Source organism: Halosimplex marinum, from assembly GCF_051414075.1.
GTDB classification, from domain to species: Archaea; Halobacteriota; Halobacteria; order Halobacteriales; family Haloarculaceae; genus Halosimplex; species Halosimplex marinum.
The window spans coordinates 163,475-217,375 of sequence record NZ_JBLKNY010000005.1 but is presented as its reverse complement, the minus strand read 5'-3'; the positions used below and the strand labels follow the sequence as shown (position 1 = coordinate 217,375).

Genomic DNA, 53,901 nt, shown 5'->3' with positions numbered 1-53,901 from the left:
CCGCTGACCCAGCGTCCGCACGCGCTCGGCGTCGCCCTCCTCGCGCAGGTCGGGGCCGTCGAACTTCGTCCGGACCTTCGGGAGCGCGACCTGGTGGGGCACCACCCAGGCGTTGAGCGAGCGGGCGACCGACCGCAGGTGGTCGAGCGACGTGATCGGGAAGGAGCCGCCGGCGACGCAGAGCAGGCCGACCGTCGTGTTCTCGAACTCGTCGAACCCGCAGTAGTCCAGCGCCGTCTTGAGCGCCGAGGAGTACGAGCCGTGGTAGACGGGCGTACCGAACACGACCGAGTCGGCACGCTGCAGGCGCTCGCGCAGTTCCGGGGCGTCGCCGGCGTCGTCGTCGTCCGCGTCGAACACCGGCAGGTCCAGCTCGCGGAGGTCGACCAGGTCGACGCTGGCACCCCGGTCCTCGGCCTCGTCGAGGACGATACGCAGCGCCCGCCGCGTGTAGCTCTCCTCGCGGAGACTGCCGCAGAGGGCGACGACGTGTGGTCGGTCGGGCATACCGGCTCTCCGAAGGGCCGGGTAAAAACCGCGGCGGTCGAGGTGTCGCCGGCGGGGCCGAGGCCCGTAGGCCGGCGGTTCAGATCCCCCGGACGGTCTCGATGACGCCGGCGGATTCGAGGCCCATCCACGCGAGGAAGACGGCGTACAGCCCGAGAAACACGTAGGCCTCGCGGTCGGTGATCTCCAGTCCGGTGCGGGCGAAGACGATGAACACGAGGGTCGCGAGCGCGAGAAAGCCCATCGTCGGGATGGCTGCCAGGAAGTCGATGGTCGCCTCCCCGGCCAGCAGGACGCCGACGGGGATGGCGACGAGGAGGTTGAAGGTGTTGCTCCCGAGGACGTTCGCGAGGCTGGTGACGTCGTCGTCGTCGCGGGCGGCGTTGACGCTGACGAACGTGTCCGGCAGGCTCGTCCCCGCGGCGATGACCGTCAGCCCCCAGAAGAACGTCGGCGTCCCGAAGGCTTCGCCAAGCGCGAGCGCCGCGCGGACGATCCCCTCGACGCCGACCGCGATCACCACCAGCGAGACCGCCAGCGTCCCCCACTCCCGGAGCGCGCTGACGCTGTCGGCGGGGTCGGCGACGTGGTCGCTGGCGTCCTGCTGGTGGAGGAAGACGTAGACGCCGTAGGTGGCCAGCGGGACGACGACCAGCGCCGGCGTCAACAGCGCCTCGCGGTTCGTCCCCCCGGGGACGTAGGTCGCCCCGAGCGCGAAGACGATGAACAGGACGAGGATGCTGATGACGTAGAACTGAGCGTCCTTGTGGACGATATCGCGGGTCGAGGTCAGCTCCTCGCTGGCCAGCGCCGAGACGGCGGGGATCACGAGGAGGTTGAAGATGGCGCTGCCGACGATGGCGCCGACGCCCAGCGAGAACTCGCCGTGGACGACCGTGCTGATGACGATGGAACTGATCTCGGGGAAGCTCGACCCGACGGCGACGACGACCGCGCCGTGGACGGCCACCGGCAGGCCGTAATACCTGCTGAGCCGCTCGGCGGCCCGCTCGAACAGCCCGCTGCCCTTCCAGATGACGACCGTCGCGACCGCCGCCAGCGCGACCGCGCCGAGGGGTCCGACCATCGACGGCCGGTTTGGTGCCCGGGGGTAACAATCTGCCCCTCCCGGTCCCGGCGAGTCCGACGAGCCACGGCGGCGGTCACTTCCGGAGACAGGCGCGACCCGCCGACTCGTCGTAGTCGACCAGCCCGTCGTCGTCCAGGTCCGAGAGGAGGTCGGAAAGCCACTCGCGGCCGTACTCGCCGTCGGGCGCGTAGTCGACGCGGACCCTCGGGCCGAGGTCGTCGAGCGGGAGTTCCTCGTGGGCGCCGAGGACGTTCACGACCCGGCCGCGCATCTGCCGACGAGACCCCTCGAAGTCGGGCTGGGTCGGCACGTCCGGCGCGGTGAAATCGCCCGTTTCGTAGGCGTGACACCACTCCCGCCACGGACAGCCCGCCTCGTCGCAGGCGGGCGTCTTCTCGCAGGCGACCCCGCCCAGTTCCATGATCGCGTTGTTCCAGACGCGGGACTCCCCCTCCGGCATCAACTCGGCGGCGACCCGCTCGAAGGTGTCGTCGTCGTCCGGCACGTCGAACGCGCGGTAGAGCACCCGCTTGACGTTCGTGTCGACCACCGCGTCCCCGTTGTTGAACGCGAAGCTGGCGACGGCGTTGGCGGTGTAGGGGCCGACGCCCATCAGCTCGGAGAGGTCGTCGGGCGACTCGGGGAACTCGCCGCCGTACTCGGACTCGACCTGGTCGGCGGCCTCGTGGAGGTACTTCGCGCGGTTGTTGTAGCCGAGGCTGTGGTCGCTCCAGAACCCGACCACGTCGGCGCGGTCGGCGGCCGCCAGATCCGCGGTCGTCGGCCACCGCTCCAGGAACGCCTCCCAGGCGTCGACCACCCGGGAGAGCTGAGTCTGCTGGCTCATCACCTCCGAGACGAGGATCTCGTAGGGGTCGTCGGTCCGCCGCCAGGGAAAGTCGCGGTGGTCGGCCTCGTACCAGTCCACCAGCGCCTCGCGGACGGCGTCGGCGTCGTCGGGGAGGAACGCGTCCGCTGGCGCGTCCGCCTCCGTCTCCGCGTCGGCGTCACTCATCGTGAGAGCGTATCGGCCGGACCCGCTTGGGGGTGGCGATCGGTGGCGAGAGCGGACCGAGGAAAACGGCTTCAGACCAGTGCGGCGACCGCAGGCGTCGCGGCCGCCACCGCGCCGACAGCGGACTGGACGGCGTTCGAGACGGCTCCGACGACCGTCTCCCAGACCGAGAAGTCCGTGAAGATGGCGAGGAAGGTGTCGAGGCCGAAGAAGAAGAACACGCTCGCGCCGAACAGGTGGGCCTTCGCCGCGTCGAACCGGCCCGAGAACGTGCTGAAGAAGTAGGCGTTGGCGAGGCTGATGGGGATGATGACGAGCATCTCTCCCACCCAGATGCCCGGGTGGGCACCGTACTGGACGGCGAGGCTGATCGTGACGAGCTGGGTCTTGTCGCCGAACTCGCCGACCGCCATCAGCACGAAGATCGGGAGGAAGTTCCCGAAGCGGTCGGGCACGTCCCGGCCCAGCACCGACACGTCGAGGTCGCCGCTCCCGCCGACGCCCGCGTACCCGCCGTCGGTCTCGGCCGCGGCCGCCTCCTCGGGCGAGCGGTCGCCGTCGCCCGGTGGGACGCGGCCGCCCTCGGGGATCGACCGGAGGAGCAACGCGCCGAACAGCAGGAACAGCGCCCCCGAGATGGCGTCGAGGTACACCGGCGGCAGCGCCCCCTTCAGCGCCTGGCCGAACCAGACCTCCAGCGCCGTCCAGCCGGCGAAGGCCAGCCCCGCCGCGCCGACGACCGTCAGCGGGCGGAACCGCGTCGCCAGCCCCGCGATGATGAACTGCACCTTCTCGCCGGGCAGGACGATCAACTGCGCGACCATCGCCGCGAACATCACCGTCAGAAAGTCGCTCACGGCGTATCTACCCCCCGCCCGACAGTCGAGCCGGCGGCGCCGCTCCGCCGGACGGTCCGCACGTGACGCATCATATCCGCAGATTAGACCAGTCTAAATCAAAAGCCTGGCGAACGCGGTAGCGGGCGGTCGGGGGTCGGGGCGACCGGACCGCACGGCGAGTCTGCCGTCCGGCGGCCTCACTCCGGGGATATCACGTCTTCGCGGCCGAGCAGCGTGGCCTCCGTCCAGTAGCGCTCGAAGGCGTCTTCGGCCCACTCGCGGACGGCGGCGTCGTCGGTGTCGACGGCCGCCCGGAGGACGCCGCTGTCGTCGCGGACCAGCAGGTGGACCCGCCCGTCGGCGACGGTCCCCGCGACCGGGACGCCGGCCGAGCGGACCCGGACGGCGGCCGAGTCCGCGTCGACGAGCGTCAGAAGGTCGCGGCGGAGGCCGTCCTCGCTCGTCAGCGCGTCGACGGCCTCGGGGGAGAAGACGCCCCGGAACCGGACCTCGCCCGCGGCGGCCCGCTCGGCCAGCAGCGAGAGCGTCCCCTCGTTGAACGCGTGGGAGAACGCCCGCACCTCGTCGGCCTCCCGCTCCAGGTCGAGCAGTCGCTGGACCGGCGCCGACGGGCGGGTCTCGGTGGGAACGGTGATCGTCGCGTCGGTCAGTCGCGCGAGGTCGAATCCCAGCTCCTCGGTCGGGAGGTACGCGACGATGTCCCGCAGGTCCCGTTCGAGTTCGAGCGCCCCCAGGAGATCCGAGAACGCGTCGGCGACCAGCTCGCCCGTGGCCGTCGCCTCGTAGCCGCCGTCCGTCCGCCGGACCCACGACCGCTCCTCGAAGTCCGCGAGGATCCGACCGAGCGTGGCCTGGGAGGCGCCCGTCTCGTCGGCCAACTCCGACCGGCTCCGCGACCCCTCGGCGAGCGACCGCAGGACGGCAACCCGGTTGGCCGAGAGCGCGAGGAACTCCACGTCTTCGAGCGCCGCGTCCATACCGGGAGTGGCGCCGCTCGGGCTAAACCGTTTTCGGGCCGCCCGACCCGCGCGGGACGACGCTCTCGGGTGCGTTCTTCACGGTTCGAAATCGTTTCGCGCCGTGCAATCCCGACATCCGTCGCCGCGCTTGCCCGCCGCTCAAGGATTTCTGAACGGGCCTATAAGGCTTCGAACCGTACGGTGTTCCACGATGTTCTCTCACGTCATCTACTCGCAGTCGACGCGATCGCTCGCAGGCGGGCGTCCGTCGAGCGCGACCCTCCCGACCGCGGGGGTATCGCCGTGATCGGCCGCAGGACCGTCGCGGCGTTCCTCGCGACGAGCGTGCTGTTCGGCGGGACCTTCGTCGCCGCGAAGGGCGGTCTGGAGTTCTTTCCGCCGCTTCTGTTCGTCGCGCTCCGGTTCGACATCGCGGCCGTCGCGCTGATAGCGTACGTGTTGCTGACCCGCTCCCGTTCGGATCTGATCCCGCGGACGCGGGGCGATCTGGGGGGGATCGTCGCGACCGGCCTGTTCGCCATCGGGCTGACGAACGCCCTGCTGTTCGTCGGCCAGCAGTACGTCACCAGCGGCGTCGCCGCCATCATCGCGAGCCTCAACCCCATCCTGACGCCGGTGCTCGCCGCGGTCCTGCTCGCAGACGAGCGGCTCTCGGCCCGCGGCGCCGTCGGGATGGCCGTGGGACTGGTCGGCGTCGCGCTCGTGGCCAACCCCGACCCGTCGGCGTTCGGCGCCGGCGGCCTGCTCGGCGAGGGGATCATGCTCGTCAGCGCGGTCTGCGGCGCGCTCGGGTCCGTGCTGATCCGTCGGGCCGACGCCGACCTGTCCAGCACCGTCCGCACCGCGTGGGGCCTCCCGCTGGCGGCCGTCGTCACCCACGGGCTCAGCCTGGCGGCCGGCGAGTCGCCCGCCGCGATCACGTGGACGCCCGGCGCGGTCCTCGCGCTCGCCTACGTCGCCCTCTTGGCCGGCGCCGTCGCCTACATCGCGTACTTCGGCCTCATCGACGAGGTGGGCGCCATCCGCGCGAACCTCGCGTTCTACGTCGTCCCGCTCGTGGCGACGCTCGGCGGGTGGGCGCTACTGGGCGAGACGGTTTCGGGCCTCGCCGTCGTCGGCTTCCTCGTCGTCTTCGCCGGCTTCGCCGTCATCGGCAGCGAGTCGTTCGCCCGCCCCGGGCTCCGGGAGACGCTCCCTGGCCGACTGCTCGCATCCGAGAGCCTCCGCTCGCTCGACGACGCCTACGCGACCGACGGCGGGACCGACGACCGCCCTGCCAGCGATCGCCGGATCGACGGCGACGGACGGGGTCGTCCCGCCGACGACTGAGGTCCGCCACGCCGACGCACCGACGCGCCATCCGGTCTCCCCGCGGTCACTCCCCCTCGAACGCGGGCTCGCGGCTCTCGACGAACGCGCGGACGCCCTCCTCGTGGTCGTCGGTCGAGGCGGAGACGATCTGGGCGGCGGCCTCGTTCTCGATGGCCTCGTCCAGCGAACTCGTGGTCCCCTGCTCGACGAGTCGCTTCGACTGCTTCAGCGCGACCGTCGGCCCGGAGGCGATCCGTTCGACCGTCCCCGCGACGCGCTCGTCGAACGCCTCGTCGTCGTAGACGTGGTTGAACAGCCCCACCTCCTCGGCGCGGTCGGCGTCGATGAGTTCGCCGGTGAACAGGAGTTCCTTCGCGACGTTCTCGCCGACGACCCGCGGAAGCAGGTACGAGGCGCCGGAGTCGGCGTTGAGCCCGACCTGGCGGAAGCCGAAGCTTATCTTGGCCGACTCGCTGGCGAGAAGCACGTCGCAGGCGACGGCGAGCGCGCCGCCGGCGCCGTAGGCCGGGCCGTGGATCTTCGCGACAGTCGGGAGGTCGCAGGTCGCAACCGCCCGGACGGCGCCAGCCGTCTCTTCGACGATGCGTTCGACCCGTTCGTGGGCGGGCGTCTCGCCGTCTCGCGGGCCGGACGGCCCGCTCGACTGTTCCGAGGCGCTTCGCGCCTCGCTATCCAGCCCGTCCACCATCGCGTCGATGTCGCCGCCGGCGCAGAAGGTGGGACCGTTCCCGGCGAGGACGACGCAGCGGGCCTCGTCGGGGACCGCCGCCATCGCGTCGATCAGGTCGTTGGCGACGCCGCTGGTCAGCGCGTTGCGCATCTCCGGGTGGTCGAGCGTGACCGTCGCGACGCCGTCGGATACGTCGAGCGTGACGTGTTCCATGCTCCCGGAGTGGGCCGCCGGCCGGTTAAGCGTGCGTGGCACCGCCGAGGTGGCCGGCGCTGGTCGCCAGCCAGCCCGGCCCGCCCGCTCGGCGGCCCCACACTCGTTTGGGAGTACTTTGAGGGACGCGTCGGGCGTGGCTCGCGTATGAGAGTCCACTGGCACCGCCGGGACTTGCGGGCGACGGACAACCGCGGGCTGGCCGCCGCGGCGGGGCGACTGGAAGACGTGCCCGCCGACGGCCCCGTCGTCCCGCTGTTCGTCTTCGACCGCGACGTGCTCGCCCACGCGGGGCCGCCCCGCGTCGCGTTCGTGCTCGACGCGCTCGACTCGCTGCGGGCGTGGTACCGCGAGCGCGGCAGCGACCTCCTGGTCCGTCACGGCGACCCCCGCGAGGTCGTCCCCGCAGTCGCGGATGAGGTAGACGCCGACGCCGTCACGTGGGGTGCGGAGGTTTCGGGGCTCGGTCGCGAGCGCGACGCCGCGGTCCGGCGGGCGCTCGACGACGCCGACGTGGCCCGCCGCTCCGTCGAGGACGCCCTGCTCCACGAGCCCGGGTCGATCCGCACCAACCAGGGCGAGGTCTACTCCGTGTTCACCTACTTCTGGAAGAAGTGGCGCGACCGCGAGAAGGGTCCCCCTGCACCGACCCCTGACGAGCCTGACCTCGCCGACCGCTCCGATGACGAACCGCTCCCGTCGCTCGACGACCTGGGGTTCGACGAGCCCGAGGCGGACGTGCCACCGGCGAGTACCGCGGTGGCCCGCGACCTCCTCGACGCCTTCTGCGAGGGCGACATCTACGACTACGACGACCGCCGGGACTACCCCGCAGACGAGTGTACCTCCCGACTCTCCGCCCATCTCAAGTTCGGGACCGTCGGGATTCGCGAGGTCCACGAGGCGGTCCGGGAGGCCAGGTCGGCCGCCGCCGGCGCCGACTACGACTCCGCCGAGGAGTTCGAGTCGCAACTCGCGTGGCGGGAGTTCTACCACCACGTCCTCTGGGACGAGCCAAGCGTCGTCACGGAGAACTTCAAGGACTACGAGCGGCCGATCGAGTGGAACCACGACCCCGAGGCGCTGGCGGCCTGGAAGGACGGCGAGACGGGTTACCCCATCGTCGACGCGGGGATGCGCCAGTTGCGGGCAGAGGCATACATGCACAACCGCGTGCGGATGATCGTCGCTTCCTTCCTGACGAAAGATCTGCTGATCGACTGGCGGGAGGGGTACGACTGGTTCCGCGAGAAGCTGGTCGACCACGACACGGCCAACGACAACGGCGGCTGGCAGTGGGCCGCCTCGACGGGGACCGACGCCCAGCCGTACTTCCGCGTGTTCAACCCGATGACCCAGGGCGAGCGCTACGACCCCGACGCCGAGTACGTCCGCGAGTACGTCCCCGAACTCCGGGACGTGCCCGCCGACGCCGTCCACTCCTGGCACGAGCTCGACGCCGGCCGCCGGGAGATGCTCGCGCCCGACTACCCCGCGCCCGTCGTCGACCACAGCGAGCGGCGGGAGGAGGCCATCGAGATGTTCGAGCGGGCGCGGGCCGACGACTGACCGCGGTAGCTGACACCTCGACCGCGGCGGCCGCGCCGCCACGACCTTTCTCGACACCGAGGGGTCGGGGACCGCCGGCGGGGTTCCGGATTCGGCCGCGTCCCGCGTGTCAGGCGCCGCCCGTGTCAGCCGTGCGTGACAGTTACACCCATCCAGTTCCTCAAACTTTAACAGGTATCCAGCCGACTCTCCGAGTGGAGGAGATATCTATGGCAGAACATTCCGATCCCGAGCTTCCGCCGCTCCCGTACGACTACGACGCGCTCGAACCGCACGTTAGCGAGCAGGTGCTCACGTGGCATCACGACACCCACCACCAGGGGTACGTCAACGGCCTCGAATCCGCCGAGGAGACGCTCGCCGACGCGCGCGAGTCGGGGGACTACTCTTCGACCGCGGGCGCGCTGGGCAACGTCACCCACAACGGCTGTGGCCACTACCTCCACACGCTGTTCTGGGACAACATGTCCCCGAACGGCGGCGGCGAACCGGAGGGTGACCTCCGCGACCGCATCGAGGAGGACTTCGGCTCCTACGAGGGCTGGAAGGGCGAGTTCGAGGCCGCCGCGTCGGCCGCCGGTGGCTGGGCGCTGCTGGTCTACGACCCCGTCGCCAAGCAACTGCGCAACGTGGCCGTCGACAAGCACGACCAGGGCGCGCTGTGGGGTGCCCACCCGATCATGGCCCTGGACGTGTGGGAGCACTCCTACTACTACGACTACGGCCCGGACCGCGGCAGCTTCATCGACGCCTTCTTCGAGGTCGTCGACTGGGACGAGGTCGCCGACCAGTACGACACGGCAGTCAGCCACTTCGAGTAGCGACGAGTCAGTTCACCACCGCCATTTTTTCGCCGCGTCTCGGGTAGCCTCGCGCGTCGCCGTCAGGCGAGGGCGAACCGCACGACCGCCTCCGCGACCGCCAGGACCGCCGTGACCCGAACTATCCGGTACGCGTAGGCGCTCAGAATCCCGTACAGCGGCGACTCCGCCTGTGTCCCGACGAGCGCGATCGCGGTCACCGCGACGAGCCCGCCGCCGACGAGCGCGAGCGGGGCGACGAGTCCGAACGCCAGCCAGAAGAAGACGGGCGCGCCGGCTATCGCCGTCGAGCGCGCGAGTTGCCCGACGTACTGGCGCGGCGTGAACGGGTCCTCCGGGCCCGCCGGGTGAACGGCCCACCACGCGCGGACGAAGCCGAGGTAGCCCGCACCGGCCGCTACCGACCCCGCGACGGAGACGGCGGCGACCGCCCACCCGTCGAGGCCGCTGGTCGGTGGGTCGGGAGAGATCGGGAGCACGGTCGGCCGTGAGCGGCGGAGACGATATAAATACGATCGCCACTGCGGCCACCCTCGCTGTCGCCCGCCGTCGACCGGCCGCGTTTCGAGGGCTTTAGGCGTCGACCGGGAGTACCTGAAGCTATGCCACGACCGAGAGACGACTTCGACGACCTGCGACCTTTGGAGTTCCGCGAGCCCGCGGCGGTGCTCGACGCCGAGAAGCTCTACACCATCTACGAGGTCGGCCGCCTGTTGCAGGGGGTCGACCCCGAGGCCGAGCTGGACATCGAGACGGAGAACGTCCTGCTGGACTGGGCGATCCCGTGGATGATGAACCACAGCGAGAAGTTCGTCTTCGCGGAGCCCGACGCCGACGACGAACCGGGCTACTACGGACTCGCGCCGGGCGTCGACGCCGACGGCACGGCCGAGCAATGACCCGCGGGGGCGACCGATGAGGCTACTCGTGGCCGGCGGCGCCCGCGTCGACGCCGGCAAGACCACCTTCTCGACGGGGCTGGTCGAGCGGGCCGGCGCCGTCGGGTTCAAGCCCCGCGCGGGCAACGACTACTGGTTCGACCACGACGACTACCTGGAAGCCACCGCCGAAGGACGGCTCTACGGCAAGGACGCCCGCAAGCTCGCGGCGGCCAGCGCCGCCGACGTGGCCCCCGAGGACATCAACGCCGTCCACCGCCTGTGGCGACCCAATCCGGGCGGCGGCACGGGCCTCCTCGGGAAGGAGGAGCGGGAGTTCCTCGTCGACCGCGTCGGGGAGTCGTTCGTCGTCAACGGCACGGTCGAACTCCCGGAGTCGGTCCGGGAGGCGCTCCCCCTGTCCGACGCGCCGCGGGTCTCGACCGTCGACGAGTTCAACGACGTGATGGCCGACCGTCACCTCTCCGAGCAGCGGGCGCTGCTCGCCGATATCGAGGCGAGCGAGCGGGCAGTCGTCGAGTCGTACGCCGACGTGGCGCGCCCCGCCCGCGAGGTCGACCCCGACGCCGTCGCCGTGGTCGAACCCGGTCGGGCCCGCGTCTACGACGGCGACCGCTACGCGAAGGGGTGTGCCATCGCCAGCGGCGGCCCCGACGCCGGGCAACTGGAGGAGCGCGTCGGCGACGTGACCGACCTGATCGAACCGACGGCCGACGCCCCCCTGCCGCCGCTGTCGAAGTCCGAGCGCGGCGACCCGGCGGCCGTCGCCGACGCCTACGAACACGCCTACGACGCCGTCCTCGCCGCCGCCTTCGAGTGACCTGTCGGACCGTGTTCAGTCCCGTGGTGCGAACGTACCGCGTCTACTGTCGGATGCATCACCCGAGACGCTATTGCCCCGGCGAGGCGACCTGAGACGTACCGTGGCGCGAGGGAGGCGGAGGGGTCACGTGTGCTCCCGCAGCGCAGACGCGACCGCCTCGTAGGACTGCTTTTTCCGTCCATCTTCGTCGAAGAGCATCGGACGTTGCGTGTACGTCTCCGGGTAGTCCCGCCACTTCGTGATCCACGAGTTCTCGTCGGTCACTCCCCAGAGCGTGATGTACTCGACCCCCGCGTCGAGACACGCCTCGACAGTCTGCCGGTAGTACGCGGCCTGTTCGGCGTCGAGGTCGTCGGGCCGCTCTTCGCTGCGATAGGCGACGTCCAGTTCCGTGACTCTCACCTCCAGACCGAGACCCTGGAACCGCTCGATCGTCTCTCGGATCTGTTCCGGAGTCGGGTGTGTGTCGAGGCAGTGCATCTGGATCCCGACCCCGTCGACCGGGACGCCGTCGTCGAGGAGGTCCCGCAGGAGCGCGTATACGCGGTCCTGTTTCCCCTCGTTGTACGGAAGCCCGTAGTCGTTGTACAGGAGTGTGGCGTCCGTCCGCTCGGCAGCCCACCGGAAGACGTCGGCGATATACTCCTCGCCGAGAGTCTCCAGCCAGAGGTTCTCCCGGAGCTCGGCGTTGTCGTCGACGGCCTCGTTGACGACGTCCCACGTATCGATCTGCCCGTCGTATCTGCCCGTCACCGTGTGGACGTGCGAGCGTAACTGGTCGGCCAACTCCTCGGCCTCCCAGTCGGTCTCCGTGAGCCACGCCGGGTTCTGCAAGTGCCAGACGAGCGAGTGCGCGGACACCGACATATCGTGGCGGTCGGCAAACTCCAGTATCCTGTCTGCGTCCTCGAACGCGTACGTATCGGGGCCCGGGCGTGCTCGGCTCCACATCAGGTCGTTCTCCACCGAGATCCGGGTGAACTCCCGCGCGAGGAGGTCGCCGTACCAGTCCGCCTCGAAGTCCTCGATCGACGCACACGACCCGATCTCCAGCCCCCCGCGGTCCGCGATCTCTCTGAGATTCATAACAGTAGAGAGACAGTATCGGGATAAATGATTTTCCTGAATGTGTCAATAGTTCTCGCGGTCCATTTCGCGGTGTATTCTGCGCAACACCCCGAACACTGCCAATCACGGGGACTCCCCCTCTACGCTCCGCACTGAGCGTTGTGTCTATACACCGGAACGGCAGCGATCGGTCCGGCAGAAGACCTTTTCCCCGGCGCTACGAACGCCCGGCCATGGCGCGAACGGTCGACCTCTCGGTCCCCCGCTGGGTCCGCGTCGCCGTCGTGTTCTTCCTGCTCGGCGGCGTGTTCGTCACCGGCACCGCAGCCCTGCTGGATATCGCCGCCGAAGGCCTGGGACTCGCCGAGAACGCCTACGTCCCGAGCCTCGCGCTGGCCGTCTTCGCCTACCTCGTCGGCTGCGCGGTGTGGTTTTCGCGGGTGAGCGACGCCGAGGGCGACTCGGTCTGGTCGGCGATCCCCGAGTCGCAGTACGCCGGCCGCCACGCCGAGAGCGGCGGCATCGCCCGGAAGGAACAGGAGGACGCGATCCGGGACCTGCGAGACGGCGAGGAGTAGCTCAGTCGTCGTCGGCGGCGACGCCGGCCGCGCCCTCGGCGTCGACCGACGGGCCGCCGGTGTCGGCGGTCGGGAAGTGGCCGATGGTCTCGGCACGGAACGCCGCCTCGTCGAAGGCGTAGTCGCCGTCGAGGAAGTCGACGACGGTCCGGGCGTCCCGCATCGCGTTCTTCAGGCAGGTCGAGGCGCCCGGCGAGGGGGTGATGTTGAAGATGATGTCCTTACCGACGATCTTCGCCTCGCCCATGTCGAGCGAGCGCTCGCTCGTGTCGACGATCTGCGGGCGGACGCCGCCGTAGCCCTCCGCGCGCTCGATGTCGTCGAGCTCGACGCTCGGGACGACCTTCTGAACGTGCGGGAGGAACTGCCGCGGGCCGACCTCCGGCAGATCGTAGACGAGGTTCCGGAGGACGTACGGCAGGAGCACCCTGTCGGAGAGGATGTTCGCGTAGCTGAGAAACGCCGCGGCGTTCAGGCCGAACACGTCGAGGAAGTCCGAGACCGTCGAGATCCGGCCCCGCTCCAGCGTGGGGACGAGCTTGGCCGTCGGGCCGAACCGCGTGATCGACCCGTCGTGTACGTCGGCGTCGCCGTGGACCGCGGCGAAGGGGAGCTTCTTCATCTGGAGGGTGTAGACCTTCCCGTTCAGCAGGTCGTCGGCGAGGAAGAAGCTCCCCGCGACCGGCAGCAAGACCTTGTCCTGGCCGTAGCCGAGTTCCTTGGCGATCTGGAGGCTGTGGGAGCCGGCGGCGACGACCGCCGCCTCGCACTCGAAGTCCCCCTCGGCGGTCGCGATCTCGTAGCCCTCGCGGGTCGGCTCGACGTTCGTGACTTCGGTGCCGGTGTAGATGTCGACGCTGGCCTCCTCGGCCGCCTGCTCGACGAACGACTTCGTGGTCATCCCGTAGTCGACGACGTAGCCGTCCGGCGTCTGGAGCGCTCGCATCTCCACGTCCGGGTCCCGTCCCTCGACGACCTTCGGTTCGAGCTCGGCGATCTCCTCGCGGCCGATGGGCCGGAGCTTCGGGAACAGGTCGCCGAAGCCCTCCTCGTCGTAGCGGCGGTCGAGCTGGGCGACCTCCTCCTCGCCCACGCCGAGGACCATCTTGGACCGCTTCGAGTGCATCTCCCGGTCGGAGTCGTGGTGTTCGAGGTAGCCCGCCAGCAGTTCGGCGCCCTCCTTGACCTCCTCGGCCTTCTCCAGCGTGTAGTTGGTCTCGATGTCGCCGAAGTGCAGCGTCTGGGAGTTGTTCGTCCGATGGGAGTTGATCGCGGCGACCTCCGACTCCTTCTCGACCAGCGCGATGGAGTCGATGTCCGTGAACTTCGCCGTCGTGTACAGGAGCGATGCCCCACTGATTCCACCGCCGACGATAACCAGGTCGTAGCTGTCTGACATTGTTACGCGGTCGCTATCTCCACCGGTGTGCTCCTCCCTCATAACTCGTCTTCTTTCGGCCGCCATATCGACGGTCGTCGAACCAGGATTCGACTTCCGAGCCGCTCACGCGGCGATCGAGCCGGCCAGGTGCTCTCGAAGCGGCCGCTCGCCGTCGGGAGCACAGCGACGAGAACACGGTGGGAAGGGGATTCGAACCCCTGGGTCCGTGAGGACACCTGCTCTCAAGGCAGGCGCGTTAGGCCACTTCGCTATCCCACCGCAGTCGGGGGTTCTCGCCGTCGACCCTAAGGCCTGTCGGTCAGTTCCGCGAACGCGGGGCGTCCTGCGACCATCGCGAACGCGGGGTGTTCGCTCAGTTCCGAGAGACGCCGGGGCGTCTCTCGACCCCCGCGGCGATCGGGTCGCCGCTCAGTCCCGCCCGACCGCGAGGCCGTCCTCGGTGGCGGTGGCGACCAGCCCGATGTCCTCGATGGCCCCGGCGGTGTGGGGCGGCACCCACAGGTCGGCCCGCCGGCGCGCCCGAAGTTGTGAGACCAGCGTGGCGAAGCCGCCGGACGTCTCCGCCACCGGGAGCGTCTCCAGGAAGTCCACGTCGAGGCCGGCGTCGCGGCCGCGGTCGGTCAGCGTCTCGACCGCCGGCTGGGCGAAGGCGTCCGCGAAGTCGACCGGCTCGGTGAACGCGGCGTAGGAGACCCGGCCGTCGGTCGCCGGGCCGAGGACGACCTCCGACTGGCGGAGCTTCATCGCGGCGCTGTCGATGATCCGGCGCTGGACGAGGGGGGCCGACGGGCGGACGACCGCCGCGCTCTGGACCGCCTCGCGGTCGAGCAGGTGCGTGACCGTGTTGCCGACCCGGGCCGACAGCGTGGAGCCGACCTGCACCTCGTAGCGGGGCGCGTCGGGGTCGTCGAGCGCGGGCGCGAGCATCGACCGCACCGCCGCCAGCGACTCCTCGTCCTCGGCCGGCTCGGTCGGGTCTTCGACGTTTGCGGGCAGGTAGTTGACGAGCAGGTCGGCGCCGCTGGCCCGGACGGCGGTCGCCACGTCGCGGGCCATCGCGGCGTACAGGTCTGCCGCCTCTTCGGCGGTCACCGCCCCGCTGTCGACGAGGCGGTCGAGGACGGTCCCGGGCTCGGGCGGCCGGACGAGCAGGGCGACTGTGGTCATACCCGGATCGGGGGCCGACTGCATCTTGAAAGCGCCGTTCCGGCCCCGGACCGTCCGAGACGGCGCCGCCCCACTCGCAGTCGCGGCGCTACCCTGTCGTTCGGTCGCTCGCACCGTCTGTCGGCGGGACGGTCGCGTTCGCGGCCGTTGGATTCCCGGCCGTGGCGTTCACGAGGGTGCCGTTCTCGACGTCCGGCGTCGAGTAGGGGTCGGTCGGGTCGGTGCCGAGCCGGAGTTCGACCCCGTCGTCGACGCCGTCGGCGTCGGTGTCCGCGACGAACGGGTGGGTGCCGTTGGCCCGCTCGGCCGCGGCCGTCAGCCCGTCGCCGTCGGCGTCGAAGTCGCTGCCAGGGGCGGTGTAGGCGTAGGGCGACTCCGGCGGCGAGACGGGCGCGCCGCCGCGGACGTGGTCGTCCAGCCACTCGCGGTGGGACTCGCCGCTGACGTTCGCGACGGTCGCCGCGAAGTCGTCGTACGTGACGAGCCCGTCGTGGCCGTTCAGCCGGCGGAACACCGCCTGGAGGGTCCGGTCGCCGCCGGTCGCCGCCCGGATCCGACCGTCGAGCGCGGCGAGGACCCGCGTCCCCTTCGCGTAGGGGACGTACGTCGTCGACCACGACGACCGGTCGGTCAGCGTCGCGTTCTCGCCGTAGCGGTTCCCGAGCGTCTCCCGGAAGCGGTCGAACTCGTCGGGACGGGCCGGCGGGACCCGGACGGAGACGACGGCCGCGTAGTAGCTCGCGCTGGCCTCGCGGAACCACGCCATCTCCGAGGCGAGGACGAACAACTGGCGGGTGTGGACGTACTCGTGGATCCAGGTGTTGGGCGGCGCGCCCGCGTCGGAGCCCGCCGACACCCAGAAGTCCTGGTGACCCCCGTGGCCGGTCGCCGCGGTCCCGCCGTGGCGCAGCGGCGCCGGCCCGGCGAAGGCGTTGACCACCGAATCGCGCGCGCCGACCCGTAGCTGTGCGGACGCGGTCGACAGCACCCGGAGGACCCGCTCGGGGTCGTCGGCCATCTCGGCGGCTGCCGGACGGACCAGCCGGATCCGCTGGGCCGTGGCGTTGGCGGTCGTCGACTCGAACCCGCCGAGGTAGACGATGGACGGGCCGGCGAACCCGCGCCCGCCGTCGCCGACCCGGGTCCGACGGTCGACGTCCGCGCTCGCCTGCCAGGAGTAGACCCACCGGTCGAGTCGCGCGTCGCGGTAGGCGAAGTCGGTCCGCGGGTTCGCAAGCGTCCACTCGCCGGTGTCGACCCACCGCAGGCCGCCGAACTGCCGGCTCGACCGGTTGACCGAGACGCGCAGCGTCACCGACGGGGCGGTCGCGTTCCCGTCCCACGTCCAGCGGCCGTTCGCCCGGCCGTCGAACCCGGTCGCGTTGACCACCCGCGCCCCCGTGTAGTTGTAGACGACCAGCGCCGAGACGTTCGAGCGGACCCGGTAGCGGTGGGTCGCCAGGATGGTTCCCGTCGCGTTCGGCGTCCGCCGGTAGGTCACCGTCTGGACCACCGCCGGACGGCTGTCGTTGTCGCCGTCCGTCGCCGCGAATCCCGGCCCGTCCACCCACCCGGTGTCGGAGACGGCCCGCGGCGGGCTGTCGAGCCCCCCGTCCGCCCGAACGCCACCGACCGGTCCCGAGAGGACGCTCGCGAGCGCGAGCACGACCACCACCCCGGCGACCGATCGGGCGGACGACACACTAGCCGTGTGTGACAGACGGTCGCATAAATCTGCTGGCGGCACGCTCCGGCCGCGGCGGACGGCCGAGCGGGCCGGTCTCAGGCGCCGAACTCCGACTCGGTGACGCGCTCGACGACCGTCTCCTCCACGTCCCGGAGGTCGTACTCCGGGAGCTCCTCGCCCGTCCGCGTCACGTACATCGGCTCGACGAGGCGCTTCCGGCCCGCCGGGTCGCCGTCGGTTCCCCGCCGGGCTCCGCCGTCGCCGTCGGCCGATACCTCGCCGTCTCCGTCGGCGGCCTCGTCGGCGCCGCCGTCGGCGTCCGCGCCCGCGGGTTCGAGCCCGTAGATCTTGCAGAAGCGGGCGGCCTCGTCGGGCTCGACGGCGTCGTCGCGCAGCGCCGCCGCGAGGTCCCGAGAGAGCCACTCCTCGTCGCTGACGCTCGGTTCGAGCACCATCGCCTCGTCGACGAACCGGACGAGATACCAGTTGAGGTCGTTCAGCAGCGCGACCGCGGCGCCGAGACTCACGGTCTCCAGACCGACGGCGTTCTCGAAGGGTTCGCGCAGGTCGTAGGTCGTCAGAGCCTCGCGGGCGGTCTCGCGGGAGAGCAACTCGTAGCGGAGGTTCACGTCCTCGTCGCCGACCAGACACACCCGCGTCATGGTCGGGTCGAGACGCGGACGCCCCTAAGCGGTTTCGCCTTCCGCGGGGTCGCCGTCGGCGGCGTCCTCGACCGGCTCGACGCGGTCCGCGACCTCCCGCGCTCGCTCCCGGAGGCCGTCCGGCTCGCGCTCCTCGATCTCGCCGACCCGCGCCCGCGTCTCGGGGTAGTCCGGCGCGAGTCGCTCGCAGCCGGCCGGGATCGTCGACTCGTCGAACGTGCCGATCTCCTCGGCCCGGGCGGTGATGTCGGTCTTGTCGACCGTCAGTAGCGGCCGGTGGACCGGCAGGTCGACGGCCGCGCTCGTGACGGCGAGGTTGGCCGTCGTCTGACTGGACTTCTGCCCGACCGCCTCGCCGGTGACGACCCCGACGGCGCCGTACTCCTCGGCGACCGCCGCCGCGACCCGGAGCATGAACCGCCGGAGGACGAGCATCCGCCCGGCGTCGACGGCCTCAGCGATCTCCCCGATGGCGTCGCCCGCCGGCGCCAGCCGGAGGCGCATATCGTAGTCGGGCGCGTAGGGGGACAGAGCTTCGGCCGTCGAGACGGCCCGCGCCCGGTGGTCGACCCCGCCGTAGTCGCCCAGGTCGACGTACAGCGGGACCACGGGCGCGCCGCGTTTCATCGCCTCCCAGGCGGCGACGGGCGAGTCGATCCCGCCGCTCATCAGGGCGACGAGCGGATCCTGCGTCCCCAGCGGGAGCCCGCCCGGGCCGGGCCGCTTCTCCAGGAAGACCAGCGCGTCGTCCGCGCGGCAGTCGACGAACAGCTCCGTGTCGGGGTCGTCGAGGTCCACCTCGGACTCGATCCCCCGGGCCTCGGCGTCGTCCCAGACGGCGGCCCCGCCCTCGCGTTCGATGTCGGTGCTGGAGAAGGGGTGGGCCGACGCCTCGCCGGCGCGGCGCGCCGAGACGGCGAAGCTACCGCCGTCGTAGGTCTCGCGGGCCGCGGCGGTCAGCCCCTCGCGGATGGACTCGATCGTCGGTTCGACTCGGACGGCCGGGCTGGCCGAGACGACGCCGAACGTGTCGGCGGCCGCGGCCGTGACGCCCTCGGGGTCGTCGGTGTGGAGCCACAGGCGAAAGCGCCGCTGTTCGACCTCGGCGTCGAGCCCGCGGTCGTCGAGGACCGCACGGAGGTTCTCGCGGAGCCGCCGCTCCATCTTCGCGCTCACGTGCTGGCTCTTGGTCCCGATCTCGCCGTGGCGGACCACCACCACGTCTGCGCCCGGCGGGTGCATGGCTACCCGTTGACGACCCCGCGTATAAACAGCCTTCGTACGGCGGCCCGCCGCGGCGGGCCGCCGAACGGGGTGGCCGCCCGGCGCTCAGAACGTCGAGAGCTCGCCGTCGATGACGCGGCGGGTGATGTCGGTGACGTTCGCCAGTTCCTCGTCGATGGCCGCGGCGACCTCGTCCTCGATGTCGGCGACTGAGACGCCGTCCTCGGTGACGAGCGTCGCGTCGGCGACGTGCGGTTCGTCGATGGGGCTACCGATCTGACTGAGCAGGCGCAGCTGGAGCTGGCGGATGCCGTCGACGTCCGCGACGACCGACTGGGCGATCTCGGTCGAGAGGAGGTTGTAGATCTTCCCGATGTGGTTGACGGGGTTCTTGCCGCTGGTGGCCTCCATGCTCATCGGGCGGTTCGGCGTGATGAGGCCGTTGGCGCGGTTGCCCCGGCCGACCGACCCGTCGTCGCCCTGTTCGGCGGAGGTGCCGGTCGTGGTGAGGTAGATGGCGCCCTCGTCGTAGTCGTCGGCGGTGTTGACGTGGACCGTCACCTCGCGGTCGGTGTACTCGGCGGCGACCTCGCCGACGTACTCGCGGACCCCGGCGACCGTCTCGCGGTACTCCTCCAGGCTCCCGACGTGGGCGTCGACCGCCGCCGCGGCGACGGTCACGTCGATCCGGTCGCCCTCGCGCTTGCCCATGACTTTGATGTCCTGGCCGACCGCGGGGTTGTCGTCGCTGTACTCGCCGTTGAGCCGTCGCTCGACGTTCAGGACGATCCGCTCGGTTTCGGTGAGCGGCGCGTGGCCGACGCCGTAGCTCGTGTCGTTGGCCATCGGCACCGATCCCTCCTCGCCGAAGACCTCCTGGAGGTCGCCGCTACCCTCGCCGAGCCGCACGTCCACGATCACGTCCGTCCCCACGTCCAGATGCGGGAAGTTCGCCTCCAGGTAGTCGCGGGCGGCCTCCAGCGCGATGGTCTCGGCGGGGATCTTCGTCCCCTCGTACTCCTTGGTCGCCCGGCCGACGATCAGCAGGTAGATCGGCTCCTGTACCTCGCCGCCGCCGAACGCGGGCGCCGCGTTGCCCGCGACCAGCTGTGTCTCGTCGGTGTTGTAGTGCAGTACCTTCCCCACGCGGTCGAGGTACGTCTGGGCGAGCGCCTGGGAGACGGTCTCGGCGATCCCGTCGCAGATCGAGTCGGGGTGGCCGAGGCCCTTCCGCTCGACGATCTCCACTTCCTGGTCCTCGACGGCCAGCCCGGCCGCCGGCTGGACGCTAACGTTCCTGTTCGTCATTGTCTCCGCGTTGGATACCCCCACTCGTATAACTTGCGGAAACCGAAACGGCCGATCTCATTACTCCCCTGCATCTCCGTCGAGCAGCAGGCCGAGGTAGGAGGTGCGGATCTGTTCGGCGGGGTCGAGGCCGAGGTCGTCGAGGACCGCGCGGGCGCCCTCGCGTGCGGCCTCGATGTCGTCGTCTTCCGTCTCGGTCTCGACCTCGACGAACTCGCCGAGGCCGTCGACGCTGTCGAGTGTGACGGTGTAGCCGTCGAGGCGGTAGTGGGCCCGTTCCTTCCGGACGGTCGCGGCCGGTTCGAAGCCGAGGCCGTCGAAGACCCCCGCGGCCGCCTCGCCGTCGGCCACGGCCGTCTCGTGTTCCTCGCGGGACTTCGACTCGGCCTCCAGCAGCGGTCCCTTGTAGGTTATCTTCGCCGTCTCCCTCTCCGTCTCGTCTTCGCCGCCGGCGTCGTCCGACTCCAGGTCGCGCTCCCGGCGGATCCGCAACGCCTCGTCCGTCTCCGCGAAGTCACGGTGGGGCGCGTCGTAGTAGGTGTCCGCCTGGACGACGCTGTCGACGAACTCGGCGCCCGCGGCGTCGAGCGCCGCCTCGACGGCCTCGTGGTCCGCGCGGACCTTGACCTCGACCTCGTACATGGACGGGCGGACTCGTCTCGGCGGCAAAAGCGCGCCGCTCTCTCCCGGCGCCCGCAGTCGATGCGGTGAACGGGATGAGACGGGTCCCGCACATCGTTCAACCGTCCGGTTGATGGTTCCGGTCGCTTTTGTGGCAGCAAAGAACGTAACGTCCATGGAACGGCGTCGATTCCTCACGACGAGTTCCTTCGGGGTCTTGGCGGGTCTCACCGGCTGTCTGAACGGTGGACGGTGGAATGCCGGTACGGACACCTGGTCACCGGAGATCGAAGGGACCGAACCGACGCTCTCGTTCGCGGACGAATCACCGCTGACGGTCGAAGCGAGCGACGTTGCCGGACTGACGGTCAGGCTCCCCGATCCGCAGTTCATCGCGTTCCGATTTCGAAACGCCGACTGGTCGCCGAATCCGGCGAGTGTCTCGGATTCGTATCCACCTCAGTGGGCCTGGTCCCCAGCTCGATCCGTGTCGGGAGAGATCCCGATTCAGATAGGTGACCACGCGGAGCCGGGTGAATACACGTATGGAGTCGAAGCCGTTGCCGACAGTAGATCTGACGACAGATCGGCTGTCGAGACATTTACCATCACAATTACCGGAGAATAATCTCTCGTCGCTCGGCTAGGATCCGCACTGAACGGTGGCCCGATGGACCTGCGAATCGGGATCAGCCGTCGAGCGCGTCGTCGACTCGCGTAGCGAGACCGTCGGCGATGGACTCCATCCCGGCGTCGCCCGGGTGCAGCAGGTCGGTCGTCAGTCCGTCGGCGGACGACAGTTCCCGCCCGTCGACGACAGAGACGTTGTCCGAGTCACAACCCTCGACGACCGATTCCAGCGCCTCGCGGTAGGCCTGTGCGCGCTCGCGGTCGCCGCTCCGGCGGAGGTCGGCGTGGTAGGGGAACAGCGTCACGCAGACGACCGGCCGGTCGGGGTCCGACGCCGCCACCGTCTCGACGAGGTGCTCGGCGCGCTCGCGGAACTGTTCGACCGTGAACCCGCGGTTGGCCATGTTGACCGACAGCGACAGCGTCGCCACGTCCCAGTCCTCGCGGCCCGCGACGTAGTCGGCGACCGCCGGCTCGCAGTAGGCCGACCCCGACATCCCGAGGTTGACCGGGTCCAGGCCGACCTCGCGCGCCACGCGGGAGACGTAGTTCAGGTGTATCGCCGACGCCGCCGCGCCCTCCGTGATCGAGGTGCCGTAGGCCAGGTACCGGCGGTCGGGAACCTCGCCGTCCGCGGGCGGTCGACACTCCCCCGCTACGTCGTGGAGGGCGACCGGCGCCCAGGGTTCGAACCGCAACCGACAGACCCGGGGGTCGAATGCCTCGGTTGCGTCCGCGGCGACCTCGCGGTCGAGGTCCGCTATCGGCTCCGGTACCGACAGCTCGAACTCGGCGGGTTGGGGGCCGATCTCGAGCGGTTCATCGCCCTGGAAAGTGCCCCAGAAGGGGCGGGCGAGCGTCTCCGCGGCCGCCGAGAGCGTCAGCCGGACGGTCCCGCTGTCCCGCGCGACGAACCGGATCTCGCAACCGGCCGGGTGGCGGATCCGCTCGCGGGCGGCGACGTTCAGGTCCTCGGCGACATCGCTCGGCACGCGCCGGAGCTCGTCGCCGCTGTCGGTCCAGTCGGAGTCGGCCAGTTCGGCCACGTCGTGTAGCGCCACCGACGGGTAGTCGTCTCCCGGAGACATCTGTGGATACGTACCCTGTCGCCACGGCGGCCGAAACCGTTCCGGTCGCGGCGCGCCGTGCCGGATCCCGCCGACCGCGAGGGGCTTCGTCGGCGCCCGGGTCGGCCGGATATATCAGGACGCTGTGACGTATTGGGAAGATTTAAGTCTCGACTCGGGCACCGAACGGGTATGGTCGACCGGAAGCTCGTCGTCGCGGGGGCCGTCGCCGCGGTCGCAGTGCTCGCGGTCGGGGGGATCGCGGGCGCGATGCTGCTCGGCGGCGGGGGCGGTACCGGGACGCCGACGCCCGACGACGCGGACGGATCGGACGACGGGGGAGACGGCGACAGCGAGCCGGCGACGCCGACGGCGACTGCCGCCGCGAACGCGACCGCCAACGGGACCGCGACGAACGGAACCGGGAACGGGACGGCGACGGCCTTCCCGACGCTGACGCCCACGTCGGTGCCGACGCCGACCGCCACGGCGACGCCGACCGTCACGCCCACGCCGACGGCGGTCCCGACGCGGACGCCGATTCTTCCCCGGAAGTTCGAGGAGCGAGAGATCGAACTCGAACTCCGCCGCATGATCAACGACTGGCGGCGGGACAACGGGCTGGACCCATACAGGGAGGCGAACGGATCGCTCGTCAAACAGATAAACGAGATGTCGCTGAACCACAGCCGTGCGATGGCCGACCGAGACGAACTGGTCTACGAGACGCACGGCCTCACCGTCCCCCAGCGCTACATGGCGTTCAAACTCCTGGAGACGTGCAAGTTCAAGAAGGCGGGCGAGCACTACATCGTCTCGCCCCACAAACAGCAGTTCCAGGTGATCGACCGGAGCTACATCGGGCGCAACTACCAGGATAGCGGCGAGACGGTCTACCACGAGAACGAGACGGCGGTCGCCCGGGACATCTTCGAGACGTGGACGGGCAACCGGGTGTACGCCGAGGTGCTGAACTACCCCAACGCCAACCGCCTCGGCCTCGGCATCGAGATCACCGAGGACAACGAGGTGTGGGTGACCGGGAACATCTGCGGTTCCGGCGACACCTCGAACTGACCGGCGACGGTTCGACCGGTCGCGTTTTCGACCCGCTTCCGCGACCGGAACGCCGATAACGGAGAGGCGTCCAACGGACGAGTATGGTTCAGCTATCGCTCGTTTTACCCCGCCAGCCGGACGAACGCTGGCAACTCGCGAAGCAGATGGGCGTCGAACAGGCCGTCGTCCACCCGCTGGAGGTCGGCGACGACAAGACCCACTGGTCGTACGACGACCTGCTCGGGACGAAAAACTGGCTCGAAGACGCCGGCCTGCAGTTCGGCGTCCTGGAGGGGAGCGTCCCCATCAGCGACCGCGTCAGGCTCGGCCTCGATGGCCGCGACGAGGACATCGCGGAGTTCAAACAGTTCCTCCGGGACTGCGGCGACGTGGGCATTCCGGTTGTCTGCTACGACTGGATGGCCGGCGTCCGCTGGGCGCGCACCGAGGCCCATCTCGAATCCCGCGGCGGGTCGCTCACAACCGGCTACGACAACGCGAAGATGCGCACGGGCCCCGGTGAGGCCGCGGACGTGAGCCGCGAGCAGGTGTGGGAGGCCATCGAGTACTTCCTGGAGGAGGTCGTCCCCGTCGCGGAGGAGGCCGGCGTCAAACTCGGCCTGCACCCCGACGACCCGCCGCGCGAATCCGTGGGCGACATCCCCAGGATCGCAAACAGCGTCGAGAACTACGACCGCGTGCTCGACATCTACGACAGCGAGTACAACGGCGTCACGTTCTGCCAGGGCAACTTCGCGGCGATGGGCGTCGACGTCCCCGAGACGATCCGCCACTTCGGCGAGAGGATCAACTTCGCGCACTTCCGGGATATCGAGGGCGACGCCGACCGATTCGTCGAGACCTGGCACGACGACGGCCCGACGGACATGCAGGCGGCGATGGACGCCTACGTCGACGCCGGCTTCGACGGGCCGATGCGCCCCGACCACGTGCCGACGATGGCAGGCGAGGACAACTCGAACCCGGGCTACCACACCAAGGGTCGGCTGTTCGCGATCGGGTATATGCGTGGCCTCCTCGAATCCGCGGAGGGTGAGCGATGACCGTCGGCGCGGACTCCCCGACCCCCGAGCTCGTCGCCGATACGCACTGTCACACCGGCGAGGGCCCGCTCTACCACCCCGACGAGGAGGTCGTCTACTTCCTCGACATCCCCGAGGCCGACCTCTACCGCTACGACCCCGCTACGGGGTCCCACGAGCGCGTCCTCGACGCCGAGGGCGCGGTCGGCGGGTTCACGATCCAGGAGTCGGGCGACCTGCTGCTGTTCTGCGACGAGGGCCGGATCCAGCCGTGGAGTCCCGAGACGGGGCTGGGCGACCCGCTCGTGGCGTCGATCGACGGCGAGGAGGCGTCGCGGTTCAACGACGTGATCGCCGACCCGGAAGGACGGGTCTTCTGCGGGACGATGCCGAGCCCGGACGGCGAGCCCGGTACCCTCTACCGGCTCGACACGGACGGCTCGCTGTCGGTCGCCGTCGAAGACGCCCGCCTCTCGAACGGGCTCGGATTCACGCCGGACCGGGAGGGACTCTACTTCACCGAGACGGGGGCGAGCCGGATCTCCCGGTACAGCTACGACCGGACGACCGGCGAACTCTCCGACCGGGAGACGTTCCTCGACGCGAGCGACCTGGCGGGCCACCCCGACGGGATGACCGTCGACGCCCAGGGCTGTGTCTGGTCGGCGTTCTGGGACGGCGGCCGGATCGCCCGCTACGACCCCGACGGGACGGAACTGGAGCGAGTGGAGTTCCCGGCGAGGAAGGTCTCGGCGGTCACCTTCGGCGGCCCCGACTACGAGACCGCCTACGTGACGACCGCGCTCGGCCCCGGCGAGGGGCCGGCGGGCACCCGCGAGGAGGAGGGGTCCGGCGCCGGAGCGCTGTTCGCGGTCGACCTCGGCGTCGGGGGCGTCCCAGAGCACCGGTCGCGGGTCGAGTACTGACCGTCGACAGGGGAATCCCGGTCGGTCCGGCGACTTCGCTCGCGGTCGTCAGCGCTTACCGCCGACAAACGGCGGCTTACCGTTGCGTACCGTCGCGAGTGTTTTCCGCCGGCGGGGCGTCGGTCCGGCCATGGGCTCGTTTCTGGTCGTCTACGGGTCGAGCGAGGGACAGACCGCGAAGATCGCCGACCGGATCGCTGCGCGGCTACGCGACCGCGGCCACGAGGCGACGGCCGTCGACGCGGGCGCACTGGAGACCGACTACTCGCTGGAGGACTTCGACGCGGTCGTCGTCGGCTCGTCCATCCACGTCGGGAAACACCAGGCCTCCGTTCGGTCGTTCGTCGACGCGAACGCCGCGGAGCTGACGGCGCTCCCGACCGCGTTCTTCCAGGTGTCGCTGTCGTCGGTGGCCGACGACCCCGAGCGCCGTGCCGAGGCGGCCCGCTACGTCGACGAGTTCCTCGAAGACACCGGCTTTCACCCCGACCGGATCGCGCGGTTCGGCGGCGCGCTCCGCTACTCGAAGTACGGCTTCCTCAAGCGCCTGCTGATGAAGCGGATCGCCAGCGAGGCGACGGGCGACACCGACGCCTCCCGCGACTACGAGTACACCGACTGGGCGGAAGTCGAGGGGTTCACCGACGACTTCGCCGCGTTCGTCGAGGGACGGCTCGCGACGGCGCCGGACGGGCCGGGCTGAGGGTCTCCCTCTCCGTCGGTCACGACAACTCGGCCAGCCGTCCGCGAGCCGAGGCGTCGGCGGTCGCCAGCCGCTCCTGGCCGAACTGCTCGGCCGACAGCTGGCGCGTCCACAGCGCCCGCCGCACCGACCGCACCGACTCGGCGTCGCCCCGGAGCGCGACGCCGTCCGCCGACTCGACCACGTCGACCGCTTCCACACTGCGGGCCGCGCGCCTGAGTTCCGCGGTCGCGTCCGCTCCGATCCCGTCGATACCGTGTTCGATCTCCATACCGCAACTCAGGGCGTTCTCGGGGTATCGATGCTACCAAACTCGTTAGGTGCGTCCGAGAGCGGCGACAGGATAACAGATCGGGGGAGCGGCAACGGGCAAGTCGAACGCGGAGGATGGGTCAGTCGAACGACGGGGCGACCTCGCGCTCGAAGACCTCGCAGAAGGCGGTCTGGTCGGGGCTGGAGCTCTGGAAGACCACCTCGTCGAAGCCGGCGTCGACGTAGGCCGCGGCGGCGTCAACCAGGTCCCCCGGGTCGGTCGTGATCACGAACGTCTCCCGGAGTTCGGCCTCGCTCACGTCCTCGGCGTGTCTCTGGAGTTCGCGCGGGTCGGCCAGGTCCGCCTCGAACACCTCGGGTTTCAGCGTGAGCCGCCAGGGGAGACAGGGTTCGAGCGCCGCCCGGTCGGTCTCCGCGTAGGAGACGTGCAGGTGGACGGTCCTGTGTACGTCCTCCGGACGCTCGTTCCGGTCGGACTTGGCGACGCCGCGCTCGACGGCCGGGAACAGTTCCTCCCGGGCGGACTCGGGCGTCTCGTAGACGGTGACGAAGCCGTCGCCGAGGTCGCCGGCCATCCGCGCGGCCGTCGCGCCGTTACCCGCGACGTGGATCGGCGGCGCCGCGTCGGGGCCGGTGTAGAGGTTCGCGCCGTCGAGCGTCCAGAACTGCCCGTCGAAGTCGACGAACTCCTCGGCGAACAGCCGCCGGACGATCCGGATGGCCTCGGCCGTGCGGCGGGCGCGCTCGCCGTAGCCCGGCCAGTCGTGGCCCAGCGGCGACTCGTTGAGCGCCTCGCCCGTCCCGAGGCCGAGGAACACGCGGTCGGGGTAGAGTTCGGCGAGCGTGGCGAGCCGGTGGGCGACGTTCGCGGGGTGGTAGCGGTTGATGACCGCGGTCACGCCGGTTCCCATCCGGATGTCGTCGGTGCGTTCGAGCGCCGCGGGGAGCCACTCCCAGCAGTTGCCGCCGTGGGCGGGCGAGCCGTCGCCCAGCCGGTCGAACCACGGGTGGAAGTGGTCGTTGACCCAGGCGCTGTCGAAGCCCGCGCGCTCGGCCCGCTCGACCTGTTCGAGGCAGTCCGCGGGCGAGAACTCCTCCAGCGACGCGAAGTAGCCGAACTCGACCATACCGACACGGGCGCCCGCGGCGGGCTTAATCGCTTGGGACGGTCGCAGGGGCGGGCCGGGGGCGACCGGCCCCGAAACGTTGTTCTTAAGAGTGCAACGCGAGACGTTTCCGGTATGAGTAACGAGTCCGAGGCCGACGAGGCCGAGCAGGACGCAGCCGACGAGACAGCCGCGGACGCCGACGAGGCGGCCGACGCCGAGACCGAGGAACAGACCGAGTCCGAGGCAGAGGCCGAGGGACTCCAGCACGGCGACTTCATCGAACTGGACTACACCGCCCGCACCGTCGAGGGCGGCGACCTGGTCGACACGACCGACCCCGACGTGGCCGAGGAGGAGGGCGTCGGCGAGGACCAGGAGTTCGGTCCGCGCACGATCGTCCTCGGCGAGGGCCACGTCTTCGACGCCGTCGAGGAGGACATCGTCGGCAGCGAGGTCGGCGACACCGGCACCGTGACCGTCCCCGCCGAGGAGGCGTTCGGCGAGTTCGACGAGGACGAGGTCCGCACCATCAGCGCCGACCGCATCCCCGAGGACGACCGCTACCCCGGCGCCCACGTCGACATCGACGGCGAGCACGGCCACGTCAACACCATCATCGGCGGCCGCGCCCGCGTCGACTTCAACCACCCGCTCGCCGGCGAGGACATCGAGTACGAGTGGGAGGTCCTCTCCGAGGTCGAGGACCGCGAGGAGCGCGCGAGCGCGCTGCTCGACGTGTTCCTCGACATGGAGCTGGACGTGTGGTTCGAGACCGACACCGTCGAGGAGGAACAGCTCGTCGAATCTGACGACGAGGACGAGGACGACGAGGAGAGCGAACCCGAGTACGAGACCGTCGAGGTGGAGAAGGAGACGCTGTACATCGAGGCGACGCCCCAGCTGACGATGAACCAGCAGTGGATGATGGGCAAACAGCAGATCGCCCAGCAGCTCACCGACCTGCTCGACATCGACCGCATCATCGTCCAGGAGGAGCTCGGCGGCGGCATGGGCATGATGGGCGGCATGGGCGGCATGATGGGCGGCATGGGCGGCGGCGGTGGCGACCTCGAAGAGGCGCTGGAGGACGAGGACATCGACGCCGAGGAGATCGTCGACGAGCTCGAAGGCGCCGAGGAGTAACCGACCCGCTTCCTCTAGTCTCGACCGCGCTTTCCCGGTCAGCCGTCGCCTTCGGCGTCCGGCTGTCGCCCGTCGAGCACCGCGTTGCAGCTGTTGACGAACTGGCCGAGCCCCTGGGCCACCTCGCGGTCGAGCGAGACGACGACGCCGCTTTCGGCAGACTCGCGGAAGTGGAGGACGGCGGCGCGGTCGTGCAGTTCCACGGTCGCCTGCGTCTCGCCGAGGCGGTCGTACTGGTCGGCGGGGACGATCGATTCGTCCGCTCGCGCCCGGTCGGTGATCGCCCCGAGCGCCTGTTTCAGGTCGCCGGTCGCCACGTCGTCGCGCAGATAGAGCGCCTCCCACCCCTCGGCGTCGTAGCGGACCGCCCCCCGAAACGCGTCGCTGGCTCGGCTGTGGACCAGCTGGAGGAGCGGCTGGTACCGTTCGTCGGGCATACCGTCACTATCGTGACAGAGCGGTTTCAATCTGTGGGCCGGGTCGCGCAGACCCGCGGATCACGGTATCGGCTCCGCCAGCCGAACGGACGGTACCGTCCCCGGCCGATCCGCCGCGGGCGACCTAATACACCTTCGAGACGGCGATACCCACATCTTTACCGGACGGCTCGCGTACTCGGGATATGACTCTCGAAGACGACTCCCTGGAGTACCACCGGGCGGACCCGCCCGGCAAGATCGAGATACGGACGACCAAGTCGACGAGCACTCAGCGCGACCTCAGCCTGGCGTACTCGCCGGGCGTCGCCGGCCCCTGCCGGGCCATCGACGAGGACCCCGAGGACGCCTATCAGTACACCGCGAAGGGCAACCTCGTCGGGGTGGTCTCGGACGGGTCGGCCGTCCTCGGGCTGGGCGACATCGGGCCCCAGGCCTCCAAGCCCGTCATGGAGGGGAAGGGCGTCCTGTTCAAACGGTTCGCGGACATCGACGTGTTCGACATCGAGGTCGACCACACCGAGCCCGACGAGTTCGTCGACGCGGTGGCGGGCATGGAGTCGACCTTCGGCGGGATCAACCTGGAGGACATCGCGGCGCCGAAGTGTTTCGTCATCGAGGAGCGACTGCGCGAGCGGATGGACATCCCCGTGTTCCACGACGACCAGCACGGCACCGCCATCATCTCCGGCGCCGCGCTGATCAACGCCGCGGAGATCAGCGGGAAGGACCTCGAAACCCTGGAGGTTACCTTCGCCGGGGCGGGCGCGGCGGCCATCGCGACGGCGAAGTTCTACATCTCGCTGGGGGTCCGGAAGGAGAACGTTACGATGGTCGACATCGACGGGATCCTGACGACCGAGCGGGCCGAGGCCGGCGACCTCAACGAGTACAACCGCGAGTTCGCCAGCGACGTGCCCGAGGGGGACCTAGCGGACGCGATGGTCGGCGCGGATATGCTCGTCGGCCTCTCGGCGGGCGGGATCGTCGACCCGGAGATGGTTCGGTCGATGGCCGCGGACCCGATCATCTTCGCGATGGCCAACCCCGAGCCGGAGATCGGCTACGAGGAGGCCAAAGCGGCCCGCGACGACACGGTCATCATGGCGACCGGACGCTCGGACTACCCCAACCAGGTGAACAACGTGCTGGGGTTCCCGTTCCTGTTCCGCGGGGCGCTGGACGTTCGCGCGACGGAGATCAACGAGGCGATGAAGGTCGCAGCGGCCGAGGCGCTGGCCGACCTGGCGAAGCGGGACGTGCCCGACGCCGTCCGGCGCGCCTACGGCGACCAGCCGTTGCAGTTCGGCCCCGAGTACATCATCCCGAAGCCGCTCGACACGCGCGTGCTCTTCGAGGTCGCCCCCGCCGTCGCGGAGGCCGCCATGGAGTCGGGCGCCGCCCGCGAGAGCGTCGACTCCGACACCTACGTCGAGCGGCTGGAGGCCCGGCTGGGCAAGTCCCGCGAGATGATGCGGATCGTCCTGAACAAGGCCAAGACCGACCCACAGCGGGTCGCCCTCGCGGAGGGCGCCAACGAGAAGATCATCCGGGCAGCCCACCAGATGGAGGAAGAGGGGATCGCAGAGCCGGTCCTGGTCGGCAACCGGACGACCGTCGAGCGGAAGGTCGACGGGCTGAACCTCGACTTCGACCCCGAAGTCGTCGATCCGGGGGCCGGCGAGTACGAGGAGTACGTCGACCGCCTCTACGAGTTGCGCCAGCGGAAGGGCATGACCCGCAAGGAGGCGGCGGAGGTCGTCCGCGACGACGACTACTTCGCGTCGGTGATGGTGGAACGCGGCGACGCCGACGTGATGCTGACCGGGCTGACCCACCACTACCCGTCCGCCCTGCGCCCCCCGCTGCAGGTCATCGGCACCGAGGACGGCGTCGACCACGCCGCCGGCGTCTACATGCTATCCTTCGAGAACCGGGTCGTGTTCGTCGCCGACGCGACGGTCAACCAGGACCCCGACGAGGCGACGCTGGCGGAGGTGACCCGCCACGCCGCGGGGGTCGCCCGCCGGTTCGACGTGGAGCCGCGGGCGGCGCTGCTGTCGTACTCGGACTTCGGGAGCGTCGACAACGAGGGGACGCGCAAGCCCCGCAACGCGGCGAAGCGACTCCGAGAGGACCCGACTGTGGACTTCCCGGTCGACGGGGAGATGCAGGCCGACACAGCCGTCGTCGAGGACCTGCTCGTCGGCGACTACGAGTTCGCGGAGATCGACGAGCCGGCGAACGTGCTCGTGCTCCCCAACCTCGAAGCGGGCAACATCGTCTACAAGCTCCTCCAGCGGCTCGGCGGCGCGGAGGCCGTCGGCCCGATGCTCGCCGGGATGGCCGAGCCCGTCCACGTCCTCCAGCGCGACGACGAGGTGAAAGACATCATCAACCTGGCGGCCGTGGCGACCCTCGACGCGCAGGGGTCCGACGGGCCCTGACTTAGCGTTCGTCCGACCGGCCGCGGAAACCAGCGGAATCGTCGTCGACTCGAACGTTTTTCCGGCCGGTCGCCGTCGAGTCGACCATGCCCACAGTCGGAGTCATCGGCGTCGGGTACATCGGGAAGACGTTTCTCGACCGGCTGGCCGACACCGAGTACGACACCGTCGCATACGACGTGGACGAGTCACAGGTCGAAGCGGCGACCGAGCGCGGCGCGACCGCCGCCGAGAGCCCCGCGGACGCGACGCGCGATTCGGAGTTCCTCGTCCTCGCGCTCCCCGGGACCCCGGAGGTCGAGGCGGTGATGGAGAGTTCGGACGGCGTCCTCAGCGCGCTCTCGGCGGGTCAGACAGTCGTCGACGCGACGACGACGCACCCGGACACGTCCCGCGAGTGCGAACGGTGGTGCGAGGAGCGCGACGCCGCGTTCGTCGAGGCGCCGATCACCCGCGCGGCGCCCCGCGACGGCGCGCACGTGATGGTCGGCGGGACCGACGACGCCTACGAGTCGGCCCGCGAACTGGTCGAGGTCCTGAGCGACGACCACCTCCACGTCGGCCCGGCCGGGAAAGCGACGGTCCTCAAGCTCGCGTTGCAGATGCGCTACGCGGGGCAGAACGCACTCGACGCGGAGATCGTCGAGTTCACGCGGGACAACGGCGTCGACCCCGCCCACCTCCGCGACTTCTTCGGCATGGACGTGTGGGAGAACTACCTCGACCGCGAGTTCGCCCAGGACATCGAGGGGCTCGGCGGGCTCGCGATCTGGCACAAGGACATCGGCTACGCCCGCGACGTGGCCCGGGAAAACGGGACGGCGCTACCGATCAACGCGGCCGTCCACGAGGCGTACAAAGCGACCGTCCGCCGCGCAGGTTCCGACGAGGGCCACGCCGCGACACTCCTGCGGTACTGGGAACTGCTCAACGACGCCGCCGAGCGGGAGTTCCAGCCCGCGGGGGACTGAGAAGAGGGTCGCCCCGTCAGTCCTCCTCCAGCGTGAAGTCGGGTTCGAGCCCGGCCTTCTCGTAGAGCTGTCGGCGGTACTCCCGGTCGTCGGCCTGCTCGCGGCGGGCGGCGTCGGCCACCTCGTGAGCGTGCTCGCGCGGGACGACCACGACGCCGTCGCCGTCCGCGACGATCACGTCGTCGGTGCGGATCTGCGCGCCCCCGACGTTGACGGGGACGTGCGTGTCGTCGAGTTCGGCGCGGCCCGGGATGATAGTCTTGTTGCGGTCCTTCGCGTAGACCGGCGTCCCCTGCTTGACGATCTCGTCGGTGTCGCGGGGGCCGCCGTTGGTGACGACGCCGACGGCGCCCTCGCCGTCCCAGTCCAGGGAGTTCGCCGACCCGATGATCCCCACGTCCATCTCGTGCGACTCGACGACGACCACGTCGCCCTCCCGGATATCGTCGGGTTCGCCCGAGAGGTCGCCGTACCACTCGTCGCGCCACTCGGTCGTCGTCTCGAAGTCCCGCTCGTCCTGTGCGGGCAGGTCCCGGGGCCGGCGAGCGGGGAGGAATCGGACGGTGTTGGCGAAGCCGACGAAGCGGTGGGAGAACTCCTCGAAGTCGCGGTGGAGCGGTTCGATATCGGAGTCGAGGCGATTCACGTCGTGGAACCCCAGGAAGTCCATCCCGTCGGTCACGTCGGGCACCCGGAGGCCCTCGAAGGCGTCGAGCAGTTCGGCGCGTTCCTCCTCGGAGAGCGGTCTGTCGGCCATGGCCGCGCTTCCGGCGGTCCCCTCATAGTGGCTGGGGTGGCGGTCGGACGTTCCGCGAGTCGGGCCGCGCCCCGGCGTCAGACCGAGACGCCGACCTCGTCGGCCACGCTCCGGACGTGGTCGGCCGCCCGCTCGTATTCCTCGGGGCCGTCGAGGTGTTCGAGCATGACCGGCAGGTCGTCGTCGAGGTCGTCCAGCGCCCGCAGTAGCGCGCGGTAGTCGAGGTTCCCCTCGCCGGGGGGCACCTCCGAGAGGTGGACGATGGGGTCGTCGCCCATCGCCACGTCCTTGAGGTGGACACACTGGATCCGCTCGCCCAGTTCGTCGACGAACGCCTCGATCAGGCCCGTGGTGTCGGCGTAGCGGCGCGGCGAGGCGACGAGGTTGACGGGGTCGAAGTGGACGGCGAAGGCGTCGCGGTCGACCGCATCGAGCAGTCGGCGGTAGCTCCCGACGGAGTCGGGCACCATCGCCGGCATCGCTTCGAGCGTGTAGCTGGCCGAATCGGGGTCCACGGTGTCGATGATCTCCTGCACCGAGTCGACGACCAGATCGAAGGTCGCCTCGTCGAAGTTCGCGGGGTGCGGGCCCGCCCACGAGTCGCCGCGGGAGCCGGCGACGTTGACGGCGCAGTTCGCGCCGATGGCGTCAGCGAGTTCGAGGTGTCGGGCGCAGGCCGCGACGGCCTCCTCGCGCTCGTCGGGGTCGGGGCTGACCGGGTTCACGCCCCACGCGCCGAGCTCGGCGATCTCCACGTCCGCCTCCGCGGCGGCTTCGCGATAGGCGCGGACGGTCTCGGGCTCCGCGCCCGGTTCGACCGGGCAGTAGGCCGCCCGGTAGCCGAGGTCGTCCAGCGCGTCGATCCACTCCGCCGGCGTGTCGTAGTCCGCGAAGACCGGACCTCCGAGTCGCATACCGACGGGTTCCGCGCGGAGCCCGATACCGCTGGCGGAGCGGGCAGTCCGCTCCGGTAGCCCGCCGGGCGACCGGGCAGCCGAAATCGTTCGGTCGACGGCCGCCGACCCAGTCTGTGAATCGAACATGTTCGGGAACACTGATAGTCCTCGCGGCGCGTAAGGATCGGATATGCCGCGGGCCAACCTGGAGATCACGGTGCCGGACTCGGTGTGGATCGGCGAGTTGTCGCGCGAGTATCCGGACGCGCAGTTCGAGATCCTGACCGTGTTTCCGAAAGAGGAGGGCGGGGTAGCGCTAGCGGAGATCGCCGCCGACGACATCGAGGAGATCGTTCTCGCGATGGACGAGTACGACGAGGTGACGAACACGGACTTCCTCCAGCGGACGGCCGAGACCGGGCTCGTGCAGTTCGAGACCTCGAACCCGGTCCTCCTGCTCCCGGTGCGCAACGCCGGGACGCCGCTGGAACTGCCGTTCACGGTCGTCGACGGGAGCGTCGAGTGGGAGGTCACGGCGCCGCGCGACCGGCTCTCGACGCTGGGCGACCAGCTCCGGCAGTTCGGCATCGAGTTCGAGGTCATGGCCGTCCGTCAGGAGATGGAGACCGAGCAGTTGCTGACGCCCAAACAGCTCCGGCTCGTCCAGACGGCCGTCGAGGAGGGGTACTACGACACGCCCCGGGAGTGTACGCTCACGGAACTGGCCGACGAGGCCGACATCGCCAAGTCGACCTGCAGCGAGACGCTCCACCGCGCCGAGGAGAAGATCGTCAAGGAGTTCGTCGACGAGACCGACCCCGTCGACGAGCGTACGCCCGCGATGCGCGCATAGATCTCTCCGCCGCGTTCGCCTCTCCGTTTCCGTATTCCCGCGCGCCTCGCCTGCACGAGTGTTCAGTAAAGGTGACGGCTGTGGCAGTGAACGGTGCGGTGCGGTCGGCGCGCGCTGGAGCGCGCTTTCATGCGCGCGACGACACCGCGCGAGGGATGAGCGAGCGAGCGAAGCGAGAGAGCGAATCGGCTGGGGAGGTATGTGGCCGTCTGCGGTGCTGTGGAGTTGCGGTTCCTGGCGACTGAAAGGGCGAGGCGCGCTCGCGTTTATATAGTCGTCTGAGCGGGCACTATCCGCGCGGGCGGTGCGGAGAGCGCGGATATCCCGCTCAGCGACCGCGAGCGCGCCGAGGGCTTTCAACACTTGCTGTCGAGAGCGACCACATTCATCTCACTTCCTTCCACACAGGACCGACCAAAAATAACTGATACACTCGCACCACGAACCGAACGCCCTCTCTCACGAACGCCGCGCCAGCAATCGGCCACCGACGACCAGCGGCGCGACGATCCAGGCGCCCAGACCGACCAGCAACGCGGGCGTCGAGACGGCGGTGGTCGCCAGCACCGCCCCGACGCCGCCGCCGCTGGTCGGGACCAGCGATAGGACGACCAACCTGAGCACGTCGGCGGGGTTGCCGACGACCAGCGCGGAGAGGAGCCAGCCCGGCGGGTCCAGCGCGACCACGACGCCCAGCGCGGCCAGGTCGTAGACCAGCACGAACAGCGCCCACGCGAGCAAGGCGCCGCCGAGCGCGCGGGCCTTCTCGGTCGTCGCCGCCGAGATGCAGACCCCGAGCGACAGGAACGCGGTGCCGACGGTCACGGCGGTCACCAGGTAGTGCAGGTACGCCGGCAGGACCGCCGGGCCGAATCGGGTGAGGACGACCACCGCGCCGGCACCGAGTCCCAGCGCCATCCCGACGGCGAGCGTCGCGGCGCGGCCGAGGTACTTGCCGACCAGCAGCTCGGTGCGGTCGAGCGGCACGGACAGCAGCAGTTCGAGCGTGCCGCGCTCGTCGGCGCCCACGACGGCGCCGTAACCGAGCGCGAGCGCCGCCAGCGGGACGAGGTACACCGACAGCTCGGCGAGGGTCACCAGCAGCGCGCCGGCGCCGCTCGGGCCGGTCGCCGTCCCCGCCAGCCCGACGACGGCCAGCGAGAAGGCGCCGAACAGCGCCGCCAGCCCGTAGGTCCACCGAGCGCGGGAGAGCACCCGGTACTCCCGGCGGGCGACGCCGAGCACCTGCCGCACACGGCCGACCGAGAGCGATTCCGTGGTCGTCATCGTCGCGTGTGCGGTCGATCCGCCGTCGGGCCGGGCCTCGTCGGAGCGGCCGTCCGTTTCGCCGGGACGCTCGTCCGCCCCGGGGTGCTCCTCCGGCGCGGCCCCGGACACCCTCGCGGCGTCGTCGCGGTCGCCGGCGCTCATCGGTCCGCACCTCCGGGCGCGATGGCGTCGCGGACCGCCGTCTCCAGGTCCGGTTCGTCGACACCGACGGACTGGGGGTCGGTCTCGACGACCGCCGCGAGCGCGTCGGTCGCCGCGTCGGGGTCGACCGCGAGTTCGAGCGACTGCTCCCCGGCGGAGATGTCCGGGTTAAGGTCACCCCCGTCGTCCCCGAGCGCCGCCCGGACCGACTCCGTGGCCGCCGCGACGGCGTCGGAATCCCCGTACTCGGCGGTGACGGTCACCTCGTCGCCGGCCGCGCGGGTCACCGCCTCGACGGTCCCGACCGACCGCAGCCGTCCGTCGTCGAGGACGGCGACGCGGTCACAGAGCGCCTCGACCTCGCTGAGGACGTGCGTGCTGAGCACGACCGTCACGTCCCGCTCCGCCCGCACGCGCTCGACGACGCGGTTGAACGCGTCGACGCCGGCGGGATCCAGCCCGGCGGTCGGCTCGTCCAGCAGGAGCACGTCGGGATCCCCGAGCAGCGCCACCGCGAGGCCGAGCCGGCGGTTCATCCCGTTGGAGTAGCCGCCGACCGGGCGGTCGCCCGCGTCGGAGAGGCCGACGACCGACAGCAGCGTGTCGACGTGCGGCGCATCGACGCCGCGCATGTCCGCGTAGTACCCCAGCACCTCCTCGCCGGTCAGGGCGGGCTGGAACCCCGCGTCCTCGGGCAGGTAGCCGACCCGCTCGCGGACGCGGGTGCCGTCGGTCGGGTCGACGCCCGCGACGCGGACCGTCCCCGCGTCGGGGGCCTCGTGGCCGACGAGCAGCCGGAACAGCGTGGTCTTGCCCGCGCCGTTCGTGCCGACGAGGCCGAGCGATGCGCCCGAGGGGACGGACAGCGAGACGCCCGCAAGGGCGTCGACGCCGTCGTACCGTTTCGTGACGTCAGTGGTCTCGATCATAGTAGTCCCTCCAGTCGTGGGGCGGTTCGGCGAGCGGCCGGTGGTCGACGATGCCGGGCGCCTCGACCACCGGCAGCGTCCGCTCGGCGAGGCGGACGACCTCGAAGGCGGGACTGCCGGTGAAGACGCTCGCCTTCGGGTGCTCGCCGGTGAGGTGCTGGACCATCCCGGCCGGGCGGTATCGCGTCTCGCCCACGCCGTCGCCGTCCACGTCGCGGACGCCGGCGCCGGCCCAGTAGTTGCCCGCCGACTCGTTCCAGGCGACCTGCTCGCCCACGTCGGCCCGCACCTGCACGCGGTTGCGGACGAACGTGTTGTGGTGGACCGACTCGCGGACGCTCCCCGCCGAGAGGTGGACGCCCGCGCCGTTGCCGGCCACGAGGTTGCGAGCGATCTCGTTGTCCAGCGAGTTGTAGACGAACAGGCCGTTCCCGTTGCCGACGACGTGGTTGTCCCGGACGGTCGTGTGGTCGATGCTCTTCAGCAGGATGCCGTGGCCGCTCTGTCCGGTGTTGTTCACGGCGGTGTTGTGCAGAATTTCCAGGCCCTCCGAGAGCATCAGCGCGTAGCCGGCGTCGTTGCCGACGGCGGTGTTGTTCACCAGCCGGCAGTCGTTGGAGTACATGTAGTGGACGCCGTACCGGAGGTCCCACAGCGTGTTGTTGCGCGCCTCCACGCGGTCGGCCCACGAGTAGTAGATGCCGTCGCGGGCGTCGGTGATCCGGTTGTCCGCCACGTAGGCGTCGGCCGTCTCGTAGAGCTGGATGCCGTTGCCGCGGTCGCTCCGCGAGGCGATCTCGTCGCGGCCGACGACGGTGTTGTCGACGAGCCGTACGTCTGCGACGCTGTCGACCCAGATCCCGAAGGTCGTGTCCGTGATCCGGCTGTCGCGCACGGTGACGCCCGCGCCGTCGACCCACACGGCGGCGTCGTTGTCCTCGGTCGCGTAGCCGGCGTTGCGGACCCACACCCCGTCGAGGGTGACCCCCGAGGCGTTCAGCGCGAGCGCGTCGCCCTCGCCGGGACCGTCGACGACCGCCATCCGTCCATCGGTCCCGGTCCGGTCGCCGTCGCTTGCGGTCGTCGCGCTCGCCCCGTCCGCCGAGTCGTCCGCGCCGCGGATCGTCACGTTCGGGGTCTCGACGACGACCGTCGCCTCGGGGTCGAACCGGCCCCGGAGTTCGACGGTGTCGCCCGGTTCGGCCGCGTCGAGCGCCGGACGGAGCGCGTCGAACTGTTCGCCGTCGACGGTGGCCACGCCGGGCTCGTCGGTCGCCTCGAAGTCGTAGGTATCGGGCACGCCCGGGTCGAACGCGATGTCCTCGCCCGCGGGCGCCGCGTCGGTCGGGACTGCGACGACCGTCCCGGCGGCCGCGACCAGCAGGGCGGCGGCGACGGCGGCCAGCGCCGCGTCGGCGGACGGTCGTCCCACGGCTCAGTCACCCCCGCTGGCGCCCGTGCCCTCACCGGCGCTCGGGCTCCCGCTGGCGCCCGGGCCGCCGTGTCCGGAGTCGGACGCGCCGTCGCCCTCGCGGTCGTCCCACTCGTCGTCGCCGACGGTGTGCTCGTCGAGCCACTCGCGCCCCCTCTCGATCCGGCCGGCGACCCGGTCGGGCAGGTCGCCGAACGTCGCAGGCGTGTCGCGGTAGTAGAAGGCCACGACGAGCAGGCCGATGGCGAGGCCGGTGAGGTAGGCGCCCGCGCCGAACCGCGAGCGGCTGGTGATGTTCGCCACCTCGTAGCTGCCCCACAGCGGCGGGGTGAACCCGTCGACGCCCATGACCGGCGCGTCCGGGTCGAGGTGGTGGCCGGCCTGGTAGAGCCGGTACTGGATGTCCGCCAGCATGACCGTCAACACCGTTACCGAGCCGACCAGCTGGTAGGTCAGCCCCTTCTTCAGCCGGTCGGTGTCGGGCGCGAAGGCGACGAACAGCCCCGCGGCTGCGACGGCGGCGAACGCCAGCGGCCCGAGCGACCACTCCGGCACGTCGACCGCGTAGGGGTGGGGCTCGTAGTTCGGCGGCCAGATCACCGGGTCCGGGTAGTAGAACCCGATGTACTTGTTCAGCGCCGCCATCTCCTCGTAGTCCCCGCCGATGAACGGGTAGGCGTGCAGGTGCAGGTGCAGCGTCGTATCGGGGTACTGCACCGCGTTGACCGCGATGTGCCACATCGGCAGGACCGGTGCGATCACGAGCATGACCGCTGCGACGACGGGCAAACCGCGCCGCAGCTCGGTGAACTCGCGGAGGTCGGGTGGTTCGTAGTTCATGGGTGTCACCGCGTTATCGTGGGTCGTTTTGTTGGGTCGGCGTCGGTTCGGTACGCCGGATGCGTCGTGGTTCCGGCACGGGTCGGCGTCCGTCGCGGGTCGGTTGGCGAGCGATGCCTCGGAAGAAGCCGCCGGGCGGTGAAACCCGCGCGGCTCGGAGCGGTCGGCGGGCGGTTCGGTCGGTTTCTCGCGCTGTTCGGCCGGTTACTCGCGCGGTTCGACGATCATCCGCGAGCGCATCTCCAGGTGCAGGGCGCTACAGAAGTACGTGCAGTAGATCCAGTAGACGCCCGGGTCGTCGGCGGTGAAGGTGACCTCGCGAGTGTCCTGCGGGGCGACGGCGAGGTTCACGTCGTGTTCGGGGATGGCGACGCCGTGGATGATGTCGCGGACACCCTCGACGTTCGTCACCGTCATGCGCACCTCGTCGCCCTCCTTGACGGTGAAGTCGTACATCCCGTACTCCGAGCGCTTCGAGGAGGCCTTGACGTGGACCGACTGCTCGCCGGTCCGCTCGACGCCGGAGTTCTCGGCGGTGACGAACGGCTTCTCGCCCTCGTAGTCCTCCTTGTCCCAGGTCGTCGCGGGGTCGATCTTGTCCCGGTGGGCGAACACGCAGTCGTGCGGCTCGGGGTAGGCCGGGTGGTCGGCGACGATCTCCATCTCCTTCTCGCCGTCGCCGATGTGGATGAGCTGGTCGTTGTCGGGGTGGATCGGCCCGACCGGCAGGAACCGGTCCTTCGAGAGCTTGTTCAGCGAGACGAGCCACTCCCCGTCGGGGTCGGTCGTCATCGCCTCCAGCGCCTGGATGTGCCCGGGGTTGTAGTGGACGTCCTGCTTCTCCAGAACGGGTTCGGTCGACCCGTTCTCGGCCTCGACCGCCGCCTCGATGTCCCACTTGGCGACCTGCGAGTCGATGAACAGGCTCGTGTAGGCGTGGCCGTTGCCGTCGAAGGTCGTGTGCAGCGGCCCCAGCCCGACCTTCGGGCGACCCGCCACCGCGTCGGTCGGGTCGTCGACCTCGTCGATCCGGTCGAGGTCGAGCATCGTCACCGTCGGCGAGAGCTTGCCGGCGATGAAGGCGTACTTGCCGTCGGGGCCGACCTCGACGCAGTGGGGCGACTTCGGCGTCGAGACGTAGCGGACGATCGGGTCGTCGCCGGAGTTCAGGTCGCTCTCGCGGGTCCCGTCGACGACCGGGACGCCGTTGACCTCCTCGTAGTCGCCGTTCTCGACGGCCGCCTCGATGGCGGGGATGTCGAAGACCTTCGCGTAGTCGCGGTCGTCGCGGGTCATCCCCTGGATGTCGGTCGCCTCCTCGGAGTTGTAACAGGAGGCGATGGCCCACCGACCCTCCTTGCCGGTGTCGACGATGTCGAGGTTGCCGTCGACCTTGACCTGCCAGGCCGTCTCCATCGACTCCGGATCGACTGCGGAGAACAGCGCCGTGTACTCGTCGGGGTTGTTCACGTCGCGGCCGTCGTTGGGCAGCGGCGTCCGGAACTCGCCGTTGCCCAGCACGTACTTCGTGTCCGGCGAGAGCACCGCCGTGCCGTGGACGGCCTGGACGTTCGGCACGTCCACGATGGCGTCCGTCTCGAAGTACTTGAGGTTGACACGGGCGATGCGGCCGTTGGCCTTGTCGTTGACGTAGAGGTACTCGCCGTCGTAGTCGCCGTCCGTCTCGGAGAGGTTCGGATGGTGGTTGTCGCCCCAGGTGTAGTCGCCCGCCTGCTCCAGCATCTCGCTGGTCTGGTCGTCGTAGCCGTAGCCGCGGGCGCCCTCCGTGTTGAACACGGGGATCCGCTGGAGCTCGCGCATCGACGGGATGCCGATGACGCGGATCTCCCCGGAGTGGCCGCCCGACCAGAAGCCGTAGTACTCGTCTTTCTCGCCCGGCGGGACGAAGTGACCGTGGCTCGCGGACGCGCCCTGCGAGCCGCCCCCGCCGCCGCCGTCACCGCCGTCGGCGGGCGTCTTGCCCTCGGGCAGCGCCGTCTGACAGCCCGCGAACGCGCCGGCCGCGCTCGCCACCCCCGCCGCGGCGCCGGCCTTCATGAAGTCCCGGCGGTCCAGCTCCAGGCCCGCCAGCTCCATCGAGAAGCCGCCGTCCTCGTCGTCGAGTTCCGCCGGGTCCTCCACGTTCTGGAGGAGGTCGTTGATCCGCTGTTCGTGTTCCGCGACCAGTGCCTCGGCGTCGTCCGTGTCGCTGGCGTCGTTCATGTTAGACCACCTTGACGTAGCCGACCATCCCGTTCAGCTCGTGAGGGATGCAGTAGTACTCGTACGTGCCCGTCGTCTCGAACGTGTGTTCGTACGATTCGCCGCCGGGGACGTTCCCCTCCTGGCCGTTGCTGTAGCCGTCGGAGGCGGCGCTCTGTGACTCGAAGCCTCCGGACGCGAAGTACGTCGCGCCGTCGGGGATCCCGTCCTCGTAGGCCGTGACGGTGTGACCGATGTTGCCGGTGTTCTCGAAGGTCACCGTCGTCCCGGCCGACACCTGGATCCGCTTGGGCTCGTAGGCGAGCTGGTCGGTCATCTCGACCGTGCTCGCCTGGGTCCACTCGCCGCCGGACCCGCCGTCGCCGCCGCTGTCGGCGGTGGGCGTCGGCGTCGCCTCGTCGGCGCTGCCGTCGCCGCCGTCGCCGCCAGCGTCGGACGATTCGCCCGGCGCGGCCGAACAGCCGGCGACCGCCCCGCCGGCGAGCGCCGCGCCCGTCAGCCGCAGTATCCGTCGCCGCGTTGGATCGGAACTGGTCATCGACACCCGCAACTCGTCGCCTCACACTCATATACCGTCGAGCGCGTTCCCGACCCCCCGGAACCACGGCGAATCGATTCGGCTGCCACTCATAAATCCCCCATAGCCGGGGGCCCGGCCGGCGTGCGACAGCCACCACCACACTGACCGGAGAGAGACGAGTTTTTATACCCCGAGTGCAATCTCCCGAGTGCGACGCGCGGTCGTCGCGGGCTCCGTTGGTGTAGTCCGGCCAATCATTTCGGCCTTTCGAGCCGATGACCTGGGTTCAAATCCCAGACGGAGCATCCCACCGTTTTCCCGCGTTTCGATGGCGCGGTCATCGGCTCTCCGCGGTTCGAGGCCCGCCTTCGAAATCAAGCACCACCGGAATGGGGTGGCCCGTCCAAGCGCACCCGGTGACCACGACGGATGGACCCGAACGCCGAGCGGCGGACCTACTACCCCGAGGAGGAGAACGTGCCCCTGAGCGAGGCCGTCCGCGAGGCGGTCATCGCCCACGAGAGCGCGTCGGTGAACGGCGATGAGTTCCGCCTCTACGAACACGTCGAGCCCGACGCGCTGGACTCGCTGTTCCGGGACGGCGCCGACGTCGGCGTGTCGGTTCGGATCCGGCTGCCGGACGTGACCGTGAGCATCTGGGGCGACGGCGGCGTCGACATCCGGGTGACGGACGGGATCGACTGATACGGATTATTGCAAGCGTTTCCCGGGTCGACCGCACGCAGTCGTGCGGTCGATCCCGGACTGTCTTGCAATAATCCGTATGACCGGCCGGCCGGACGGACCGTGGGGCGCGTCGGGAGCCGCTACCGCTGGGAGCCCCGGAGGATGAGCGGGCCGATGGCGAGTGTCCGTTTGGCGACGACCGCGATCCGGACGATGTAGGCGACGAACAGCAGGAACGGCACGAGCGAGGCGGTGAACCCGGCGCCGACGACCCAGAGGACGTTGGCGACCCCGAGCGTCCGCCCCGGAACCGGTCCGCTGCCGACGAACGCGAGCAGCGACCCGGCGACGACCAGTGCGGGGACCGACGCGTAGAGGATGTACTGCGAGAGGTCGACGAGCGCCCACTGGAAGTACAGCGTCTTGACGTGCTCGCGGGCCGGGCCGAACATCGTCAGCGTCGTCCGGAGGTCCGCGAGCCGGCCCTCGATCTCCTCGTCGATCGCCGCTTCGTGGTCCGAGCCGATGCGCTCGACCTGGAAGATCTTCCAGGCGTAGTTGAAGTTCAGCGCGGCGAACAGCACGTCGAACGTGCCGAAGGTCGCCCCGTCGAGCTGGTCGCGGACCTCGTCGGCGTTGCCGGTGACGCTGTCGGTGAACTCGTCGACTTCGCTGCGCAGGTCCTCGTCGTCGCTGCCGGCGACGGCGTCCCGGAGCGCCTTCGCCCGGCGCTGGACCGCGTTCACGTGCTCGCGCAGGAACGCCGAGGGGTCGACCGGGACGGGCTCGTCGTACATCTCCCCCACGTAGTCGCGGAAGTCCATCGTGTTGCTCATCCGCTGGTGCTGGTCGCCCAGCGGCCCGTTCTCCTGGGAGATGACGAGCTGGCTGATCGTCACGACCAGGGTCGTCCCCGTGATGATCGCCCCGAGCATCGTCGAGAACAGCGCCCCCTTCGTGTCGCCGCTCTGGAGCGTCGCGACGAACCCGCCGACGCTGCTCCCCACCGCCACGAACGTGAGGAAGACCAGCGCTGCGAGCACGCCCGTGACGTGCAGCCGGTTGGCCTTCAGCAGCAACCACAGCTTGAGCCGGCTCTCGTCGGCCCGCTCGCGCATCGTGTTCGCGGTCGAGATGTCCGTGTCGCCCGAGGTGTCGATCTCGGTGTCGGATTCGGCGGGGGCCGTCTCGGCGCCGTCGCCTTCCGAGTCCGCCCCGCCGCTCATGACTGGTCGGCCGGTCGCTTGAAGACGAGCAGCTTCGTCCCGCCGCCGACGTAGTCGACCGTCCCGACGAGCTCCCACCCCTCGGCGCCCAGGTCGTTCAGTTCGTCCGCCGGGTCGGTCGCCTCTTTCTTGGTCTCGCCTCGGGGCGGTTCGAGGGTCTCGTACTCCCAGGCGTCCGGATCGCCGGCCATACCGTCCCGTCGTGGGGCCCGGGCAAAAGCCCGGAGCCTGCAAGCTCCCGCTCGGGCGTCGGTCAGGTGTCCGGCCCCGGGCCGGGCGAACCGGGAGCCGCCCGTCAGGAGTCGCGGTTCCACTCCACTTCGGTCACGTCGTCGGTCTCACGGAGGATGAACGGGCCGATCGAGAGGGTGTGCTGGGTCACCGTCGCGATCCGCATGACGTACGCGAGCAAGATTAGAAACGGCACGACTGCGACGGTGGCTGCGACCGCCATGACGAGCGCCAGCGTCTCGACGCCGAAGACGGTCGCGCTGTACGTGGCGTCGTTGAAGAAGATGATCATGACCGCCGACACCAGCAGCGCCGGCACCGACGCCACGAGGATCTGCCGCGAGAGGTTGATCAGCTCCCACTGGAAGTACAGCGTCTTGAAGTGCTCGCGCGCGGGGCCGAACAGCTGCAACACCTCGATCAGCGCGTCGAGCGCCTCGGTGCGCTCCTCGTCGAGCTCGTCGCCGTACTGTTCGCGGATCCGCCGGGCGGTGAAGATCTTCCAGGAGTAGTTGAAGTTCAGCGCCGAGGAGATCACGTCGAACTCGCCGAACCGGGCGTCGTCCAGTCCCGACGAGACCCCCTCGGCGTTCTCGACGAGGCTGTCGGTCAGGTCGGCGATCTCCGAGGCGACCTCGCCGTCGTCCGACTCGGGGACCGCCTCGCGAAGTTCCTCGGCGCGGTCGCCCGACACCTGGACGAGCGCGCGGAGGAACTGGGCGGGTCGGGAGGGGCTGACCGCCGACTGGATCACCTCGGCCGCGTCCGCGCGGAACTCCATGGCGCCCTCCATGCGCTCGCGCTGGTCCTTCACGGCGCCCAGTTCCTGAGAGAGGACGAGCTGGTTCAGCGTCAACACGAGCGTGACGCCGGTGATCGTCGCGGTGAGAAAGCCCTGGAACAGCGTGTCGACGGAGTCGCTCGTCCGGATTGCGTTCTCGGCCGTCGGGTAGAGATAGCCCGCACCGGCCAACACGAGGAAGACGAGGACCACCAGGATCCCCGTCACGAGCCAGCGGTCGGCCTCGAGGAGGACCCACAGCTTCCACCGGCTCTGGTCGGCCCGCTCGCGCAAGCGGTCGCTCGGCGCGTCCCCGTCCCCTGCCATGCGACCGGGTACTCGCGGCGGTCGGGAAAAGACACCGGTCGCGTCACCGCATGACGCGGCACGAGCGTCGGTCGGCCGAGCCGACCCGGACCGCGTGCGCGGCCGGGCCCGGGCGACGACTTACGCGTGTTCGAGCCGGTAGGGCCAGTAGTCGGCCTCGCGCAGCGCCGCGCCGACGGCCTTGTGGAAGTCCGGGAAGTCCGCGAACTCCTCCTGGTCGACGTGTTCGAAGATCTCCGAGACGCTGACGACCGTCTCGTAGTCGATGCGGATCGGGTCGTCGCCGAACTCGGAGACGAACTCCGACTGCGTGAGCGGGAAGTCCTCGCCCTCGTCGATCTTCTTGGCGAGCACCGCCTGCCCGTACTTGCGGCGCCCCTCGCTCCCCTCGTCGCCGTCGGGGTCGTGCGGCCAGTCCATACCCGAACGTGTGGACGAATCACGCAAAAGGATTTCTCTCTCCGCGCGCCCTGGGTCGTATCGACGGGAAGACACTTACCGTCGGCCGACGACGGCTCGCCCATGCGTCCGGCCGCCATCTACGGCCTCCTCGCCCTCCTGCTGGTCGTCGCCGGGTTCGCGATACCGGCGGCGATCCCCGACTACCGCTACGAGTATACCGTCGAGCAAGGGTTCAGAGATCCGGTCACGGCCAGTGGCGACATCGACCCCGTGCCGTATCCCGATCTCTCCGACCCCGAGCAGAGCGTCTTCGACGAGGGCCTCAACCGCACCGACCCGGTCCACCGCTCGACCCCGGTGAACGGCTCCCACTTCGTCACTGGCGAAGACCAGGTCGGCTACGGCGAGAACCGCGAGGCCGTCCGGTACCGCGGCGAGAACTACACCGTCGTCGGCAACGAGATCCGTCCGCAGTTCGGACTCCGGTACTGGGGGAAACCGCTGTTGGTCGGTCTCGGGGCGCTAATCGGCGCGCTCACGGCGCTCGGCGTCGTCGCCGGGCGAGTGGTCGACCGGATCGGCTGAGAGAGCGTCCCGGACTGGGACAAGACAGTTATCCCGTGGCGAAGTGGATGGGTCCATGCCAGGCGCACGCATCGCGAGCGGCGAGCGCGTCACGCTCCGCTCCGTCGAGACCGAAGACGTGCCGTTTCTGCAGCGCGCGAGTGCGAACCCCGAGATCCGCTACCCGCTCGGGACTCCGTTGCGGAACCGCGAGGCGATCGACGCGGACGACGAGGACGGAACGGACCGCCTGCTGGTCTGCCTCGACGGCGAGGACGCCGGCCCGGGCCGACCGGACGACGAGGAGACCCGCCGGATCGGCGTCGTGAGCGTCGAGTGCATCGACTACCGCCGGCCGGAACTGGGATACTGGCTGGTCCCCGAGGTCCACGGCCAGGGGTACGGCACGGAGGCCGTCAGACTCGCGATCGACTACGTGTTCCGGTCGTACGACAAGCCGGCCGTCGGGGCGGGCGCGTTCGACCACAACGACGCCTCGCGGGGCCTGCTGGAGTCGCTCGGATTCGTCGAGGAGGGACGACGCCGGAAGTTCATGTTCGTCGACGGCGCCCACCGCGACATGGTCCAGTACGGCCTGCTGCGCGGTGAGTGGCGCGACGAGTGAGGTGGGGCCCGTGGTCCCTACGCGACAGACCGTCGTCGGTGGCGTGTCGCGATCGGGGCGCTTAATCGGGTCAAACGCATAGGGCGGGCGATGACAGACGCCGGAGCGACCGGTGACGCAGACGGGTCCGGCCCGAACTCGGATAGCCCGACCTCGGGCGACCCGGGGGCGTTCGCCGCGCTGGGGTCGGAGGTCCGCGCCGCGCTCTCCGAGCGGGGGTTCACGACGCCGACCGAGCCACAGCGAGAGGCCATCCCGCCGCTGGTCGACGGCGAGAACGTCCTCGTCGTCGCGCCGACCGGGACCGGCAAGACCGAGACGGCGATGCTCCCCGTCCTCGACGCCCTCGAAGGCGAGGAGCGGTTCGGTATCGGCGCGCTGTACGTCACACCGTTGCGGGCGCTCAACCGGGACATGCGCGAGCGCCTGGAGTGGTGGGGCGAGCGGCTGGACCTGGACGTGCAGGTCCGCCACGGAGACACGACCGACTACCAGCGACAGCAGCAGGCCAACGACCCGCCCGACGTGCTGGTGACGACCCCCGAAACCCTGCAGGCGATGCTCACGGGGTCGAAGCTCCGGACCGCGCTCGCGGACGTGGACCACGTCGTCGTCGACGAGGTCCACGAACTCGCCGTCTCGAAGCGGGGCGCCCAGATGACGGTCGGCCTCGAACGGCTGGTCGAACTCGCAGACGACTTCCAGCGGGTCGGGCTCTCGGCGACCGTGGGCGAGCCCGATGAGATCGGCCGCTTTCTCACGGGCGATCGCGGCTGTTCGGTCGTCGAGATCGACGTGGGCAGCCGCCTCGACGTGCGCGTCCGCTCGCCGGCGGTCACCGACGAGGACGAGCGGCTGGCCGGCGAGCTGATGACCGAACCCGACTTCGCGAGTCACGTCCGTTACATCACCGAACTCGTCGACGAGTACGAGTCGACGCTGGTCTTCGTCAACACCCGCCAACTCGCGGAGGCGCTGGGCTCGCGGTTCAAGGAACTCGACGCGGACATCGGCGTCCACCACGGCTCGCTGGCCAAGGAGTCACGGATCGAGGTCGAGGACCGGTTCAAGGCCGGCGAACTGGACGGCCTGCTCTGCACCTCGTCGATGGAGCTGGGCATCGACGTGGGCCACGTCGACCACGTGGTCCAGTACAACAGCCCGCGGCAGGTGACCCGGCTACTCCAGCGGGTCGGCCGCGCGGGCCACCGCCGCGACCAGGTGTCGCGGGGCACCGTCGTGACGACCCACCCCGACGACACCCTGGAGGCGCTCGCCGTCGCTCGCAAGGCCCGCTCGGGGGAGGTCGAGTCCGCCGACATCCACGACGGCAGCCTCGACACCGTCGCGAACCAGGTCGCCGGCCTCGTCATGGACTTCGGGGAGATCCGGGCGATGCGGGCCTACGAGATCCTCACCCGGGCCTACCCGTTCCGGGACCTCTCCGAGCGGGAGTTCAAGTCGGTGGTCCGCGAGCTTGCGGGCAACAAGGTCGTCTGGTTGGAGGAAGACAGCGACGAGATCCAGAAGCGTAGCGGGACCTGGCAGTACTTCTATCACAACCTCTCGATGATCCCCGACGAGGCGACCTACACCGTCGAGGACGTGGCCAGCGGCCGCGACGTGGGGACCTTAGACGAGCGGTTCGTCGTCAACTTCGCGACGCCCGGGGAGATCTTCGTCCAGCGGGGCGAGATGTGGCGCATCACCGAGATCGACGAGGAGGAGGAGACCGTCACCGTCTCGCCCGTCGAGGATCCAGGGGGTGAGGTCCCCTCGTGGACCGGGCAGGAGATCCCCGTCCCCTGCGGCGTCGCCCAGGAGGTCGGCGAGATGCGCGGGATTGCGGGGGAGCAGTTCCGGCAGGGAGCGTCCGTCGACTCGGTCGCGCGGGAGTTCACCGCCCGCTACGACGGCGACGCGGACACGATAGCGGTGGGGCTCGAACAGCTGGCCGACCACGACCCCGACCACCCGGTCCCCACCGACGACACGATACTGATCGAGTTCCGCGGTCGGGAACTCGTCGTCAACGCCGCGTTCGGCCACAAGATCAACGAGACGCTCGGGCGGTTGCTCTCGGCGCTGCTGGGCCAGGCCACCGGCTCGTCGGTCGGGATGGAGATCGACCCCTACCGGATCGAACTGGAGGTGCCCCGCACCGCCTCGGCGACCGACGCCCTGGAGGTGCTGGAGGACACCGACCCCGACCACGTCGCCGAACTCGTCGAGCTCTCCCTGAAGAACGCCGACTCGCTGAAGTTCAAGGTCGCCCAGGTCGCGACGAAGTTCGGCGCGCTGAAGCGCTGGCGCGGCCGCGGGTCGAGCGACCGCTTCGGTCGCAACCGGCTGATGGACGCGCTGGAGGACACGCCGGTCTACGACGAGGCCGTCCGCGAGATCCTCCACGAGGAACTGGACGTAGAAGGCGCGAGCGAGGTCCTCGAACGGATCCAGTCGGGTGACCTCTCCGTCGAGTTGCTCGGCGACCGGACCCCCATCGGCCTCGGCGGGCGCAGCGCCGGCCAGGAGTTGCTCTCGCCGGACCACGCCGACGCGAGCGTCATCCAGACGGTCAAGGAACGCATCCAGAACGACCGGATGATCCTCTTCTGCCTGCACTGCCAGGACTGGAAGCGCAAGAAGCCGGTCAAGCGGATCCGGGACCGGCCGGAGTGTCCCGAATGTGGGTCCACCCGGATCGCCGCGCTCAATCCGTGGGCCGACGAGGTCGTCTCGGCCGTGAAGGCGACGGACAAGGACGACGAACAGGAGAGCGAGACCGAGAAGGCCTACAGGTCCGCGAGTCTCGTCCAGAGCCACGGCAAACGGGCCGTGATCGCACTGGCCGCCCGGGGCGTCGGCCCGCGCAACGCCGCCCGGATCATCAACAAGCTCCGGGAGGACGAGGACGAGTTCTACCGGGACATCCTCCGCCGCGAGCGCGAGTACGCGCGCACCCGGAGCTTCTGGGACTGAGCGCGGTCCGGCACGAAGCGGGGCGCCGGTCGACGGAACCGGCGGACTGCGCCGTGGTCGGCGTCGGACTTAAGCTGGCACGGCCCCCACGCGCGAACGATGCCATCCTACTCCGTCGAACTGCCCGAAAGCGAGGAACGGGGGATCCGCGTCGAGTGCGACGAACACGGCGAGTGGACGGAACTGCCGGCGGACCGCCACAGCGGAACCTTCTACTGCGAAGGTTGCGGGCGCGAACTCGAAGTGGGCTTCCACACGGAGGACTGGCGCGACCTCGCCGAGATGTGCTGAGCGTCCCCGAACCGGGACCGACGAGCGGACCGGCAGCGACCGCGTACGACGGTCGGTGACCGTGCCGGCGACCGCCGGAACAAGCGGCGAATCTGTGGCGGACCGGCCCCTTTTTAGCCGGTGATGGCTAACAGGCGCGACAGTCGAACCCGTGAGCACAGACCAAGCGATCGATTCGGAGTACATCGAGCGGCACCGCGAGGAGATCGACCACCCGCTGTGGCAGCTGTTCATGAAGTACGGCCACGGCAACCGGCGCTGGTTCGTGGTCGGCGTCCTCGCGAGCATCGGGTCCCGGTTCTTCTCGCTGGTTCCCCCGGTGATCCTCGGGACCGCCATCGACGCGATCTTCAGCGACTCCGCGCCGTTCTCCCTCCCGTTCGTCCCGAACGCCTGGCTCCCCGACACGACGATGGGCCAGTTCTGGTTCGCCATCGGCGCGATGGGCGTCGCGATGGTCGGCCAGGCGGTCCTCATCTTCGTCAGGTCCTCGTCGCTGAACCTCTTCTCCCACCGGGTGAAACACGAGGCACGGACCGCCACGTATCAGCAGATGCAGCGCCTGGACATGGACTTCTTCAACGAGGTCCAGACGGGCGAGCTCATCTCCATCCTCTCGAACGACACCAACCGCCTGGAGCAGTTCCTCGACTCGATGATGGGCGAGATGATCCAGCTCATCGTCCTGATGGGCGGGACCGCGGTCATCCTCCTGTGGATGAACCCGATGCTGTCGGTCGTGACACTGACCGTCATCCCGCTGTCCGCGGTGTTCACTCTCTGGTATATGCGGCTGGCCGAGGAGCGCTACGCGGACATCCGCGAGTCGGTCGGCGACCTCAACAGCCGCCTGGAGAACAACCTCGGCGGCATCGAGGTCATCAAGTCCTCCAACACCGAGGAATACGAGGACGAGCGCGTCAGGGAACACTCCTACCGCTACTTCAGACTCGACTGGCTGGCGCTGCGGCTGAGCTTCGTCTACCGCCCGGGCCTGCGGGCGCTGACCTCCCTCGCGTTCATCGCGACGTTCGTCGTCGGCGGGATCTGGATCCTGGACGGGCCGCCGGGGCCGCTGTCGAACCAGCTGACGCTCCTCGGTACGACCTACGACACCGAACTCACCGTCGGGACGCTCGTCACCTTCCTCCTGCTCACCCAGCGGCTGGTCAACCCGCTCGCGCAGATGTCGAACATCATCGAGCGCTACGAGGACGCCAAGGCCTCGACCAAGCGCATCCTCGGGCTGATGAGCCTGCCGGTCCGGATCCAGGACAAGCCCGACGCGGTCGACCTGGACGACGTGGAGGGCCACGTCGAGTACGACGGCGTGACCTTCAGCTACGACGCGGACGAGGTCGTCCTGGACGACATCGACATCGACGTGGACCCCGGCGAGACGGTCGGCCTCGTGGGCCCCACGGGAGCGGGGAAGACGACCATCGTCAAGCTACTCCTGCGCCTGTACGACGTGGACGAGGGGGCCGTTCGCGTCGACGGCCACGACGTGCGCGACGTGACGGTCTCCAGCCTGCGCGGGTCGATGGGCTACGTCGGCCAGGACAACTTCCTGTTCGACGGCACCGTCGCTGATAACGTCAAGTACGGTCAGTTCGACGCCAGCCGCGAGGAGGTCGTCGAGGCCTGCAAACGCGCCGAGGCCCACGACTTCATCCAGAAGCTCCCCGAGGGCTACGACACCGACATCGGCGAGCGGGGCGTGAAGCTCTCGGGCGGCCAGCGCCAGCGCGTCGCCGTCGCGCGGACCATCCTCCAGCACCCCGCGATCATGATCTTCGACGAGGCCACATCGGCGGTCGACACGGAGACGGAGATGCTCATCCAGCGCTCCATCGACGAACTCGCCGCCGACCGCACGACCTTCATCATCGCCCACCGGCTCTCGACGGTCCGGGACGCCGACACCATCCTCGTCATCGACGAGGGCGAGATCGTCGAGCGGGGCACCCACGACGAGCTGCTGGAGGGCGACGGCCTCTACGCGAACCTCTGGCGCGTCCAGGCCGGCGAGATCGAGGACCTCCCCGAGGAGTTCGTCGAACAGGCCAGCGAGCGGGTCGCCCAGCAGGCCCTCGACGCCGCGGAAGACGACTGACTCCGCTCCCGCCGCGGCGACCGCGCTCCGCGTTATTCGCCGCCGCCTCCGCCGCCGTCACCGCCACCGCCACTGCCGCCTCCGTCGCCCATCCCTCCGAACCCGTCGTGGACGTGCCCGTCGCCGTGGCTCCCTCCGGAATCGCCAGTGAACACCATGAGAAGCCCGAGAACCGCGAGCACGGCGGCGACGACGAGCCGGTCCGGACTGGCCAGCAGGAACGCGATGAGTTCTCCCGGGGTGACGCCCCCAGCCGTCAGCGCGTCCAGCGCCGCCTCGTTCCGCCACAGCATATAGAGCGTCAGCCCGAAGAACTCGAGCATCCCGACGACGAAGACGATCGAGAACACGACGCCCGCGAGGCGGAACAGGAGCTTCAGCAACCTGACGAGCATCCGAGATACCCCCGGACTGACCGATCGGTACGTGAGCGGTCACCGCCGCCGCTCGAACAGTTGTCCCCGTGCGAACCTGTCAGACAGATCACTTTCGTGCCCATACGCTGTGTGAGATACCATGACACGAAAAAGTACCGTTCAGGGGAGTAACCGGTCAATACCCTTTCGGCTCCGCCGGCTACCGTAGCGTATGCCAACGCTCCAGGAGTACTGGGAACAGGTCGGCGTCGGCGGGCTGATACTGGTCGGCGTCCTGCTGTTTTTCCTGCCCGAACCGACCACGTCCTTCCTCGGCATCGTCGTCCTGATGATCGCCTCGGTGATCTGGCTGGCCAACTGGGAGCGGTGAACCGCGGCGGCCGGGTCGGCAGTTACTCCGAGTCAGACGGTTTCACCGCGGGATACACTCGAATCCGAGCGATTCGTAGTCGCTGTCGAATGCGAGGACGTGGGAGACGTTCCGCTCGCGCATCTGGACCGCACTCATCTGGTCCGTGAACGAGATCGAACGGTCTCCGAACCGTTCGACGCGGTCCCTTGCAGCCGAGAACGCGTCCGACGACTCCGATATCACGTCGATACTCTCCGAATCCAGCACCCTGTCGAGCGCCGTCGTCGCGTACTCGTGAGTGCTTATCGAGAGGAGGAGCGTCACGAGCTCGTCGACGATGTACGTGCTCGTCAGCAACGGTCTGTACGGGATCTCGTTTCGACCGACGCGTTCGAAGAACGCACTGACGCGCTCGTGTTCTTTCACTTCGGGGTGGAAGTACGCGAACAGGCCGCTGGTGTCCAGAAACAGCGCGGTCGGTCCGCTCGACGCCGGACGGAAGGGATCGAGACGGTCTCCCGTCATTCGTCCCCGTAGAGGTACGAGTCGGTCTTCTCGGCGGTCAACTGCTCGTCGGGTTTCGCGTTCGACCCGCTACTCGCTGCGCCCTGAAAGAACGGGTCGTCGATGTCGTGTTTCTCGCGTGTCCCCGTGTACTCGGTGACGGCACGCCGGAGGGCTTCCTTCAGGGTGATCCCCTCCTCGTCCGCGATGCGGCGGAACCGCTCGTACTCCGCGGCCGAGAGGCGGGTCTGAAC

The 53,901-nt window shown here is 69.8% G+C and carries 56 protein-coding genes and 2 tRNA genes (2 of these 58 only partly in view); 23 read left to right on the top strand and 35 right to left on the bottom strand.

Annotation, left to right across the window (positions count from 1 at the left end; translation table 11 throughout):
- From ACMGFI_RS14420 to ACMGFI_RS14400, 5 genes are all read right to left on the bottom strand, one after another.
- Positions 1–507 carry the 5' portion of an NADPH-dependent FMN reductase gene (locus tag ACMGFI_RS14420; protein ID WP_436910516.1) on the bottom strand. The gene continues 75 nt to the left of window position 1, outside the view, so the window shows 507 of its 582 coding nt (coding positions 1–507); it begins with the start codon at positions 505–507; its stop codon lies beyond the left edge, outside the window.
- Between the two features lie 79 nt (positions 508–586).
- Positions 587–1,594: a sodium:calcium antiporter gene (locus ACMGFI_RS14415; RefSeq protein WP_436910515.1), complete on the bottom strand. Its 1,008-nt coding sequence runs from the start codon at positions 1,592–1,594 to the stop codon at positions 587–589.
- A gap of 76 nt (positions 1,595–1,670) precedes the next feature.
- Positions 1,671–2,612: an HhH-GPD family protein gene (locus tag ACMGFI_RS14410; RefSeq protein WP_436910514.1), complete on the bottom strand. Its 942-nt coding sequence runs from the start codon at positions 2,610–2,612 to the stop codon at positions 1,671–1,673.
- A gap of 71 nt (positions 2,613–2,683) precedes the next feature.
- Positions 2,684–3,469 (bottom strand): TMEM165/GDT1 family protein, encoded by a 786-nt coding sequence (locus ACMGFI_RS14405; protein WP_436910513.1) that lies wholly within the window; start codon positions 3,467–3,469, stop codon positions 2,684–2,686.
- Between the two features lie 179 nt (positions 3,470–3,648).
- Positions 3,649–4,449 carry a helix-turn-helix transcriptional regulator gene (locus ACMGFI_RS14400; RefSeq protein ID WP_436910512.1) on the bottom strand — a complete coding sequence of 267 codons (801 nt, stop codon included), beginning with the start codon at positions 4,447–4,449 and terminating at the stop codon, positions 3,649–3,651.
- Between the two features lie 285 nt (positions 4,450–4,734).
- Here ACMGFI_RS14400 and ACMGFI_RS14395 point away from each other — a divergent pair, with 285 nt between their 5' ends.
- Complete coding sequence (locus ACMGFI_RS14395) at positions 4,735–5,781, top strand: DMT family transporter (RefSeq protein ID WP_436910511.1); 1,047 nt, start codon at positions 4,735–4,737, stop codon at positions 5,779–5,781.
- 46 nt (positions 5,782–5,827) lie between these two features.
- On the opposite strand, the gene ACMGFI_RS14390 is transcribed toward ACMGFI_RS14395, so the two are convergent.
- Entirely contained in the window at positions 5,828–6,667 is an 840-nt protein-coding gene (locus ACMGFI_RS14390; protein WP_436910510.1) for an enoyl-CoA hydratase/isomerase family protein, read from the bottom strand.
- A gap of 147 nt (positions 6,668–6,814) precedes the next feature.
- Here ACMGFI_RS14390 and ACMGFI_RS14385 point away from each other — a divergent pair, with 147 nt between their 5' ends.
- Positions 6,815–8,236: a cryptochrome/photolyase family protein gene (locus ACMGFI_RS14385; protein ID WP_436910509.1), complete on the top strand. Its 1,422-nt coding sequence runs from the start codon at positions 6,815–6,817 to the stop codon at positions 8,234–8,236.
- 209 nt (positions 8,237–8,445) lie between these two features.
- Entirely contained in the window at positions 8,446–9,057 is a 612-nt protein-coding gene (gene sod, locus ACMGFI_RS14380; protein ID WP_436910508.1) for a superoxide dismutase [Mn], read from the top strand.
- A 62-nt stretch (positions 9,058–9,119) separates the two neighbouring features.
- On the opposite strand, the gene ACMGFI_RS14375 is transcribed toward sod, so the two are convergent.
- Positions 9,120–9,536, bottom strand: a complete 417-nt coding sequence (locus ACMGFI_RS14375; RefSeq protein ID WP_436910507.1) for a hypothetical protein — start codon at positions 9,534–9,536, stop codon at positions 9,120–9,122.
- Positions 9,537–9,659: 123 nt separating this feature from the next.
- Here ACMGFI_RS14375 and ACMGFI_RS14370 point away from each other — a divergent pair, with 123 nt between their 5' ends.
- Together ACMGFI_RS14370 and ACMGFI_RS14365 are read left to right on the top strand one after the other, a co-directional pair.
- The gene (locus tag ACMGFI_RS14370; RefSeq protein ID WP_436910506.1) at positions 9,660–9,956 is read left to right on the top strand and encodes a DUF5827 family protein; all 297 of its coding nucleotides are present in this window, start codon (positions 9,660–9,662) and stop codon (positions 9,954–9,956) included.
- A gap of 16 nt (positions 9,957–9,972) precedes the next feature.
- Positions 9,973–10,776, top strand: a complete 804-nt coding sequence (locus ACMGFI_RS14365; RefSeq protein WP_436910505.1) for an ATPase — start codon at positions 9,973–9,975, stop codon at positions 10,774–10,776.
- Positions 10,777–10,902: 126 nt separating this feature from the next.
- Here ACMGFI_RS14365 and ACMGFI_RS14360 read toward each other — a convergent pair whose 3' ends face one another.
- A complete protein-coding gene (locus tag ACMGFI_RS14360; protein ID WP_436910504.1) occupies positions 10,903–11,865 on the bottom strand; it encodes an endo-1,4-beta-xylanase in 963 nt (320 codons plus the stop codon).
- Between the two features lie 215 nt (positions 11,866–12,080).
- On the opposite strand from ACMGFI_RS14360, the gene ACMGFI_RS14355 reads away from it, so the two are divergent.
- Positions 12,081–12,425 carry a hypothetical protein gene (locus ACMGFI_RS14355; RefSeq protein ID WP_436910503.1) on the top strand — a complete coding sequence of 115 codons (345 nt, stop codon included), beginning with the start codon at positions 12,081–12,083 and terminating at the stop codon, positions 12,423–12,425.
- A 1-nt stretch (position 12,426) separates the two neighbouring features.
- On the opposite strand, the gene ACMGFI_RS14350 is transcribed toward ACMGFI_RS14355, so the two are convergent.
- The 8 genes from ACMGFI_RS14350 to cyaB form a co-directional block, all read right to left on the bottom strand.
- Positions 12,427–13,824: an FAD-dependent oxidoreductase gene (locus ACMGFI_RS14350; RefSeq protein WP_436910502.1), complete on the bottom strand. Its 1,398-nt coding sequence runs from the start codon at positions 13,822–13,824 to the stop codon at positions 12,427–12,429.
- A 177-nt stretch (positions 13,825–14,001) separates the two neighbouring features.
- Positions 14,002–14,085, bottom strand: a tRNA-Ser gene (locus ACMGFI_RS14345).
- Between the two features lie 150 nt (positions 14,086–14,235).
- Complete coding sequence (locus ACMGFI_RS14340) at positions 14,236–14,994, bottom strand: hypothetical protein (protein WP_436910501.1); 759 nt, start codon at positions 14,992–14,994, stop codon at positions 14,236–14,238.
- 88 nt (positions 14,995–15,082) lie between these two features.
- Positions 15,083–16,696 carry a M61 metallopeptidase family protein gene (locus tag ACMGFI_RS14335; RefSeq protein WP_436910500.1) on the bottom strand — a complete coding sequence of 538 codons (1,614 nt, stop codon included), beginning with the start codon at positions 16,694–16,696 and terminating at the stop codon, positions 15,083–15,085.
- An 80-nt stretch (positions 16,697–16,776) separates the two neighbouring features.
- Positions 16,777–17,343, bottom strand: a complete 567-nt coding sequence (locus ACMGFI_RS14330) for a DUF5804 family protein (RefSeq protein WP_436910499.1) — start codon at positions 17,341–17,343, stop codon at positions 16,777–16,779.
- Between the two features lie 24 nt (positions 17,344–17,367).
- The gene (locus tag ACMGFI_RS14325; RefSeq protein ID WP_436910498.1) at positions 17,368–18,585 is read right to left on the bottom strand and encodes a tRNA sulfurtransferase; all 1,218 of its coding nucleotides are present in this window, start codon (positions 18,583–18,585) and stop codon (positions 17,368–17,370) included.
- An 87-nt stretch (positions 18,586–18,672) separates the two neighbouring features.
- Positions 18,673–19,875 (bottom strand): methionine adenosyltransferase, encoded by a 1,203-nt coding sequence (locus ACMGFI_RS14320; protein WP_436910497.1) that lies wholly within the window; start codon positions 19,873–19,875, stop codon positions 18,673–18,675.
- Positions 19,876–19,935: 60 nt separating this feature from the next.
- A complete protein-coding gene (gene cyaB, locus ACMGFI_RS14315; protein ID WP_436910496.1) occupies positions 19,936–20,517 on the bottom strand; it encodes a class IV adenylate cyclase in 582 nt (193 codons plus the stop codon).
- Between the two features lie 154 nt (positions 20,518–20,671).
- On the opposite strand from cyaB, the gene ACMGFI_RS14310 reads away from it, so the two are divergent.
- Positions 20,672–21,124 carry a hypothetical protein gene (locus ACMGFI_RS14310; RefSeq protein ID WP_436910495.1) on the top strand — a complete coding sequence of 151 codons (453 nt, stop codon included), beginning with the start codon at positions 20,672–20,674 and terminating at the stop codon, positions 21,122–21,124.
- A 61-nt stretch (positions 21,125–21,185) separates the two neighbouring features.
- Here the strand turns inward: ACMGFI_RS14310 and ACMGFI_RS14305 are convergent, their stop codons facing one another.
- Positions 21,186–22,214: an SGNH/GDSL hydrolase family protein gene (locus tag ACMGFI_RS14305; protein ID WP_436910494.1), complete on the bottom strand. Its 1,029-nt coding sequence runs from the start codon at positions 22,212–22,214 to the stop codon at positions 21,186–21,188.
- Between the two features lie 171 nt (positions 22,215–22,385).
- Here ACMGFI_RS14305 and ACMGFI_RS14300 point away from each other — a divergent pair, with 171 nt between their 5' ends.
- The 4 genes from ACMGFI_RS14300 to ACMGFI_RS14285 all read left to right on the top strand — a co-directional run bounded on the left by ACMGFI_RS14300 (position 22,386) and on the right by ACMGFI_RS14285 (position 25,924).
- Entirely contained in the window at positions 22,386–23,270 is an 885-nt protein-coding gene (locus ACMGFI_RS14300) for a spore germination YkwD domain-containing protein (protein WP_436910493.1), read from the top strand.
- Between the two features lie 83 nt (positions 23,271–23,353).
- The gene (locus tag ACMGFI_RS14295) at positions 23,354–24,316 is read left to right on the top strand and encodes a mannonate dehydratase (RefSeq protein WP_436910492.1); all 963 of its coding nucleotides are present in this window, start codon (positions 23,354–23,356) and stop codon (positions 24,314–24,316) included.
- Entirely contained in the window at positions 24,313–25,221 is a 909-nt protein-coding gene (locus tag ACMGFI_RS14290) for an SMP-30/gluconolactonase/LRE family protein (RefSeq protein WP_436910491.1), read from the top strand. The genes ACMGFI_RS14295 and ACMGFI_RS14290 overlap by 4 nt, the downstream gene beginning before the upstream one ends.
- Positions 25,222–25,351: 130 nt before the next feature.
- Positions 25,352–25,924 (top strand): flavodoxin domain-containing protein, encoded by a 573-nt coding sequence (locus ACMGFI_RS14285; protein WP_436910490.1) that lies wholly within the window; start codon positions 25,352–25,354, stop codon positions 25,922–25,924.
- A 19-nt stretch (positions 25,925–25,943) separates the two neighbouring features.
- On the opposite strand, the gene ACMGFI_RS14280 is transcribed toward ACMGFI_RS14285, so the two are convergent.
- Entirely contained in the window at positions 25,944–26,195 is a 252-nt protein-coding gene (locus tag ACMGFI_RS14280; protein WP_436910489.1) for a hypothetical protein, read from the bottom strand.
- Positions 26,196–26,316: 121 nt separating this feature from the next.
- Positions 26,317–27,324 (bottom strand): TIGR03557 family F420-dependent LLM class oxidoreductase, encoded by a 1,008-nt coding sequence (locus ACMGFI_RS14275; protein ID WP_436910488.1) that lies wholly within the window; start codon positions 27,322–27,324, stop codon positions 26,317–26,319.
- Positions 27,325–27,438: 114 nt separating this feature from the next.
- Between ACMGFI_RS14275 and ACMGFI_RS14270 the strand changes: the two genes are divergently transcribed.
- Positions 27,439–28,449: an FKBP-type peptidyl-prolyl cis-trans isomerase gene (locus ACMGFI_RS14270; RefSeq protein WP_436910487.1), complete on the top strand. Its 1,011-nt coding sequence runs from the start codon at positions 27,439–27,441 to the stop codon at positions 28,447–28,449.
- 38 nt (positions 28,450–28,487) lie between these two features.
- On the opposite strand, the gene ACMGFI_RS14265 is transcribed toward ACMGFI_RS14270, so the two are convergent.
- Positions 28,488–28,886, bottom strand: a complete 399-nt coding sequence (locus tag ACMGFI_RS14265) for a DUF7522 family protein (protein ID WP_436910486.1) — start codon at positions 28,884–28,886, stop codon at positions 28,488–28,490.
- A 185-nt stretch (positions 28,887–29,071) separates the two neighbouring features.
- Here ACMGFI_RS14265 and ACMGFI_RS14260 point away from each other — a divergent pair, with 185 nt between their 5' ends.
- Both ACMGFI_RS14260 and ACMGFI_RS14255 read left to right on the top strand, forming a co-directional pair.
- The gene (locus tag ACMGFI_RS14260) at positions 29,072–31,333 is read left to right on the top strand and encodes an NADP-dependent malic enzyme (protein WP_436910485.1); all 2,262 of its coding nucleotides are present in this window, start codon (positions 29,072–29,074) and stop codon (positions 31,331–31,333) included.
- 86 nt (positions 31,334–31,419) lie between these two features.
- Complete coding sequence (locus ACMGFI_RS14255; RefSeq protein ID WP_436910484.1) at positions 31,420–32,304, top strand: NAD(P)-dependent oxidoreductase; 885 nt, start codon at positions 31,420–31,422, stop codon at positions 32,302–32,304.
- Between the two features lie 16 nt (positions 32,305–32,320).
- Here ACMGFI_RS14255 and ACMGFI_RS14250 read toward each other — a convergent pair whose 3' ends face one another.
- The gene (locus ACMGFI_RS14250) at positions 32,321–33,061 is read right to left on the bottom strand and encodes an RraA family protein (protein ID WP_436910483.1); all 741 of its coding nucleotides are present in this window, start codon (positions 33,059–33,061) and stop codon (positions 32,321–32,323) included.
- Between the two features lie 77 nt (positions 33,062–33,138).
- Entirely contained in the window at positions 33,139–33,975 is an 837-nt protein-coding gene (locus ACMGFI_RS14245; RefSeq protein WP_436910482.1) for a sugar phosphate isomerase/epimerase family protein, read from the bottom strand.
- 172 nt (positions 33,976–34,147) lie between these two features.
- Here ACMGFI_RS14245 and ACMGFI_RS14240 point away from each other — a divergent pair, with 172 nt between their 5' ends.
- Positions 34,148–34,810, top strand: a complete 663-nt coding sequence (locus tag ACMGFI_RS14240) for a helix-turn-helix domain-containing protein (protein WP_436910481.1) — start codon at positions 34,148–34,150, stop codon at positions 34,808–34,810.
- A gap of 459 nt (positions 34,811–35,269) precedes the next feature.
- Here ACMGFI_RS14240 and ACMGFI_RS14235 read toward each other — a convergent pair whose 3' ends face one another.
- From ACMGFI_RS14235 to ACMGFI_RS14210, 6 genes are all read right to left on the bottom strand, one after another.
- The gene (locus tag ACMGFI_RS14235) at positions 35,270–36,241 is read right to left on the bottom strand and encodes an ABC transporter permease (RefSeq protein WP_436910480.1); all 972 of its coding nucleotides are present in this window, start codon (positions 36,239–36,241) and stop codon (positions 35,270–35,272) included.
- Entirely contained in the window at positions 36,238–37,170 is a 933-nt protein-coding gene (locus tag ACMGFI_RS14230; RefSeq protein ID WP_436910479.1) for an ABC transporter ATP-binding protein, read from the bottom strand. Before ACMGFI_RS14230 ends, ACMGFI_RS14235 begins: the two co-directional genes overlap by 4 nt.
- Positions 37,154–38,602 carry a nitrous oxide reductase family maturation protein NosD gene (gene nosD / locus ACMGFI_RS14225; protein WP_436910478.1) on the bottom strand — a complete coding sequence of 483 codons (1,449 nt, stop codon included), beginning with the start codon at positions 38,600–38,602 and terminating at the stop codon, positions 37,154–37,156. The genes ACMGFI_RS14230 and nosD overlap by 17 nt, the downstream gene beginning before the upstream one ends.
- Before the next feature lie 3 nt (positions 38,603–38,605).
- Positions 38,606–39,442, bottom strand: coding sequence for a hypothetical protein (locus ACMGFI_RS14220; RefSeq protein ID WP_436910477.1), 837 nt, complete (start codon positions 39,440–39,442; stop codon positions 38,606–38,608).
- Positions 39,443–39,646: 204 nt separating this feature from the next.
- Positions 39,647–41,665, bottom strand: a complete 2,019-nt coding sequence (gene nosZ / locus ACMGFI_RS14215) for a TAT-dependent nitrous-oxide reductase (RefSeq protein ID WP_436910476.1) — start codon at positions 41,663–41,665, stop codon at positions 39,647–39,649.
- Between the two features lies 1 nt (position 41,666).
- Positions 41,667–42,203, bottom strand: coding sequence for a plastocyanin/azurin family copper-binding protein (locus ACMGFI_RS14210; RefSeq protein ID WP_436910475.1), 537 nt, complete (start codon positions 42,201–42,203; stop codon positions 41,667–41,669).
- 212 nt (positions 42,204–42,415) lie between these two features.
- On the opposite strand from ACMGFI_RS14210, the gene ACMGFI_RS14205 reads away from it, so the two are divergent.
- Positions 42,416–42,490 (top strand) — tRNA-Glu (locus ACMGFI_RS14205).
- Positions 42,491–42,614: 124 nt separating this feature from the next.
- Positions 42,615–42,890 (top strand): HalOD1 output domain-containing protein, encoded by a 276-nt coding sequence (locus ACMGFI_RS14200; protein WP_436910474.1) that lies wholly within the window; start codon positions 42,615–42,617, stop codon positions 42,888–42,890.
- 122 nt (positions 42,891–43,012) lie between these two features.
- Here ACMGFI_RS14200 and ACMGFI_RS14195 read toward each other — a convergent pair whose 3' ends face one another.
- From ACMGFI_RS14195 to ACMGFI_RS14180, 4 genes are all read right to left on the bottom strand, one after another.
- Positions 43,013–44,098 (bottom strand): DUF7972 family membrane protein, encoded by a 1,086-nt coding sequence (locus tag ACMGFI_RS14195; protein WP_436910473.1) that lies wholly within the window; start codon positions 44,096–44,098, stop codon positions 43,013–43,015.
- Positions 44,095–44,289, bottom strand: a complete 195-nt coding sequence (sp36, locus tag ACMGFI_RS14190) for a Sp36 family protein (RefSeq protein ID WP_436910472.1) — start codon at positions 44,287–44,289, stop codon at positions 44,095–44,097. Before sp36 ends, ACMGFI_RS14195 begins: the two co-directional genes overlap by 4 nt.
- A 104-nt stretch (positions 44,290–44,393) precedes the next feature.
- A complete protein-coding gene (locus ACMGFI_RS14185; protein ID WP_436910471.1) occupies positions 44,394–45,437 on the bottom strand; it encodes a DUF7972 family membrane protein in 1,044 nt (347 codons plus the stop codon).
- A gap of 120 nt (positions 45,438–45,557) precedes the next feature.
- A complete protein-coding gene (locus tag ACMGFI_RS14180; protein WP_436910470.1) occupies positions 45,558–45,857 on the bottom strand; it encodes a DUF5785 family protein in 300 nt (99 codons plus the stop codon).
- 102 nt (positions 45,858–45,959) lie between these two features.
- Here ACMGFI_RS14180 and ACMGFI_RS14175 point away from each other — a divergent pair, with 102 nt between their 5' ends.
- From ACMGFI_RS14175 to ACMGFI_RS14155, 5 genes are all read left to right on the top strand, one after another.
- On the top strand, positions 45,960–46,424 hold the full coding sequence (locus tag ACMGFI_RS14175) for a hypothetical protein (protein ID WP_436910469.1): 465 nt from the start codon (positions 45,960–45,962) through the stop codon (positions 46,422–46,424).
- 55 nt (positions 46,425–46,479) lie between these two features.
- Complete coding sequence (locus tag ACMGFI_RS14170) at positions 46,480–47,028, top strand: GNAT family N-acetyltransferase (RefSeq protein ID WP_436910468.1); 549 nt, start codon at positions 46,480–46,482, stop codon at positions 47,026–47,028.
- Between the two features lie 90 nt (positions 47,029–47,118).
- Positions 47,119–50,007 (top strand): DEAD/DEAH box helicase, encoded by a 2,889-nt coding sequence (locus ACMGFI_RS14165; protein WP_436910467.1) that lies wholly within the window; start codon positions 47,119–47,121, stop codon positions 50,005–50,007.
- A 99-nt stretch (positions 50,008–50,106) separates the two neighbouring features.
- Positions 50,107–50,298, top strand: a complete 192-nt coding sequence (locus tag ACMGFI_RS14160; protein ID WP_436910466.1) for a hypothetical protein — start codon at positions 50,107–50,109, stop codon at positions 50,296–50,298.
- A gap of 151 nt (positions 50,299–50,449) precedes the next feature.
- On the top strand, positions 50,450–52,414 hold the full coding sequence (locus ACMGFI_RS14155; protein ID WP_436910465.1) for an ABC transporter ATP-binding protein: 1,965 nt from the start codon (positions 50,450–50,452) through the stop codon (positions 52,412–52,414).
- Between the two features lie 32 nt (positions 52,415–52,446).
- Here ACMGFI_RS14155 and ACMGFI_RS14150 read toward each other — a convergent pair whose 3' ends face one another.
- Complete coding sequence (locus ACMGFI_RS14150) at positions 52,447–52,809, bottom strand: hypothetical protein (protein ID WP_436910464.1); 363 nt, start codon at positions 52,807–52,809, stop codon at positions 52,447–52,449.
- Positions 52,810–53,002: 193 nt separating this feature from the next.
- Between ACMGFI_RS14150 and ACMGFI_RS14145 the strand changes: the two genes are divergently transcribed.
- Complete coding sequence (locus ACMGFI_RS14145; RefSeq protein ID WP_436910463.1) at positions 53,003–53,161, top strand: FXYD domain-containing ion transport regulator; 159 nt, start codon at positions 53,003–53,005, stop codon at positions 53,159–53,161.
- A gap of 42 nt (positions 53,162–53,203) precedes the next feature.
- Here ACMGFI_RS14145 and ACMGFI_RS14140 read toward each other — a convergent pair whose 3' ends face one another.
- Together ACMGFI_RS14140 and ACMGFI_RS14135 are read right to left on the bottom strand one after the other, a co-directional pair.
- Positions 53,204–53,668: a type II toxin-antitoxin system VapC family toxin gene (locus ACMGFI_RS14140; RefSeq protein WP_436910462.1), complete on the bottom strand. Its 465-nt coding sequence runs from the start codon at positions 53,666–53,668 to the stop codon at positions 53,204–53,206.
- Positions 53,665–53,901: the 3' portion of a hypothetical protein gene (locus ACMGFI_RS14135; protein ID WP_436910461.1), read on the bottom strand. 39 nt of this gene lie beyond the right edge of the window; 237 of the gene's 276 nt are visible here — the last part of the coding sequence; its start codon lies beyond the right edge, outside the window — the gene reads right to left on this strand; its stop codon occupies positions 53,665–53,667. Before ACMGFI_RS14135 ends, ACMGFI_RS14140 begins: the two co-directional genes overlap by 4 nt.

Coding starts and splice junctions, on each gene's coding strand:
- ACMGFI_RS14415 (WP_436910515.1), bottom strand. CDS start 1,594: ATGGTCGGACCCCTCGGCGCGGTCGCGCTGGCGGCGGTCGCGACGGTC.
- ACMGFI_RS14410 (WP_436910514.1), bottom strand. CDS start 2,612: ATGAGTGACGCCGACGCGGAGACGGAGGCGGACGCGCCAGCGGACGCG.
- ACMGFI_RS14400 (WP_436910512.1), bottom strand. CDS start 4,449: ATGGACGCGGCGCTCGAAGACGTGGAGTTCCTCGCGCTCTCGGCCAAC.
- ACMGFI_RS14390 (WP_436910510.1), bottom strand. CDS start 6,667: ATGGAACACGTCACGCTCGACGTATCCGACGGCGTCGCGACGGTCACG.
- ACMGFI_RS14385 (WP_436910509.1), top strand. CDS start 6,815: ATGAGAGTCCACTGGCACCGCCGGGACTTGCGGGCGACGGACAACCGC.
- sod (WP_436910508.1), top strand. CDS start 8,446: ATGGCAGAACATTCCGATCCCGAGCTTCCGCCGCTCCCGTACGACTAC.
- ACMGFI_RS14370 (WP_436910506.1), top strand. CDS start 9,660: ATGCCACGACCGAGAGACGACTTCGACGACCTGCGACCTTTGGAGTTC.
- ACMGFI_RS14365 (WP_436910505.1), top strand. CDS start 9,973: ATGAGGCTACTCGTGGCCGGCGGCGCCCGCGTCGACGCCGGCAAGACC.
- ACMGFI_RS14360 (WP_436910504.1), bottom strand. CDS start 11,865: ATGAATCTCAGAGAGATCGCGGACCGCGGGGGGCTGGAGATCGGGTCG.
- ACMGFI_RS14355 (WP_436910503.1), top strand. CDS start 12,081: ATGGCGCGAACGGTCGACCTCTCGGTCCCCCGCTGGGTCCGCGTCGCC.
- ACMGFI_RS14350 (WP_436910502.1), bottom strand. CDS start 13,824: ATGTCAGACAGCTACGACCTGGTTATCGTCGGCGGTGGAATCAGTGGG.
- ACMGFI_RS14340 (WP_436910501.1), bottom strand. CDS start 14,994: ATGACCACAGTCGCCCTGCTCGTCCGGCCGCCCGAGCCCGGGACCGTC.
- ACMGFI_RS14330 (WP_436910499.1), bottom strand. CDS start 17,343: ATGACGCGGGTGTGTCTGGTCGGCGACGAGGACGTGAACCTCCGCTAC.
- ACMGFI_RS14325 (WP_436910498.1), bottom strand. CDS start 18,585: ATGCACCCGCCGGGCGCAGACGTGGTGGTGGTCCGCCACGGCGAGATC.
- ACMGFI_RS14320 (WP_436910497.1), bottom strand. CDS start 19,875: ATGACGAACAGGAACGTTAGCGTCCAGCCGGCGGCCGGGCTGGCCGTC.
- cyaB (WP_436910496.1), bottom strand. CDS start 20,517: ATGTACGAGGTCGAGGTCAAGGTCCGCGCGGACCACGAGGCCGTCGAG.
- ACMGFI_RS14310 (WP_436910495.1), top strand. CDS start 20,672: ATGGAACGGCGTCGATTCCTCACGACGAGTTCCTTCGGGGTCTTGGCG.
- ACMGFI_RS14305 (WP_436910494.1), bottom strand. CDS start 22,214: ATGTCTCCGGGAGACGACTACCCGTCGGTGGCGCTACACGACGTGGCC.
- ACMGFI_RS14300 (WP_436910493.1), top strand. CDS start 22,386: ATGGTCGACCGGAAGCTCGTCGTCGCGGGGGCCGTCGCCGCGGTCGCA.
- ACMGFI_RS14295 (WP_436910492.1), top strand. CDS start 23,354: ATGGTTCAGCTATCGCTCGTTTTACCCCGCCAGCCGGACGAACGCTGG.
- ACMGFI_RS14290 (WP_436910491.1), top strand. CDS start 24,313: ATGACCGTCGGCGCGGACTCCCCGACCCCCGAGCTCGTCGCCGATACG.
- ACMGFI_RS14285 (WP_436910490.1), top strand. CDS start 25,352: ATGGGCTCGTTTCTGGTCGTCTACGGGTCGAGCGAGGGACAGACCGCG.
- ACMGFI_RS14280 (WP_436910489.1), bottom strand. CDS start 26,195: ATGGAGATCGAACACGGTATCGACGGGATCGGAGCGGACGCGACCGCG.
- ACMGFI_RS14275 (WP_436910488.1), bottom strand. CDS start 27,324: ATGGTCGAGTTCGGCTACTTCGCGTCGCTGGAGGAGTTCTCGCCCGCG.
- ACMGFI_RS14270 (WP_436910487.1), top strand. CDS start 27,439: ATGAGTAACGAGTCCGAGGCCGACGAGGCCGAGCAGGACGCAGCCGAC.
- ACMGFI_RS14265 (WP_436910486.1), bottom strand. CDS start 28,886: ATGCCCGACGAACGGTACCAGCCGCTCCTCCAGCTGGTCCACAGCCGA.
- ACMGFI_RS14260 (WP_436910485.1), top strand. CDS start 29,072: ATGACTCTCGAAGACGACTCCCTGGAGTACCACCGGGCGGACCCGCCC.
- ACMGFI_RS14255 (WP_436910484.1), top strand. CDS start 31,420: ATGCCCACAGTCGGAGTCATCGGCGTCGGGTACATCGGGAAGACGTTT.
- ACMGFI_RS14250 (WP_436910483.1), bottom strand. CDS start 33,061: ATGGCCGACAGACCGCTCTCCGAGGAGGAACGCGCCGAACTGCTCGAC.
- ACMGFI_RS14245 (WP_436910482.1), bottom strand. CDS start 33,975: ATGCGACTCGGAGGTCCGGTCTTCGCGGACTACGACACGCCGGCGGAG.
- ACMGFI_RS14240 (WP_436910481.1), top strand. CDS start 34,148: ATGCCGCGGGCCAACCTGGAGATCACGGTGCCGGACTCGGTGTGGATC.
- ACMGFI_RS14235 (WP_436910480.1), bottom strand. CDS start 36,241: ATGAGCGCCGGCGACCGCGACGACGCCGCGAGGGTGTCCGGGGCCGCG.
- ACMGFI_RS14230 (WP_436910479.1), bottom strand. CDS start 37,170: ATGATCGAGACCACTGACGTCACGAAACGGTACGACGGCGTCGACGCC.
- ACMGFI_RS14220 (WP_436910477.1), bottom strand. CDS start 39,442: ATGAACTACGAACCACCCGACCTCCGCGAGTTCACCGAGCTGCGGCGC.
- nosZ (WP_436910476.1), bottom strand. CDS start 41,665: ATGAACGACGCCAGCGACACGGACGACGCCGAGGCACTGGTCGCGGAA.
- ACMGFI_RS14210 (WP_436910475.1), bottom strand. CDS start 42,203: ATGACCAGTTCCGATCCAACGCGGCGACGGATACTGCGGCTGACGGGC.
- ACMGFI_RS14200 (WP_436910474.1), top strand. CDS start 42,615: ATGGACCCGAACGCCGAGCGGCGGACCTACTACCCCGAGGAGGAGAAC.
- ACMGFI_RS14195 (WP_436910473.1), bottom strand. CDS start 44,098: ATGAGCGGCGGGGCGGACTCGGAAGGCGACGGCGCCGAGACGGCCCCC.
- sp36 (WP_436910472.1), bottom strand. CDS start 44,289: ATGGCCGGCGATCCGGACGCCTGGGAGTACGAGACCCTCGAACCGCCC.
- ACMGFI_RS14185 (WP_436910471.1), bottom strand. CDS start 45,437: ATGGCAGGGGACGGGGACGCGCCGAGCGACCGCTTGCGCGAGCGGGCC.
- ACMGFI_RS14180 (WP_436910470.1), bottom strand. CDS start 45,857: ATGGACTGGCCGCACGACCCCGACGGCGACGAGGGGAGCGAGGGGCGC.
- ACMGFI_RS14175 (WP_436910469.1), top strand. CDS start 45,960: ATGCGTCCGGCCGCCATCTACGGCCTCCTCGCCCTCCTGCTGGTCGTC.
- ACMGFI_RS14170 (WP_436910468.1), top strand. CDS start 46,480: ATGCCAGGCGCACGCATCGCGAGCGGCGAGCGCGTCACGCTCCGCTCC.
- ACMGFI_RS14165 (WP_436910467.1), top strand. CDS start 47,119: ATGACAGACGCCGGAGCGACCGGTGACGCAGACGGGTCCGGCCCGAAC.
- ACMGFI_RS14160 (WP_436910466.1), top strand. CDS start 50,107: ATGCCATCCTACTCCGTCGAACTGCCCGAAAGCGAGGAACGGGGGATC.
- ACMGFI_RS14150 (WP_436910464.1), bottom strand. CDS start 52,809: ATGCTCGTCAGGTTGCTGAAGCTCCTGTTCCGCCTCGCGGGCGTCGTG.
- ACMGFI_RS14145 (WP_436910463.1), top strand. CDS start 53,003: ATGCCAACGCTCCAGGAGTACTGGGAACAGGTCGGCGTCGGCGGGCTG.
- ACMGFI_RS14140 (WP_436910462.1), bottom strand. CDS start 53,668: ATGACGGGAGACCGTCTCGATCCCTTCCGTCCGGCGTCGAGCGGACCG.